This is a genomic window from Glycomyces sp. NPDC046736, from assembly GCF_040645615.1.
Taxonomy (GTDB): domain Bacteria; phylum Actinomycetota; class Actinomycetes; order Mycobacteriales; family Micromonosporaceae; genus Glycomyces.
The window spans coordinates 1-54,264 of record NZ_JBEYYO010000013.1 but is presented as its reverse complement, the minus strand read 5'-3'; the positions used below and the strand labels follow the sequence as shown (position 1 = coordinate 54,264).

Below are 54,264 nucleotides of genomic sequence, written 5' to 3'. Positions count from 1 at the left end.
CGCGAGGCCTACCTCGAAGGGCTCCGGGGGCTCCAGGCCTCGACCCTCGCCAACGACGCGGGGTGCCTGAGCTACCAGTTCTACGCCTCGATCGACGACGAGCACACGTTCGTCTGCGTCGAGGAGTGGACCGATATGGACGCCTTGCGCGCGCATATCGAAGCGCCGCACCACGTCGCCGCCAGCGCGGCCTTGGACGAGTTCCGGGATCGCCCGGGGGAGCTCCGCGTTTTCGAATCGCACCCCATCGACCTCTGATGTCACACCCGCGTGTCACACTCACATTGATGACTGACACTAAAGCGCACCTCAAGCGCTATCTCAAGAACGCACGCGCGGCCGTGCTGTGGAAGCTCGAAGGCCTGGGGGAGTACGACCTCCGTCGGCCGCTGACCCCGACCGGGACGAACCTCCTTGGCCTGGTCAAGCACCTCGCCTGCGTCGACGCGGACTATCTCGGTCGCGTCTTCGGCCGTCCTTTCCCCGAACAGCACCCCTGGTTCGCCGAGGACGCCGAGGACAACGCCGACATGTGGGCCACCCCTGAGGAGTCCACCGAGTTCATCACCGACCTCTACCGTCGCGTGTGGGAGCACGGGGACGCCACGATCGACGCGCTCGACATCGACGACACCGGGGTCGTGCCCTGGTGGGGGGACGCGGAAGTCACCCTCGGGGAGATCCTCGTCCACCTGGTCGCCGAGACCAACCGGCACGCCGGTCACGCCGATATCGTCCGCGAGTCGATCGACGGCGCCGCGGGCCTGAGCGCGAAGAACAGCAACCTGCCCGGCGACGACGCCGACTGGTGGGCCGCCTACCGCGGCAAGGTCGAACAAGCCGCCCGCGAAGCCGCGGGCGAGTAGCACGATGAACGGGCCCCGATTCACCGCCGGGGCCCGAACAGGACAAACCACGCACCCAGGTGCGGGGGAGTACCACCCGAGCTGAGGCTCCCGCGCTGCCGATCTCGATCGTGAGCGCGCGTGCAGGGCTCGACCCCCGCAGCCGGACGCCGTTCAGCGCGTAAGCGCCCCACCATGCTTGTTCATGCTTCGGGTTGTGCTCCAGGCTCGCAGCTCAGCGCGTGCACGCTCCAGGAACAACCCGGCGAACGGCCGCGATCACTCGGCGGCCCCAGACGCCGTATTCGCTGCGCGAGCTTCAGCGGTCGTAGCGCGTTCGCGCCATGACTCGGTCTCGGCCCGGGCCTGGACCAGCGCCGCCTCCGCGGCCTCCAAGCGCGAGGCCAGTACCCGCTGGTCGGCCACTGCACCGGCCGCCTCGGCCTGCGACGCGGCCAAAGCCGCAGCCCTCTCATTCGCGAGCGCCCCAGCGGCTTCGGCGTCCCGCCGCGCCACCGCGAGTTCGGCTACCAGCGACTCGACCCGGCCCCGTTCGGCGTCGCGTTCACCGGCGACCGCCCGGGAGCGGGCTTCGGCCCGCTCCAGTGCCGCTTGCCCGGCGCGCAGCGCCTCGGCCGCCTCGGCGGCCACCTGATCGGCCCGCTCACGGGCGGCCCCGGCCTCACTGCGCGCCTGTGCCGCGACCTGCTCGAACTCCACCCGAGCAGCCTCGGCAGTATCCCGATCCGCTTGCGCCGCATCAGCTTCAAGGCGCGCAGTCTGCGCCGAGGCCACCGCCGCGTCACGTTCGGCACTGGCCTCATCGGCGGCGGCCTTCGCCGCAGCCGCCTCGGATCGAGCGGCCTCGGCGTCCTTGACCGCCGCGACCCGCGCCGCCACGGCCTCCTTGGCCCGCTCCTCAGCGGCCCCGAGTGCCGCGGCGACCCGCTCGGCCTCGACCCCGGCCGCGGCCAGGTCCTCACCGAGTGCCGCGGCCCGGGCGGCGACCTCGTCGCGTTCAGCCCGTGCCGCAGCGACAGCGGACGCGGCCTCGGACCGCACTTCAGCGAGCCGCGCCTCGACCTCGGCCGGATCGGTCTCGGCCCGCAACGCCTCGGCCAGCGGCGCCAGCGCCGAGGACATCGACTGCTCGATCTGCTCGTACAGCTCCTCGGCGCGCGCCAGAGCGCCTTCGAGCCCGGGCGTGGCCCGCCGCAGTTCCCGCTGGCGTTTGGCCTGTGTCGCGCAGTCGCCTTCGGCGCAGTACAGCCGCGGCCGTCCGCGTCCGGCCTGCTGCGGTATCGGCGTCCCGCAGCGCTTGCACAAGGTGGTCTTGACGGCGATGGTCCCGGTCGTGCCTGTTTTCGTCATGCCCACAATTCTACATTATTAATATCCGGTTTTTATATTTAAATAACCAAAAAACAAGCGTGTCCCGCCCATCCAAATAACTCACGAGAAGTGCCGTTCCCGCAAGTTATGTATCTGAGGCCCCCGAACCGACCCTCGACCGACGCGAGGGTTCGGTGGCGGGTTGTCGGTGATTCGGCCGCCGAGCGCTCTGGGCGCTGCGACTATGGCGGGAGGTTTCGTTCGATCAAGGGAGAGTGCGATGGTCTCGACCCTCAATCCGTACGTGTCCTTCAACGGGAACGCGCGGGAGGCGATGGAGTTCTATCAGTCGGTGCTCGGCGGTGAATTGCGCCTGAACACGTTCGGGGATTCGGGGATGCCCGATGCCGATCCGGAGCAGATCATGCATGCGCAGCTCACGACCCCTGCGGGGTTCACTTTGATGGCCTCGGATACGCCTCCGGGGATGCCGTACAACCCTGGGCAGAACATCGCGATCAGTCTCAGCGGTGACGCCGATGCTGAGCTGCGGGGCTATTGGGAGCGTCTGAGCGAGTCCGGTGAGGTGGCCGTGGCGCTGGAGAAGCAGCCTTGGGGCGACGAGTTCGGGGCGTGTACCGACCGGTTCGGGATCTCGTGGATGGTCGATATCCACGAAGGCTGAACCGGGGCAACGACAATGGTGGGTGGGGCCTAGGCCCCACCCACCATTGCTTGCGGGAATATCGACGCGGGTTATCGGCGCTGGTTGCGCGGGTGGTTCTTGGCCGTGCGCTCGTTGCCGATCTTGTAGGCGCCGGTCCAGCGGGCCATGACCTGCTGGGGGTCGTCGTCGACTTCGGCGAGGAATTTGGCGGCGCGACCGCCCCGGAGGGTGGTCGCGGCGCGGCCGTGGTGGGTGATGATCACGGTGCCGTCGGAACGCTGTTTATAGGCGAAGCCGCCTGGTGCGTTCATGACAGGCCTCCGGCGGCGGTGATGCGGCGATGGCGGGCGGTCAGGAAGGCCGCGGCGATGCCGCCGAGGAAGCCGAAGAGGTGGGCCTGCCAGGAGATGTGGGGTTGGGAGGGGAAGACGCCCCAGATCATGGAGCCGTAGACGCAGACCAGGAGCACGGCGATGAGGATGTCGCCGATCTTGCGCATGAAGACCCCGCGGGCCAGGAGGTAGCCGAAGAGCCCGAAGACCACGCCGGAGGCGCCGACGGTGACCGAGTGGGCCGGTGAGAAGAGCCAGACGCCCAGGCCGGAGAGCAGCACGGCGGCCGCGAGGGCGACCCACATCCCGTTCCAATCCCGCAGCGCCGCGACGGTGCCCAGGACGGCCAGCGGGATCATGTTGGAGGCGAGGTGGCCGGCGCCGGCGTGCAGGAACGGCGCGGCGCCGATGCCGAGGAGGCCTTCGAAGCTGCGCGGGGTGATGCCGAACTGGGTCAGGTGCGCCGGGACGACCCAGTCGGTGATGAGCAGGAGCCACATGAGGGCGATGAGGACGCCCCAGAGGGTGAGGGCGCGCCTGAAGGGGTGCATCGCGGTCGGTTGCTGGGGTGCGGTGGTCATGGTGCTCCTCGCGAGCGGCGTTGCGGGTGCGTACGGGTTCGGTTGAAGGGTATCCGGATCGAGGCCGCGGCGGGGTTGCGACCCATATTTGATACGGCGACCAGATGTTATGGTCGTCGTATCATTTGTGGTGAGGAGCCGACATGAAACTCACGATCGTGGCCGCGACCGGCGCGACCGGCCGCCTGGTGCTCGAACAGGCCCTCGGAGCGGGACATGAGGTGACCGCGGTGGTCCGGGACCGGTCGAAACTCCCCCAAGGCGTCGACGCGGTACAGGCCGACCTGGCCCGGCCCGAGGCTGCGGCGCTGGCCTCGGCCGTGGCGGGCGCGGACGCGGTGGTCTCGGCGCTCGGGCCGGTCGGCAAGGCCGGGCTCGGGGTGGCCGAGGTCGGGACGACCGCGCTGGTCGAGGCGATGCGCACGACCGGGGTGCAGCGGCTGGTGGTGCTGTCGGCCGCGCCGATCGGGACGGTGCGGACGAAGGCCCGGCCCGACAAGCCCCGGTTCGATCCCGGGGACGGGTTGCGGTTGCGGATGATCACGCCGATCGTCAAGCGGGTGCTGCGCGATCACTACGCGGATGTCGCGGTCATGGAGGACGTGGTGCGCGATTCGGGTCTGGATTAGACGATCGTGCGCCCGCCGCAGTTGACCGATGATCCGGCGAAGGGCGCCTGGCGCACCGCGGTCGGGCAGAATCCGCGCAACGGGTGGAAAATCAGCCGGGCCGATCTGGCCTCGGCGATGCTCGAAGCGGCGGCCGATCCGCACGCGGCGGGCAAGATCCTCGGCGTCGCCTACTGAAGGGCCACTCCCCTGCGGCCAGCGCGGTGTTGGTAGGTCGCGGGAGGGGAATCGGGGCGGGCCGGCCACTCCCCCTGCGGCCAGCGCGGTGTTCCTGCACGGTGCTGTCACTCCCCCGGCGCTGGCGGGTCTACTCCCCTGCTGCGAGGGCGTCGGTGGCGGCTTTGCCGGCTTGGGTGACGGCGGTGAGGAATGCGGCGATGGTGGTCAGTTGTGCGGGGGTGAAGTTCTTGCAGACGTCGGCGATGGCGTCGCGGTAGGGCTGGTAGAGGGCGAGGACTTGCCCGGCGCGTTCGGGGTCGGTGGTGAGGTGGACGGCGCGGCGGTCGGTGGGGACGCGGTCGCGGCGGATGTGTCCGGCGTGTTCGAGGCGGTCGAGGACGCCGGTGAGGGTGGCGGGGTGGAGGTCGGCGGCGCGGGCGAGGGCGGAGGGGGTGAGGGGTCCGGTGCGGTTGATGAGGTCGAGGCATTCGAGGTCGACGTCTTGGAGGCCGAGTCGGTCGGAGACTTGGTGGTTGAGGAGGCGGAGTTGGACGGTGAGTTCGCGGAGGTGTTCGGTGACGTCGGCGGTGGGGGTGTCGCCTGTGGTGGCCGGTGTCATGGGTTGCTCCTGGTGGTTAGGGTCGGGGTCAAGGATAGGTGAGGTCGGGGCCGGGCGGTGGCGGGTGGTAGGTTCCCTCGGTGGCCTTTAGCCTGTTGCGAGTTGGTGTGTCGGTGGTGTCCGTGTGTGTGAGCGCGGTGCTGCTGGCGGGGTGCGGTGCCGGTGGTGCCGCGGATGGTAGTGCTGAGAGCAGCGTTGACGAAGGGGATATGAGCGTGGTTCAGGTCAGTGAGGGTGTCGAGGTGTCGGTGTCGGCGGACACGGGTTCGCGCCCGGTCGTGTCGGTGCCTGCGGCGCAGGCGCCGGCGGGGCTGTTCACCTTCGATGTGGTGGAGGGTTCGGGTCCTGAGGCGAAGGCCGGGGACGCGGTCGCGGTGCAGTACGCGGGGTTCAACTGGTCGGACGGTAAGGAGTTCGACGCGTCGTGGAACCGGGGTGCGCAGGCGTTCGAGGTGTCGCCGCTGGGTTCGGCGCCGGTGATTCAGGGCTGGAACGACGGTCTGATCGGTGCGCAGGTCGGTGACCGGCGTCTGATCGTGATTCCGCCGGAGCTGGGGTATGGCGCTCAGGGTGCGGGCGGGGTGATCGGCCCGAACGAGACGTTGGTGTTCGTGGTGGACGTGGTGTCGATCAACGGCCAGTCGTAGTCTGCGGTTTTGACAGGGGCGTCCCGCTTCGGCGGGGCGCCCCTGTTGGTGTGTCAGCCTCCGGCGATGGAGGGGAGGATTTGGAGGTCGTGGCCGGTGACGGGGGTGTCGAGGCCTTGGAGGCGGCGGGATTCGTCGTCGCCGATGTAGATGTTGACGTAGCGGCGGAGGTTCCCGGTCTCGTCGGTGATGCGGCGGGCCAGGCGTGGGTGGGTCTGGGCGATGGCGGTGATGACGTCGCGGAGGGTGGCCTCGGCGTCGAGGTCGAGGGCCAGGTGGCGGGCCCCGCCGCATTCTGAGGCGAGTGCGGCGGGGAGTTTGACGTCGATGCTGGTCATGGGGTTTCCATGGCGCGGACGCAGAGGACGTCGGGCAGGTGGGCGGCGACGAGGTGCCAGGCGGCGTCTGAGTCGTCGGCGGCCCAGACGTCGCCGCAGCGGGTGCCGAAGTACCAGCCGGGGTCGGCGGCGCCGTCGGTGCAGGCGCCGTCGCGCATGACGTTCCCGAAGTAGGGGGCTTGGGGCAGGCCGCTCCCCCAGGGTTGCCAGGACTCGCCTGCGTCGGTGGTGCGCCAGGCGGCGATGCGGTGGTCGGGTGGGAAGCGGTCCATGGCGCCGGAGACGGGCCAGACCATGGCGGTGGCCGGTTCGGTGGGGTGGGCGACGACGGCGAATCCGAAGTCGGAGGGGAGGCCTTCGGAGACGTTGGTCCAGCCTTCGGCGGGGTCGGTACTGCGCCAGACGGGGCCGTGGGATTGGGCGATCCAGGTGCCGTCTGCGGTGCGGGCGACTTTGTGGATGCAGTGTCCGGATTCGGGTTCGGGGTCGGGGCCGTAGTCGACGGTGATGCCTTTGGTGACGCCGTCCCAGGTGGTGCCGCCGTCGGTGGTGCGGTAGATGCCGCCCGAGGACATGGCGACGGTGAGGTGGTCGGGGTGTTCGGGGTCGGTGACGATGGTGTGGACGGCGGGTCCGGCGCCGCCGGAGGCCCAGGTGGTGTGCTGCGGGTGGTCCCACAGGGCTTGGTTGAAGGTGAAGGTGGTGCCGCCGTCGTCGGAGTGCCAGAGGCTGGTGGGTTCGACGCCGGCCCAGATGCGGCCGCTGGGGGTGAACGCGAGTTGCCAGACGCGGCGTACGGCGTTGGTCTTGTCGGATTCGGGTTGGTCGATGCCTGCGGTGTCGGAGTAGTCCAGGGGCCGGTATGGGAGGTCCTGGGGGAAGGCCATGGGTGCCCGGTCGGGTTCGTGCCAGGTGGCGGCGAGGTCGTCGGAGCGCCATATGGAGGGCCCGAAGTGGGGCGAGTCGGCGGCGGCGAGGATCTGGCCGGTGGCCGGGTCGCAGGCGGTGGCGAAGATTTCGGCGACGGCGGTGTAGCCGTCGGGGTCGAGGGCGTGCGGGCCCTTGAGGACCCAGTCGCGGCGGTTGTCACTGGTGGCCGTGAAGAGGCCTTTGCGGGTGCCGATGAGGACGAGGTAGGCCATGTCGGGCTCCTTTGCCGTGGGAATGGCTCTCGTACCCCATACTCGCGCGTGGGTGTGACGTTTTCCAGCAGTTCGGGGTTTCAGGCGTTCGTGGCGGCGGTGATCTGGGCGCAGACGTCGGCGGGGGTGCGGTGGGTGGTGTCGATGACGGTGGTCTGGTCGCTCATCCATGCGTCGAGGGCGCTCTCGTAAGCGTCGCGGTGGTCCAGGCGCCATTCGAGGGCGCCGGTTTCGACGGTGTCGGCTCGGACGCGGGTGGTGAAGGTGTCGCGGTCGGCGTGGAGGGTGTAGGCCCGGACGGGGATGTCGTGGGCGGCGAAGCCGTCCATGAGTTCGGTCCAGTGGGGGCGCTGGAGGACCGATTGGGGGATGACGAGGGTGCCTCCGGCGAGGTCGAGGACTTCTTTGGCGGTGGCGACGGTGAGGGTGCGCCAGGGGGCCCATTCTTTGAAGTCGGTGTGCGGGAGGTCGCCGATGATGCCGCGCAGGAGGTAGCCGACGTGTTCTGCGTCGAAGACGCGGGCGGGGAGGGCGTCTTTGAGGAGGGCGGCGGTGGTGGTCTTGCCGGCGCCGAAGGTGCCGTTGAGCCATACGATCATTCGGGGGAATCTAGCAGGGTCGGGGCTGTTGTGGCGGTGGGCGTTCGTGTTACGTTGCGAACACCTCGGGCGCAGTGCTGCGCCGTGTCCGCCCCGGTCCCGTTAGGACGTCCTGCCCATGCGCGCCTCCCGTCTTGTTCTGTTGCTCCCGCTCGTGTTCGCTGCCGCCGGTTGCGGTGAGCTGGCCGATCTCGTCGATGATCCGTCTACTGCGGACGGTACCGGTTCGCAGGTGTCGGACGGTTTCTCCGATACGGCGCCGTTCACGGTGACCGTCGACGGCGCGGCGTTGACCGCGGCGATCGAGGCCCTCGACGTGGCCGAGGAGCAGGACGAGGGCTATGACCGCGACCTGTTCCCGCATTGGCGCGACGCCGACGGGAACGGGTGCAGCGCCCGTGATGACGTGCTGGTGTCGCAGGACCGGTCGGGGGCGCTGACCGAGGCCGACTGCGACGACGCGATGACCGGCGAGTGGGTGTCGATGTACGACGGCGAGACCGTCACGGCCTCAGGGGACATCGACATCGACCATTTCGTGCCGCTCAAGGAGGCCTGGGGGTCGGGGGCGCATGCGTGGACGACCGAGGACCGGCAGTCGTACGCGAACTGGCTGGAGAACGAGTGGCACCTGATCGCGGTGACCGCCTCGTCGAACCGTTCGAAGTCCGACAAGGACCCGGCCGAGTGGATGCCTTCGGACGAGTCGGTGTGGTGCGCGTACGTGTGGGCGTGGACCGAGGTCAAGACCGAATGGAACTTGAGCGTTGACGAGGCCGAGCAGGCCGCGCTGCTTGAGTACGCGAGCCAGTGTTAGCCGAACGCGAGCGGCGCGTATCCGTATCGGCGAAGCGCGGCCTCCTCCCCCGCCGCGAAAGGGTCGCGCCCGGTCGCCTTGGCGATGAACGCGATCGGGTCCCAACCTAGGGCGGCCAGCGCGGTGTGGTGGTCTGGTCCGAGGAGGAGTGCGGTGGTGTGGGCGGCGGCTTCGGGTGTGGTCCAGCGGGGTTGGTCGAGGGCGTCGGCGAGGTCGATGCCGTGGACGGTGGTTTCGGTGACGCGGGTGGTGAGGAAGTCTGTGAGGGTCATCGGGTCGCCGTGGCGGGTGGTGACGAGCCGTCCGGGCCGTTCGCGGGCGCAGCGGTCGAGGAGGGTGCGGCGGGTGGTGTCGAATGCGGCGATCAGGGCTGGTCCCCCGGTCCCGGCGGCTTCGGTCGCGTCGTCGACTCGGGTGGAGTTCACTCGCGCGGAGAAACGTTCGTCGGGGCGGTAGTAGGCGCGGGCGTCCACAGTGGCTTCAGGTGGCTCGGGGGCGTCGAGCATGGTGGTGGTGCGTCCGAGGGCGATGGTGAGGTGGCCGGTCAGGGCGGCGACATTCCAAGGAGCGCAGCGGGTCGGGCGTTGCCACTGTTCGGGGGTGAGTGCGGCGAGGGCGGCGTGGAGGTGGTCGGTTTCGGTCGTGAGGGCGTGGAGGGGCGCGGATAGGATCATGAGGCCGCATCGTATGTCATTGAGGAGTGCGCCCATGTCTTATGCCGCGTCGATCCGTCCGGTCCTGGACCGGGTGTACTTGTCGGTGCGCGTCGCGGCCCGTCCGGCGCTGCGTGAGGCCTACGCCGCGTTGGGGGTGCGGCCGGGGTTCGAGTCGAGTTTCTACTTCGGGTTGCTGGCCCGGCCTTTGCCTGCGGCGGCGTTCGCGGCGGCCACGACCTATTCAGGTGCGGACATGAGCCTTGAGGTCGAGCAGGGCACCGCGTGGCGGGATGCGGCGGGCGACTGGCATCTGACCGAGCTGGGGCGCGAGGCCGCTCTAGCGGTGCAGCGGATTCTCGGTGAGGCTGCCGAAGAGGTGTGGTCGCATCGGCCGATCGCGACGATGCCGGGCCTCTCAGGCCTGGAGCGGTTGCACGAGTTGACCGGGAGGGTGCTGGAGGCCGGGCGGGCCAGCGGCGGTCCGGCGTTCCTGGGCTTGACGCCGGTGCACGAGCCCGCGGAGGCGAGTGTGGCGGCGCGGTTGATGTCCGGGCTCGGGGCGCTGCGCCATCACCGAGGCGACGCGCACCGCGCGGCGTGGCAGGCCGCGGGGCTGACCGTCGATCAGATCCAGGCGCTGGGAGACGGGCCCGAGCGCGAGCGGATCGAGGCCGAGACGAACCGCCGCGACGAGCCGGTCTACCAGGTGTTGAGCGAGACGGAGCGGTGGGAGCTGCTGGCGGGGCTCGGGGCGCTGCCCGACCGCTTCGCCTGAGACCGCCTCGCGTAGGTTGCGCCCATGAGTGATGACTGGGAGGCGCGGGTCGCCGATCTGTGGGAGCGGCTCGACGCGATGGGCCGCGAGGAGTTCGTGGCCGCGATGCAGGCCTTGGCCGCCGAGCGGGGCCCCGACGATCCGGACGCGTTGTTCGAGGTCGGCGGCGCGCACGATTCGACCGGGTTCACCGCTGAGGCGGTCGGCTACTACGAGCGGGCCGTGGCCGCCGGGCTGGCGGGGGTGCGACGGCGGCGGGTGTCGATCCAGTTGGCGTCGTCGCTGCGCGAGACCGGGCACCCCGAGCGGGCGCTGGCGATGCTCGCCGAAGAACGGGAGCGCGGGTCGGATGCGTATGACGATGCGTTGGCGATGTGCGAGGCGTTGACGCTGGCGAAACTCGGGCGCGACCGTGAGGGGTTGGCGGTGGCGTTGACCGCGCTGGCGCCGCATCTGCCGCGATATCAGCGGTCGACGGTGAACTACGCGCGGGGCCTGGTCGGGCTCGATCCGCTCGGTTAGGCGAGGGGGTCGGCGATGACGTCGGCGAGGATGCGGGCCTGGGTGTCGGCTTCGGGGCCGGGGGTGCCGGCGACCATGATGAGAGCTTTCCACAGGGTCCAGCCGCGGGCGCGGGCCCACGTGTCCTCGTCGAGGCCGACCGCGTCACGGAAGGCGCGGCGGGCCGGGCCGGTGAAGTAGGTCCAGGCGATCTGGAGGTCGCAGGCGGGGTCGCCGGTGCCGCAGGTGCCGAAGTCGATGAGCGCCGAAAGGCGCCCACCTTCGGTGAGGAGGTTGCCGACGGCGATGTCGCCGTGGAACCACACGCCGGGGCGGGCCCACACGGTGGCCATCGCCTGGTCCCAGATCACTTGGCACGCCCGGGTGTCGATGGTCCCTTCGAGTGTGCGCAGGGCGTTTTGGACGTGGTCGGCGTAGGCGCTGGGGTGGCAGCCGCGGTGGAAGGAGTGGGCGCCGCCGGCGGGGCCTTCGATGGGAACGCTTCGCAGGGTGCGCAAGATCGCGGCGAGGTCGAGCGCGAACTGGTGCTGGTCGATGTCTTCGGCGTCGGCCAGTGGGGTGCCGGGGAGCCAGCGGCGGATCGACCACGGGTGCGGGTAGGCCTCGGTCGGGCGGCCGGTGGCGACCGGTTCGGGGATGGGGATCGGCAGGTGCTGGGCGAGGGCGGGCAGGTGGCGGTCTTCTTTGGCGATGGCCGGGACGTAGGCCGCACCGCTGGGCAGGCGCACGGTGAGGTCCTCGCCGAGGCGGAAGGTGCGGTTGTCCCAGCCTTGCCGTTGGACGGGGCGAATCGGCAGGTCGGCCCAGTGCGGGAACTGGTCGGCCACGAGGGTGCGGGCGAGGTCTGCGGTGATGTCGGTCAAGAGTGCTCCTCGATGGTTCGTTCGGCGAGGCCGGTGGCGGTGTCGATGAGGGCCCGGTCGGCTGCTGTCGCGTGGGCGCGGAGTGCTGTGGCGGCGATGCGGTAGAGGCGCAGTGCGGCGCATGCGGCGCTGGCCGGGTCTGCGGGGGTCAGGCCCGCGGCGGTGTCCCATGCGGCGGCCCAGGCCCGGTCGTGGTCGGCGAGGGCGTCCCACAGGTCGTTCTCGGAGTCGTACGAGATCCGGTGCGCGGCGGCATAGGGGACGGCGAGCGCGAGGGTGACGATGAGGCGGTTGGCCGCCGCGGCGCGGGGGCGGCCGAGGGTGAGCATGCCGCAGATCTTGTGGATCTCTTCGGCGAGGCCGACCAGTTCGATCGCGGCCCAGGCATCGGCGGCCGGGCCCAACGCGTCCCACGTCCACGCCGCAGCGGCCTTTTGCAGGCTGGCGAGGACCCCGTCCGGGTCGTGGAGGATCCGGGCGCGGCGCCAGGCCGCGGCGGCGGGTGCGGCGTCGCGGGGGCTGGTGAGGGCTGCGGCCAGCGCGGCGGGGGTGGCGCGGGTCAAGGTGACCATGCGGCCTTCGACCTGGCGGATCTCGGTCCCGGAGCTTTCGGCGGTGGCGCAGATGAGGTCGATGTCGGAGTGGGGGTGGTCGGTGCCGGCCGCGACGGAGCCGACCAGGGCGATGCCGAGCGCCTGCGGCGCGAGGGCGGCGGCGAGGCGTTCGGCGATCAGTTCGGCGTGGCTGCTGGGGTGCACGCCTTCGAGTATCGGCCCCAGTCCCGGTGGGGTCGAGTCGTTTACGTCTGGGGGCGCACGGAGCGGTAGTAGTCGATCTTGCCCAGGAGGTAGTCGCGTTTGGCGACGAGGTCGGCCATGCGGGCGTCGACGGCGGTGCGGTGGTCTTCGAGGAGGGCGATGCGTTCGTCGATGGTGTGGTCGCCGGAGCGGGCGAGGTCGGCGAAGCGGCACATCTGCTCGACGGGCATGCCGGTGTCCCGCAGGCATTTGAGGACGCCGAGCCATTCGAGGTGCTCGTCGGAGAATCGGCGCTGGCCGGTGGGGGTGCGTGCGACGTCGTCGATGAGGCCGAGGCGTTCGTAGTAGCGGAGGGTGTCCATGGTGAAGCCGGAGCGGCGGGCGCATTCGCCGATCGTGTAGGCCGGTGCGGTCGTGTCCACGTCGATTGAGGATACGCAGGTGCGCATCGGGTGCGGCACCGGGCTCATAACCTGCGGGTTTGCGTTGGAGTTCACTCCAGGTCCTAGCGTTTGACGCACACGAGGAACGAAGGAGGACCGCTATGGAGCGCGTCAAGTTGGGGCCAGAGGGTATCGAGGTCTCGCGGTTGTGTCTGGGGGCGATGGCGCTCGGCGGGGTGCAGGACGAGGCGACGAGTTTCGCGATTCTCGACCGGTTCGTCGAGTTGGGCGGGAACTTCATCGACACGGCGAACTGCTACATGTTCTGGATCGACGGGGGCACCGGGGACGAGTCGGAGCTCCTGCTCGGCCGGTGGATGGCGGCGCGGGGGAATCGGGCCGATCTGGTGGTGGGGACCAAGGCCGGGCGGCGTCCGACCGTGCCCGGCGGGGGCCTGGAGTATTCCGAGCCGCTCACCGAGGCGCGGCTCGAGGCGGCGTTGGACGAGTCGCTGGCGCGATTGGGCACCGACTTCGTGGACGTGTTCTGGTCGCATCGCGACGACCGCGACACGCCGCTGGAGTCGACGGTGGCCGGGTTCGACAAGGCGGTGGTCTCGGGGAAGGCCCGCGTGGTGGGGGCGTCGAACCACACCGCGTGGCGTGTGGAGCGGGCGCGGGCGATCGCCGAGCGGACCGGTGCGGCCGCCTATACGGCGATGCAGAACCGGTACTCGTATTTGCAGCCGCGCCCCGGGGCGGCGCTGCCGGAGGGCGGGCATGTGCATGCGGCGGCCACGGATCTGGACTTCGTGGCGAACACGCCGGGCATGGCGATCTTGACGTATTCGGCGTTGCTGTCGGGGCAGTACACGGCCAAGCCGCTCGGGGAGCATTACCGTCACCCCGGGACCGACGCCCGCCTGGCCGTCCTCGACGAGGTCGCCGCCGAGTGCGGGGCGACGCGCAACCAGGTGGTGCTCGCCTGGCTCGTCGGGCACGACGCGCCGGTGGTGCCGCTGGTCGGGGTGTCGTCGGTCGCGCAGCTCGACGAGGTCGCCGCCGCGTTCGATCTGCAGCTCGACGCCGAGCAGTGGCAGCGCTTGAGCGACGCCGCCTAGGCCGAGGCGGTCCGGTTCAGCCTTGGAAGCTGAGCCGGACCGTGCGGTCGGGGTTGTCGCGGTTGGTGTCGACCAAGAGCACCGACTGCCACGTGCCCAAAGCGAGGCGACCGGAGATGACCGGGAGCGTGGCGTGCGGGGCGAGGAAGGCGGGCAGGACGTGGTCCCTGCCGTGGCCGGTCGAACCGTGCTGGTGGCGCCACCGGTCGGCGCGCGGCAGCAGGTCCCCCAAGGCGTCGAGCAGGTCCTCATCGGATCCGGCGCCGGTCTCGATGACCGCGATCCCGGCGGTCGCGTGCGGCACGAACACGTTCAGCAGGCCTTCACGGGCACCGCATTCGGTCAGGAACGCCGCGCATTCGCCGGTGAGGTCGCGCACGACCTCACGTCGTCCAGTGTGGACGTCGATGGTGGTGGTGTGGAACGCCATGAACGAGCATCCTGCCACAACTGGGGCCCGCCGATCCTCCAGCCCCGAGTCGGACCCGTCGTTTACGCTGGGGTGCATGACCTCTGGAGCGATCACCGGCTGGACCGGGCACACGCTCGCCACCGACGCGGGAGCAGACCCCTACCGGGCCTACCTCGATTCGCTCGGCTCGGCCGAATCGAGACGCACCATGCGCGGCTGCCTCGACCGCATCGCGCAGCTGCTCTCAGGCGACCCCGAGACCACCGGAGAAGGCCAACCCTGGCACCTCCTCCGATATGAGCACACCTCGCGGCTGCGGTCGGCCATGATCGACTCCGGGTGGTCGGGGGCCTACATCAACAAGCACCTCGCCGCCCTGCGCCGTGTCCTCAAAGAAGCATGGCGACTCGACCAGATGGCCGCCGACGACTACCAAAGGGCCTGCGACCTCCAACCGGTCAAAGCCACCCGCCTCCCAGTCGGCCAGCAAGTCGACGCCGAAGCGCTCGGCGCGGCCCTGTACGCCTGCGACGCCGACCCCGGCCCCGCCGGCGCCCGCGACGCCGCCGTCCTGGCCACCCTCTACTCCACCGGATGCCGCCGCTCCGAAATCGCCTCGATGCGCCTGGCCGACTACGACCCGGCAGAACGCTCCATCCGCATCGTCGGCAAAGGCAACAAGGAACGAGCCGTCTACGTCACCGAAGCCGCCCAAGCCCGCATCGAACGCTGGACGAAAGTCCGCGGCAACGGCCCCGGCGCCCTGTTCTGCCCCATCAACAAAGCCGGCACACTCCGCAAAACCGGCAACCAATACTCCGGCATGACCGGCCAGGCCATCGCCGACCTGCTCACCAAACGCCTCGTCGAAGCCGGACAACGACGCCACACCCCCCACGACTTCCGCCGCACCTTCATCGGCGAACTCCTCGACGCCGGCGTCGACCTGGCCATCACCCAGTCCCTGGTCGGCCACGCCTCCCCGGCCACCACCGCCCGCTACGACCGCCGCCCCGCCCGCCGAAGCCGCGAAGCGGTCGACCGGCTCAACCTCCCCGAAGCGTGATGTCGCATTCTGGCTAGCCATCGCCGGGCCCGCGGGGCAGTCTTGAACCCATGACCAACCACGGAGCCATCACCTTCAACGAGACACAGCTCCAAGCGGCCGTCGCCGGAAGGGACGCCCGCTTCGACGGCTGGGTCTACCTCGCGGTCACCTCCACCCGCATCTACTGCCGGCCCTCATGCCCCGCGGTCAAACCCAAACGCGAACACCAACGCTTCTACGCCTCCGCGGCCGCGGCCCAAGAAGCCGGCTACCGGGCATGCAAACGCTGCCGCCCCGACGCCTCCCCCGGCTCCCCGGCCTGGGACTGGCGCACCGACGTATGCGCCCGCGCCATGCGACTCATCGGCGAAGGCGTCGTCGACCGCGAAGGCGCCGCCGGACTGGCCGCCCGCCTGGGCTACTCGCTCCGCCAACTCGAACGCCTCCTCACAGCCGAAGTCGGCGCCGGCCCCGCGGCCCTGGCCAGAGCCCAAAGAGCCCAAGTCGCACGCACCCTCATCGAGAACACCGACCTGCCCATGGGGCAAGTCGCCTTCGCGGCCGGATTCGCCTCCATCAGGGCGTTCAACCGCGTCGTCGCCGACGTGTTCGCATGCGCACCGACCGAACTGCGGGCCAAAGCCAAAGGCCCCGCCCACGGCGGCGGCGCGATCACCCTGCGCCTGGCCTACCGGACCCCGTTCGAACCCTCGAACCTGTTCGGACACCTCGCCGCCGCCGCGGCCCCCGGCGTCGAAGAATGGCGAGACGGCGCCTACCGCCGCACCCTGCGCCTACCGAACGGGCCAGGCATCGCCTCCCTGCGACCGGGCCCGGGCTACATAGAAGCCCGCCTGCGCGTAGCCGACCTGCGGGACGTGACCGCCGCGGTCGCCCGCTGCCGCCGAGCCCTCGACCTCGACGCCGACCCCCACGCACCCACCGAGGCCCTCGCCGCAGACCCCGCACTCGCGCCCCTGGTCGCCAAGACCCCAGGAAGACGCGTCCCACGCAAAGCCGACGGACCCGAATACGCGATCCGCGCCGTCATCGGCCAGCAGATCGCGACCTCCTCGGCCGCGACCATCGCCGCACGCCTCGCCGAGACCTACGGCGAGACCGTCGACGACCCCGAAGGCGGCCTCAGTCGCCTGTTCCCCTCCCCCGCGGCGCTGGCCGAAGCCGACCCGGCCCACCTGCCGATGCCCAAAACCCGCAAGGCCACGGTGCTGGCCTTGGCGCGGGCGCTGGCCGATGGTGCGGTGGAGGTGGGTCCGGGTGCGGATTGGGTCAAGGCCCGTGCGGCGTTGGGTGCGGTGCCGGGGGTGGGGCCGTGGACGGTGGAGATGATCGCGATGCGGGCGCTTGGGGATCCCGATGCGTTTCCGGTGAAGGATCTGGGCGTGATCCGGGGCGCGAAGGCGCTTGGTCTGGGCACGGGGAAGGCGCTGGAGGCCCGGTCGCAGGCGTGGCGGCCGTGGCGGGCGTACGCGGTGCAGTACTTGTGGGCCTCCAGTGCGCACCCGACGAACGAATTGCCGGCTGGGCCGGCCGAACCGAATGAGGAAGTGAGTGTGTGATGAACGGATTGAACGCGCGGCATCTGACGATGGACTCGCCGCTGGGGCTGTTGGCGGTTTCGGCGACCGAGGAGGGCCTCACGTGTGTGAACATGGGCCCTGAGGAGATCAAGGACGCGTGGGGGCCCCAGGAGTCCACGCCGGTTCTCGAAGCTGCGGTGGAGCAGTTGGGGGCGTATTTCGCCGGGGATCTCAAGGAGTTCGATCTGCCGTTGGCGGCGGTCGGGACGCCGTTCCAGCAGCGAGTGTGGGCCCAGTTGACGCAGATCCCTTACGGGGAGACGTGGTCGTACCTGGAGGTGGCCAAGCGGCTGGGGGATGCGAAGGCGGTGCGGGCGGTGGGGTTGGCGAACGGGCGCAATCCGATCGCGATCATCGTGCCCTGTCACCGGGTGATCGGCGCGAACGGGAAGCTCACGGGCTATGCCGGGGGCTTGTGGCGCAAGGAGCGGCTGTTGTCGCTGGAGCGGGGCGAGCCGGCCCTGTTCGCCTAGCGCGCCTTTTAGAGGAGGGTGATCTGGAGGCGGACGGTGATGGTGTCCTCTGCGACGACGAGGGTCCCCGACCAGCAGATGTCGCTGTCGCATCCGGCGGGGATGATCCCTGAGGCGTAGCCGGTGGGGGTCGTTCCCGCTACGAGCGGGGCGTCGAAACCGTTGTCGGCGATGAAGTCGGCGAAGGCCTCGGCGGGGAGGTCGAGGGTGACTTCGGCCCGGTCGCCGGGGGTGGGGGTCTCCATCTGGGTGAGGTCGGCGTCGACGATGTCGGTGCCTTGGGGCAGGTCGAGGCGGGTCGCGGAGGCGACGGTCTCGACCGAGGGCTGGGGGCCGCCTTGGAGGGCCCAGCCGATGGCCCAGACCGCGCCGAGGAGTCCGGCGGCGACGGCGAGGAGGCAGGCGGCGCCGATCAAGGCGCGGCGGACGGTGGGTGCGGGCGGGGAGGCCATGCCGGGGACCTTACCCGCCTTTTTCGTGTGGTCGTCTCGCATACGGTTAGAGGCCGCTGATGACCGCTGGGGCTCTTTCGGCGCGGGCGAGGGAGCGGACCAGGGCGGCCTGGCCGTGGCGTTTGGCCGCGAGACGGGCGAGGATCGCCGCGGCGGTGTCGAAGGCGTCCTGGTCGAACTTTGGGGTGTCGAGGCCGACGGAGCAGGCGAGGTCGTCGGTGTGGACGACGAATTCCATGATGCGGGTGGCGAGGAAGTCGTCGAGGGTCGTCGCGTACGGCCAGCGCGGGTTGCCCGAGGTCGAGTCGCCCTCGAGGGTCGGGAGTTGTTCGGCCAAGGCCTTGAGGGCCTCGGCGGCTTGGGTGTGGACGGCTTCGGGGCCACTTTCGGCGGCGGTGTGGCCGCCGTCCCTGATGCTGGTGTTGTAGTCGTTGTCCAGGTCTGCGGCGAGCCAGGCGGCGCGGTCATAGTGCTCGTAGAGGCCGACGACTTCCTTGCCGGTGGGTGGGGCGGCGAGTGCTGCGGTCACGGAGGTGATCTGTTGTGCGAGGTGGGCGGTCAGGCCGCCGACGGTGAAGCCTTCGAGCGCGGAGGGCTCGGTCCATTTGGCGGCGACGTGGGGGTGCGCGATGAGGTCGAGTGCGGTGGGTGCGGCGGCGAGGTATTGGGTGCGCGGGTCGGTCACGGGTTTCCTATCGGACGGAGACGTGGACGTGGTTGGTGTGGTCGCCGGCGGGGGTGCCGCCGCCGGAGTAGGAGCGCCAGCCCGAGCCCGGTGACCAGAATTGGCGGTACCAGATGACGTATTCGATGCCGAGGGTGGAGGCGTTGTTGACGTACCAGGCGGCGAGGCGGTCGCCGTAGTCTTTGTCGCCGCCGGTGGCGTCGGTGTCTTGGAAGCCGCTGGAGTTGGCCGAGAAGTCGCAGGCGCGGCCTTTGGGGTGTTCGCCGCCGCCGCCGGAGCGGTAGCAGGAGACGTAGCGGTCGAAGCCGGCTTCTTTGGTCTCGTTGTAGACGTGGAGGGTGGCCGGGGTCAGGCACCCGGAGGTGGTGGGGTCGTCTTCGGTGCAGGAGCCGCCGGAGCCTGGGCCGGAGTCGGCGGCGGGTGCGCCGCCGTCGGATCCTGGGCCCGCGGCCAGTTCGGCGCGGAGGTCTTCGAGTTCTTCTTCGAGGTCTTCTTGGGCTTTCTCGGCGGCGGTGAGGGCGGCGGCGGCGTCTTCGACTTCGGCGGCGTGGGCGGCTTGTTCGGCTTCGAGTTGGGTCAGGAGGGCGCCGGCGTCGGCCAGGAGCGCGGCCCGTTCGTTGCCGAGGAACCCGGTGTAGGTGAGGGCGTCGATGAGGTCCTGGGGGTCTTCGGCGGAGAGGACGGCGTTGGTCTGTTGGAGGTCGCCTTCGGTGTGGAGGTAGAGCGCGTAGTCGTCGAGGGCGGTTTGGAGTTCGTCGAACCTGGCCTGGGTTTCGTCGATCTGGGTTTGGAGTTCTTGGGCGCGCGCTTCGGTGGCGTCGACCAGTTCCTGGGCGTCGTTGACGGCGGTGATGGCGTCGGCCAGGTCGGCTTCGAGGGCTTCTTCGTCGGGGTCGGCCGAGGCCGGGACCGGGAAGAGCGCCAGGAGCGCGGCGAGGACGATGACGGGGAGGATCTTGTTGCGCACGGGTGGAGGTCTGGCCTTCCGGACGGTTCGCTTACAGGTCGAGGTCGATCACGAGTGGTGCGTGGTCGGAGGCGCCTTTGCCTTTGCGTTCGTTGCGGTCGACGTAGGCGTCGGTGACGGCGTTGTTGAAGGCGGGGTTGGCCAGGGCCAGGTCGATGCGCAGGCCGCGGTTCTTGGGGAAGTCGAGGTTGCGGTAGTCCCAGAACGTGAACGGCTGGTCGTATTTGAGGGCGCGGGGGTGGACGTCGGCGAGCCCGGCGGCTTTGACCGCGGTCAAAGCGTCGCGTTCGTCACCGGTGATGTGGGTGGTCGCCGTCCACGCTTCGATGTCCCAGATGTCGTCGTCGGTGGGGCAGACGTTGTAGTCGCCCAGGGCCGCGAAGGGCCGCTCGCCGGTCGCGTCGCCGGTCAGGTCGGCCGCGAGGGTTTTGAGGAACGCGAGTTTGTACGTGAAGTGGGGGTCGGCGATGTCGCGGCCGTTGGGGATGTACAGGGATTGGACGCGGACCGGTCCGCAGGTGGCGGTGATGGCGCGCGGTTCGATCGTGCCGGCGAATTCGGGTTGGCCGGTGAAGCCTTTTTGGATGTCGGTCAGGCCGATGCGCGAGAGGATCGCGACGCCGTTCCAGCGGCCCTCGCCCCAGGCGGCGGTCTCGTATCCGGCATCGGCCAGGGCCTGGGTGGGGACGTCGGCGGTGGCGCATTTGAGTTCTTGGAGGCAGACCACGTCGGGTGCGGCGGTCTCGAGCCAGGCCAGGAGCCGGTCGAGTCGTGCTTTGAGCGAGTTGATGTTCCACGTGGCCACGCGCATGGGGGCCACGATACCCGCCTCCGGTCGGTGGCCGGTCGGTCCCGGGGTGTCAGTGTCCGGTATGGGCTTTTTCGGGTTCGGGCGCCAGCGCCGCTTCGGTGGGGCGGGGGCCGACGGCGACGGCGAGGAGGCCGAAGCCGATGGCGATGGTGAATCCGGGGACGGAGATGCCGGAGTCGTTGACCAGGGCGCCGATGAGGGCGACGGCGACCAGGCCGACCGTGGCGGCGGCGATGTTCGTCGAGCGGATGGGGGCCCTCTTGCGCCAGATGATGATGGCGCCGATGAGGGCGGCGAGGGAGATCCAGGTGAGGCTGTTGCCGATGGTGCCGATCGAGGCGGTGGCTTTGCGGGTGAGGATTTCGGTGGCGGTGCCGTCGAGGACGGAGCCGACGAACCGGCCGAGGTGGGTTTGGTCTTCGTCGGGGCGCAGGTAGTCCAGGAGGCCGCCGATGGCGAACACGGCGAAGGCGATGCCTCCGGCGAGGGCGAGGGCGCCGATGGACAGGCGCCTGCCCCACAGTTTCAGGCAGGTGAGGATGATGGCGGCCACGAGGGTGAGGGTGCCGCCCATGTCGCGGCCGAGGGTGGGGGCGCCGACGATGACGACGGCGGCCCCGCCGAGGAGGATCGGGCCCCAGATGCGGGCGCGGCCCTTCCAGGGCAGCAATGCGACCAGGAGGATGATCGCGGCGGCGAACACGCTGAACGCGTAGTTGCCCAGGCCGGTGTAGCGGGCGCCGGCTTGGGCGGTGTAGCCCATGGGGGTGTGTAGGGGCCAGGTGGCGCCGGAGACTTGGTCGACGGCGATGAGCGCGGCCGCGACCGCGGCGATGATGAGGGCCGGGCGGGCGCCTTTTCGGGTCTGCGGCAGGGACACGGCGATGGTCAGGAGGGCGACGCCTGCGGCGATGATCGCCCAGAACGCCAGGCCCGGCTGGTCGGATCGCCACCACGGCGGGATGCCTGCGGCGACGCCGGCGACGGGGATCGCGGCGACGGCCACGCACACGGTGCGGGCGGTGCCCCGCCACCGGTCGGGGCCGGTGACGAGCCACACGGCGGCGCCGACGCCGATGCAGCCGATGGCGGACAGGCCGGCGTAGAAGCGCCAGCCGACGTCGGCGACGGCGGTCGCCGCGGCGGTCTCGTCGATACCCGCCGCGATCGCGGCTTCGGCGTTGTGATCGGGGTCGGGCAGGACTTTGACGGGGGCGCCGGCGACGGTGGCGGGAATGTCGGCGCCGACGACGGCCAGCGCGGTCGCGGTCAGGTCGGTCAGTTGCACGTACCCGTCGCGGCCGGTCGCCGCCGAGGTCAGGTCACCGGGTTCGATGCCGGTCCCGGCGTAGATGATCGGGTGCAGCGAGGAGGGCGCTGACCCGTCGGCGATGCCCGCGACGATGAGCCGCCAATCCGCCGGGAGCGCCGCGGTCGCCTCCGCGACCGCGGCGTCGGCCTGCTTCGCGGCGGCGAGGCGGACGGGGTCTGCTTCGGGGATGATCTCGCCGGGGCTCTCGCTGGCGGATTCGTCGGTGCCGACGTCGGTGTCGTCTTGGCCTGGCTGGTCATAGTCGGTGGTCGCGTCGGGGGCATTGTTCGCGGTGTCGCCGATGATGACGCCGGGGTCGACGATCACGACGTCGCATGCGGCCATCGCCTCGGCGAGGCTGTCCAGTCCCGGCGCCCAGTAGGTGATGCGCCCTTCGGTGTCGGCCGCGGCCAAAGCGGCGCCGTTGCCGATTGCGGCGACGCACGAACCCGGTTCGGGCGCAGGCGTGTCCTCGTCGCCTTCAGCGGCCGCCGTTTCACGGTCGGCGGCCATCTCGGCCACCGCGTCGGCCAGGGACCCGAGGCGGGCGCCGTAGTTGTAGGCGGAGTTCGCTTCGATGAGCTCCTCCCACGCGTCCACCCGCCACCGGCCACCGGATTCGGTGGGGGCCGGCAGGGCCGACTGGGCTTCGCATTGGGCGTCGCGCGGTGCCGCGCCGCCGGCCCGCTCGCCCGCGCCCAAGCTCACCCAGGCCGCTTCGGGGCACGTCCACGACCCGATCGAGCGGACACTCATCGCCGCAGAAGCGCCGGTGTCGGCCAGGTCCCACAAATGCGGGGTGGTGTCGGGGTCGATGTCGGACCAGGCCAGGCCCGGGATGCCGACGATGACGACACCGGCGGCCTCAGGCTCCTCGACCGCCCCGGCCGCGTGCGGGAACGCAAGGGCCGCGAGAGCGCCTGCGAGCGCGGCCGCGAGAGCGCGCCACCGCTTGTGCCAGACCCCACGCGTGCGGGCAGCCGTCAAAGTCATGGTCGGTAGTCTATGGGGTCCTCGCGCACGCACCGGTCGGCTCCCGCGACCGGAAGTGACCGGCGAGTGCGCCGATCCGCTCCGGTGTCGGGGCGGCGCGTTAGGGTGGGCCGATGCGCACCATCGCCACCGCCAACGTCAACGGAATCCGCGCCGCCGCCAAGAAGGGCATCGTGGACTGGCTCGCCACCGTCCCCGCTGACGTGGTGCTGCTCCAAGAGGTCCGCGCCGACGAGACCCAGATCCCCGCCGAGGCCCGCGAGGCCGGCGGCTGGAACTGGCTCGTCGCCCCCTCCACGGCCGCGAAAGGCCGCGCGGGCGTGGCCGTCCTCACCAAGGACGAACCCCAGGCGTCCCGGATCGGGTTCGGCGTCGCCGAGTTCGACACCGCCGGCCGCTACGCCGAAGTCGACCTGCCCGGCCTGACCGTCGCCAGCCTCTACCTGCCTTCGGGGGAGACCGACACGCCCCGGCAGGTCGAGAAGGAACGGTTCATGACCGTCTTCGCCCAATACCTCACCGAAGCCGCCGAACGCGCCGCCGCCGGTGGCCGGGAACTGCTCGTGTGCGGCGACTGGAACATCGCCCACGCCGAAGCCGATTTGAAGAACTGGAAAGCCAACAAGAAGACCGCCGGATTCCTCCCCAATGAGCGGGCCTGGCTGACCGACCTCTACGGCACCGGCACGTTCGTCGACGTCGTCCGCTCCCTCAACCCCGACGTCCCCGGCCCCTACTCGTGGTGGTCCTACCGGGGCCGGGCCTTCGACAACGACGCCGGATGGCGCATCGACCTGCACGTCGCCACCACCGCCCTCGCCGCCAAGGCCACCAAAGCCTGGGTCGACCGCGCCGAGGCCCACGACGCCCGCTGGTCCGACCACGCCCCCGTCCTGGTCACCTACGACATTTGACGGGCCCGCCTACCCCGGCCTCGACCGGTACGGGCACCATTGACGCTCGTGAGCCTCATCGACTATCTGCCCGACACGAACACACCCGAACCCGACGACGTCTACGAGGCCTTCACCTCGTGGGCCGAAGCGACCGGCATCGACCTCTACGAACACCAAGAAGAGGCACTGCTGGCCATCTGCACCGGCCAGAACGTCATCGTCGCCACCCCCACCGGGTCGGGCAAGTCGCTCATCGGTGCCGCCGCGCACTTCAACGCCCTCGCCAACCAACGCACCTCCTTCTACACCGCCCCCATCAAAGCCCTCGTCTCCGAAAAATTCTTCGAACTGTGCGAACAGTTCGGTCACGAGAACGTCGGCATGCTCACCGGCGACGCCGCCGTCAACCCCGACGCCCCACTCATCTGCTGCACCGCCGAAATCCTCGCCAACCTCGCCCTCCGCGAAGGCGCAGGCCTCGACTGCGACTCCGTCGTCGCCGACGAATTCCACTTCTACGCCGAACCCGACCGCGGCTGGGCCTGGCAAGTCCCCCTCCTCGAACTCCACCGCGCCCAATTCACCCTCATGTCCGCCACCCTCGGCGACACCACCTTCTTCGAAGAAGACCTCACCCGCCGCACCGGCAGAGAAACCGCACTCGTCGCAGGCGCCGAACGCCCCGTCCCCCTCCATTACGAGTACCGCAAGACCCCCCTGCACGAGACCGTCGAAAACCTCGTCAAAGCAGACCGGGCTCCGGCCTACATCGTCCACTTCACCCAGGCCGCGGCCCTGGAGACCGCACAGGCGCTGGCGAGTCTGCATCTGGTGGACAAGGAGGCGAAGGCGGCGATCGGTGCCGCGTTGGGCGGGTTCCGGTTCACTACGAAGTTCGGGCAGACGCTGGCGCGGCTGGTCCGGTCGGGGATCGGGGTGCATCATGCGGGGATGCTCCCGAAGTACCGGCGTCTGGTGGAGCGGCTGGCGCAGCAGGGGTTGCTGAAGATCATCTGCGGGACCGACACGCTCGGGGTGGGGATCAACGTGCCGATCCGCACGGTGGTGTTCACGGGGTTGACGAAGTACGACGGGCGGCGCACGCGCAGGCTGCGGGCCAGGGAGTTCCACCAGATCGCCGGGCGGGCGGGGCGGGCCGGGTTCGACACGGAGGGGTTCGTGGTCTGCCAGGCGCCCGAGCATGTCATCGAGAACGAGAAGGCGATGGCGAAGTTCGGGTTGGATCCGAAGAAGCGCAAGAAGATGGCGAAGAAGAAACCGCCGGAGGGGTTCGTCGGCTGGTCGGAGGAGACGTTCGCGGGCCTGGCCGAGGGCGCTCCGGAGGCGTTGCAGTCGCGGATGCGGATGACGCACGCGATGCTCATCAACCTGCTCGGCCGCGGCGGTGACACGTTCGGGCACGTCAGGACCTTGATCGAGGATTCGCATGCGGACCGGGCGACGCAGTTGAAGATGGCGCGCACCGCTCTGACCATCGCCCGGACGCTTCGGGATGCGGGGATCATCCGGATCGAGGCGGGCCGGGTGTCGCTCACCGTCGACCTGCCCGATCACTTCGCGCTCAACCAGCCGCTGGCGCCGTTCGCTTTGGCGGCGCTGGAGCTGCTGGATGTCGAGTCGGAGACGTATGCGATGGACGTGGTCTCCATCGTCGAGTCGACCCTTGAGGGCCCGGGTCAGATTCTGGCCGCGCAGCGCTCGAAGGCCAAGGGCGCGGCGATCGAGGCGATGAAAGCCGACGGCCTGGACTACTACGACCGGATGAACCAGCTCGAAGACGCCGAGGTCGACTACCCCAAACCTTTGGCGGAGTTGTTGGAAGAGGCGTTCGGGGCGTACAAGACCAGTCACCCGTGGGCGGCCGACTACGAGCTTGAACCCAAGTCGATCCTGCGGGAGATCTGGGAAGGGCGCCTGAGCTTCGGCGAATACATCGGGCTCTACGGTCTGCCGCGCGCTGAAGGGCTTTTGCTGCGGTACCTCTCCAGTGCCTACAAGGCGCTCATCCAGACCCTCCCGGAGGACACTGGCGGCGAAGAACTCGACGACTTGACCGCGTGGTTGGGTGAGACGATCCGCCAGACCGACTCCTCGCTGATCAACGAGTGGGAGCAGTTGACCAATCCTGCCGAAGCCGAGGAGGAGATCGACACCGGAAGGCCGGCGCGGGCGTTCAGCGACAACGAGCGGGCGTTCACCATCGCGGTGCGCAACGCCGCCTTCCGCCACGTCGAACTCGCCGCCGCCGATCGGCCCGAGGGCTTGGCGGCCTTGGACTCTGGGTGGCCCGCTTCCCGGTGGGACACGGCCTTGGAGACGTATTTCGCGGCGCACGACGACATCGGGACCGCTGGCGCGGCGCGTGGCGGCGAATATATCGACATCGCCAAGGAGGGCCGCACTTGGACGGTCCGGCAAACGATCGACGATCCGGCCGGTGACAAGGACTGGGCGATGGTCTTCAAGGTCGATCTGGATGCCTCGGACGAGACCGGCACCGTTGTCATGGCGGTGGAGGACTTCTCCGACTAGGGCGGGCGAGTCTTGCTGAGGCCTGTGACGCCGAGGCTAGGCCTGTTTTTCCAGCGGTACAACCTGTCAGCGACGGTGAGGCGGCTTTTCCACGGGGTGCGTCGCGTCGTGTCGGGTGGGTGTTCGTTGGGGCGCAAGCAATCAGCGACAGAGGATCGTGGCTGAGGGACTTCCGCGGCGCTCGGCTGGGGTCGTGCCGTGCGGTACGGGCCGCTGGGGCCGGGTGGCCGCGAGCGGCGAGTCGAGGGCGGTGGGCATCGAGCTGGAATTGGCGGCGAACGCCGCGGCGGAGGTCATCGACTCGCGAGCAGGCACTCCCTACTGGGGGCATGCTCGCGGCTGCCATCATCGGATTCCACTCGCCCATTGCCTCGTCACCTTCTTTCGCCGTCTCGCGCTCCAAGGCTCGCCGGGGCCTGTTGCCCCTGCCGTGTTCGATTGTCTTGGCAGGCTCCGCCTTCTCGGCCCGCAAGCTCCATTCCGGTCTCGGCCACCTCGACACAAGGTGGAAGTCGGTCAAGGAAACGGCATGTCGGTGTGCCAGCGGTCGCCGCCCACTGTTGAACGGTCCTGCCGCTGCGTTCACCAACGCTGCCTGATGATGTCCGGACTCCCGCTATGGTCGGCGTTGCATCCCTCGGACATGACGTGCCTCGTTCAGAGCACTCGCGGTCCGGTCAGGGTGATCCCGACCGATCCGTCTCCCACCCAAAGACCCCAAGGGGGTCGGTTCGCTGCGGGACCCGATAGCACCAGGGGCGAGACACCGGTCCCACAAATGGGGGCGGTGTGCTCGGAACCGTAAGGTAAGCCGGTCGGCCAGAGGCTTGTCGTAGTCTGCTTACACCTACGCAACTCCTGTACGGATTCCCAACCCTTGTGCGTAAATCAATTATCCTCCCCATCAACCGGGACGACAACACCCACAAGGTGACAAACCATTCACATTTCACGTCAACCCACCGAAGCCGCAAAGCAACCACAAAAGCCCACACCCCACAGCCGCGCACCCCAACCACCAGCCCAAACCCACCAACCAACCCCGCCCACCCACCCACCTCCTCATCGCTGACCAGTTCTCACCGCAAATGCACGGGAGTGGCAAGCCGCCAACGCACCAAATGACAAAATCAGCCGATGCTCTCCAACCCACTCCACTCCCCCATAGGCACCCCCCACACCGCCACCCAACTCACCCACAACACCGGCAACCAAACCACCGGCGGCATCTGGCAGGTCACCGGACCAGGCGGCGCCGCCGTCCTCAAACACCTCACCCCCAAAGGCAACGGCCACACACACTGGAAAACCTCCAACCACCCCCACCACTGGAACTACTGGCAACGCGAACACCTCGCCTACACCAGCGGCTTCGCCGCCTCCTACGGCCGCGAAGCCGGAATCGGGGCACCCGCACTCCTCGCCTCCGGCGAACGCCCCGACGGCAGCCGCGAACTCTGGCTCGAAGCCGTCAACGGCATCCACGGCCGACACTGGACCACCCCCATGCTCACCGACTTCACCCACCGACTCGGCATAGCCCAAGCACTACACCACCACAACCCCGAACCACCCTGGCTCTCCCACCACTTCCTACGCCAATACGCAGGCCGACGCGACCTCACCGACATCCCATGGGACCACCCCACCGCAGCCGCCCACTGGCCCACCGCAACCCGCACAGGCCTACGCCTGATCTGGGAACGACGAAACGACCTGTTCGACATCGCCGAGCACCTACCGCAAACCATCTGCCACCTCGACGTCTGGCCAATGAACCTCCTACAACGCGACAACCAACCGATCCTCCTCGACTGGTCATTCACCGGCACCGGCGCAATCGGAGAAGACGTCGCCAACCTGATCGCAGACACCTTCTTCGACGGCCTCCAACCGATCGAACACCTCGCCGAAACCGAAGCGCTCACCACCGACGCCTACATCACCGGACTCGCCGAAGCCGGATACACCCAACCCGCGACAACACGAAAAGCCCTCGCCGCCACCGGAGCCGCCAAGTACTGTTGGCTCGCCCCAACGATGCTCACCCGCCTCGCCGCAGGCAAACCAATCGCCAGCGCCGACTACGACACCGCCACCGACGCCGCAGTACTCCAACGACGCCGCCCGATCTTCGACATGCTCATCCGCTGGGCCCACACCGCCCTCGAGATCTGAGAGACCGCCATGCCCGTCCAAATCACCGAGACCATCGCCATCCCCGACCACGAACTCCACTGGCGGTTCTCACGCTCCTCAGGCCCCGGCGGACAAGGCGTCAACACCACCGACTCACGCGTCGAACTCGTCTTCGACCTCGCGAACACCAACGCACTCCCCAACGCCCTCATCGAACGCGCGCTGGCACGACTCGAGGGGCGGCTCGTCGACGGTCAGGTGGTGATCGCGGCCTCGGAATTCCGGTCGCAGCTGCGCAACCGGGAGGCCGCGGCCGAGCGCCTCGCGGAACTGCTGCGCCGCGCGGTCGCCGCGCCACCGCCGAAACGCAAGGCCACGAAGCCATCGAAAGGCGCCAAGCGGCGGCGGCTCGAAGACAAGCGGCGGCGCTCGCAGGTCAAGAAGCTGCGCCGCGACACCTCGGACTAGAGCTCGACGCGGACCGAACCGGCCGGGACGATCTGTGCCGCACCAGCGGTCTGGGAGGCCAGCCAGTCGACCAGGATCTCCGCGTCAGCGCAGGCCAGGTCGAACACCACCGCGGAGCCGTAGTCGACGGCGGCCAAACGCACGTCCTCGCGCAGGCGCAAGAGGCCTTCGAGGCTTCCGGCCTGCGTGTAGTCCACGCGGACCGACAATCGCGGCCACCTGGCGAGTTCGACCGTGGCCACATCGTCGAGTGCCGCCGACACCGCCGAGCCGTAGGCGCGCACCAGTCCGCCCGCGCCGAGTTTGACCCCGCCGAAGTAGCGGGTCACCACCGCGAGCACGTCGGTCAGGCCCCGCGCGCGCAGGACCTCCAGCATCGGGACCCCCGCGGTTCCGGCCGGCTCGCCGTCGTCAGAAGAGCGTGCCGCGCGGCCCTCGTCGAGGACGTACGCCGTGCAGTTGTGCGAGGCCTCCCAGTGGACGCGGCGCCGCTCGGCGATCCGCTCCCTCGCCTGGGCATCGGAGTCGACCCGGTACAGCGCGCACAGGAACCGCGACCGCTGCACCACCGTCTCGGTCTCGGCGAAAGGCACCGCCAGCGTCCGCACCATAACCCCACGACGCCGTGTTCCCACGCCCACGCCGCGATCTCCACCCGGTTGCGCGCGGGCAGCTTCGCCCGCACCGCCTCAAGATGGGTCTTGACCGTCGACACCGACACGAACAGCGCCTCGGCGATCTCGGCGTTGGTCCGCCCGCGGGCCACCAGCTCCACCACGTCGAGCTCGCGTTCGGTCAGCACCTTGACCGCCTTCGGGCCCTCGGCCGCCGGCTCGCTCAACCGCTGCAACAGGCGCACCGTCACCGAAGGCGAGACCAGCGACTCGCCGCTGGCCGCCGCCCGCACCGCCTCTACCAGCAGCGTCGGCCCCGAGTCCTTCAACAAGAACCCCGTCGCGCCCGAGCGCAGCGCCCCGTACACGTACTCGTCGGTGTCGAACGTCGTCACCACGACCACCCGCGGCGCCCAGCCGTTCGCGCCCGACAGCAGCGACCGCGTCGCCTCCAGGCCGTCCAAGCGCGGCATCCGAATGTCGAACAGGCACACGTCCGGGCGCAGCCGCCGGGCCTCGGCCACCGCCACCACCCCGTCAGGGGCGTCGGCGACGACCTCCATGTCAGGCTGCGCGTCGATGATCGCCCGGAACCCGGCCCGCACCATCTCCTGGTCGTCTGCGATGAGCACTCGGATAGCCACGCCCAGAAGCCTAACGGGCTACGCGGCGGTCGCCAGCGCCAACTCCCGCGCGGGGACCCGCACCGGCTCGGGCTCGGGCTCGGGCTCGGGCAGGACCGGCTGACGCAGCGACGGCACCGCCGAGACCGCCGCCTCGCGCTCCAGCACCGCCATCCGCCGCGCCGACCGCTGACGGATCACGAACGTGGTGACCACCAGGAACAGCCAGGTCCCTTCGAGGAGGATCAGGCCCCAGTCGCGGCCGATGATCGCCGCGGTCAGCAGGATCGAGCAGGCCGAGATGACCAGCAGCAGCGAGGCCGGCTTGGTCGCGTGGATGCGGTGGGTCTGGAGCAGCAGGAAGTTGGTGATGTACAGGAGCGCGCCGATGATCTGGAACATGATCCGGATGTCGAAGTCGTGCATGGGAAGTCCTCGAACAGTGAAAAGAGCAGACAGGAGACCGCCGCGGCCATTCGGGCACGGCGTCGCTAAAGGAAGCAGGGGGAACCGAGAGGGTTACAGGGTCGCGGCCGGGTGGCCGCTGGGTCTGCTCCGCGCGCAGACGGTGAGCGTGCCTCCACGCCACACCCGAGTCTGAAGCGAACCGCAGATGCAGCGCGTCCATACCGTCACGCCCGACGCACTCCGGTGACGCGACACGGTCGTGACCGTGTCCTCGTCAGGCCAACCGCAATACGGGCAGCACAGCATGACCGCGTCCTCCTTACAAGGCATCGGGAATCTTCAGGGATGAGCTCCGGCCGATTCCGCTCTCCGCGAAATCCACGCACCGTTTCACGCTCACGATCGAGGTTAAGGTCCCATTGCCGCGGGCTACAACACCTCGGCGACGCTAGTTTGCGAAACTCATCGTGAAGCAATCACTAAAGGGAGGGAGGCCACACCTTGATCGACCTCAGGCGCCTGCACGTCCTGCGGGCCATCGCGCACCACGGCACCGTCTCAGGCGCCGCCAAGGCCCTGCACATGTCCACCTCAGCGGCCTCCCAGCAGATCAGACTGCTGTCCAAGGACCTCGGCGTGCCGCTCCTGGAGCCGGTCGGCAGAGGCGTGCGCCTCTCCTCGGCCGCGCAGATCCTCATCGCCCACATCGACGCCATCGAAGCGATGTGGCGCCTCGCCGAAGCCGAACTCCAGGCCACCGAAGGCGAACCCTCCGGGCTGCTGCGCCTGTGCGGATTCCCGACCGCGATCGCCACCCTCCTGGCCCCGCTCGTCGACGCCGCCCGCAAACGCCACCCCGCGCTGGAACTGCGCCTGCGCGAAGCCGAGGCCGCCGAGAGCTTCGACCTGCTCTTCGCCGGCGACGCCGACCTCGCGCTCGTCGAGGCCACCCCCGACAACCCCCCGCCCGAGGACATCCGCTTCGACGCCCAGACGGTCTTCACCGACCCGTTCGACCTCGTCGTCCCAGGTGACCACCCCAGCGCCGACGCCGAGGTCATCGACCTGCGCGACCTCGAACGCGAACCGTGGATCCTCGGCGTCCCCGGCTCCATCCACCGCCGCCACGTCCTCACCGCCTGCTCCAACGCGGGCTTTCGGCCCACCGTCACCGGCGAGGCCCGCGAATGGAACGTCATCGCCGTCATGGTCGCCCACCACATGGGCGTCGCGCTCATCCCCCGGCTGGTGGACCTCCCCCACCACCTCGACCTCCACCGCATCGCCGTCGCCGACCCGTTCACGCCCTTCCGGCACTTCCAGGCCGTCACCCTCCGCGGCGGCTCCAGACGGCCCGCCGTCGCCGCCGTCATGGAACTCCTCGACGAACAGGTCCGCGCCGCCGAAGGCATCGGACCACTCCCCGAAGACCTCCCCGACCAGCAGCCTTGAGCAGCACGCCTGTACCAGCCGATCGCCCCTACTGGACACTGAACTCCGTTACGCTGACCGCATGTTCGACTACGACAGCGCCGGAGAGGCCGAAGCCACCGCACCGCAGGCCCGCCACCTGCGCGTCCACGGCGGCGCCGTCCTCACCGGCGCCATCGACGTCAAAACCTCGAAGAACGCGTGCGTCGCACTCCTGTGCGCAAGCCTCCTCAACCGCGGCACCACCACCCTGCGCCGCGTCGCCCGCATCGAAGAGGTCAACCGCATCCTCCGCGTCCTCGACTCCATGGGCGTCCACCACGAATGGATCGGCCACGACCTCAAGATCACCCCGCCCGAACGCCTCGACCTCACCCGCATCGACGCCGACGCCGCCCGCCGCACCCGATCCATCATCATGTTCCTCGGCCCCCTCCTCCACGACTACGCCGAATTCGAACTCCCGTTCGCAGGCGGCTGCCAACTCGGCGACCGCACCGTCGAACCCCACATGGTCGCCCTGCGCCGCTTCGGCCTCTCCGTCGAAACCTCCCAAGGCGCCTACCGCGCCACCGTCAAAGACCAGGTCGACCCACCCGACACCATCGTCCTGACCGAACGGGGCGACACCGTCACCGAGAACGCCGTCATGGCCGCCGCCCGCTACCCCGCCGCCACCACCATCCGCAACGCCTCGTGCAACTACATGGTCCAAGACCTCTGCTTCTTCCTCGAACGCCTCGGCATCCGCATCGACGGCATCGGCACCACCACCCTCACCGTCCACGGCCGCGAAGACATCGACGTCCCCGTCGACTACGCACCCTCCGAAGACCCCATCGAAGCCTGGAGCCTCCTCACCGCCGCCGTCGTCACCCAATCCGAGATCACCGTCCGACGCGTCCCCATCGAATTCGTCGAGATCGAACTCGCGCTCGCCGAGGAGATGGGCCTGGGATACGCCAGGAGCGGCGAATACCTCGCCGCGAACGGGCGCACCCGCCTGACCGACCTCACCGTGTACCCCTCGCAGCTGCGGGCCCCGCTCGACAAGATCCACCCGATGCCCTTCCCCGGGCTCAACATCGACAACCTGCCGTTCTTCGCGCTCATCGCCGCCTGCGCCGAAGGGCCGACCATGATCCACGACTGGGTGTACGAGAACCGCGCGATCTACCTGACCGAACTCACCCGGCTCGGCGCCCGGGTGCGGCTGCTCGACCCGCACCGCCTCCACGTCGACGGGCCCGCCAGATGGGCCGGAGCCGAAGTGGTCTGCCCGCCCGCGCTGCGCCCGGCCGTGGTCCTGCTGCTGGGCATGCTCCGCGCCGAGGGCACCTCGGAACTGCGGCACGTCAACGTCATCCACCGCGGCTACGAGCAGCTCGCCGAACGGCTCGGGCTCCTGGGAGCCGAGATCGAGGCGTTCTGAGGCGGCGGACCGAGCACGAATATGTGACACTTCAGCTCATGAACATGCCGCCCGACGTGCCCCCGCAGGCCTACGCGCTCCTCAGCCTCCTCCAGGCCCACCTCAAGCACCTGGACAAGGTCGAAGGCGAGATCCTGCCGAGCCCGCAATGGGAGGCCACCGTCGAGTCGGCCCGCACGGTCGCCGCGGTCAAGGCCCCGGGCCTGGAAGTCACCGCCGAGGACATCCCCATGATCGTCGGCACCGGCTCCCCCGACCGCCGGCGCAGGCTCTACGCCTCGATGCCGGTCAGTCCCCGCGTCGCGGCCCTCGCCGACGAGTCCGAAGTGGCCCTGTTCGCCTACAACCGGCGAGGCCGCCTCCAACCGGCCAACCGCACCGCCACCGCGTCCCAGTCCCGCCCCTGGTACCCGCCCGCGAAGGCCATCGCCCCCATGCGCATCATCGACGACACGGTCTGGGAACCGGTAGTCGCCGCCACCGGCGACACAGGCCGCCCCAGCCTCGCCGAAGCCGCCGCCGGTTGGCTCGTCCTCCTGATCTTCATAGTCCTGCTGGGAGCAGCAGCCTACGCGGCCCTCTGGTACTTCCACATAGTCTGACCGAGCGCCCGTCGACTGAGGCCTCCCGAAACCCTTGTCCAGCAGGGGTTTTGGGAGGCCTCTTGTTGTTGGTGAGGGCGCGGGCGGAGCCCGTGCTCGTTTTCTTTGGCGGGCGATTGCGTTGACTGGCAACGAGGTTTCTTACCTCGAACGCGATATATCTTGTGAAATCTGTCATAATGGACGCATGTTGAAGATGGCCATACTCGGATTCCTCAGGGACTTCCCTTTGCACGGCTACGACCTCAAGAACCGGGTCGCGAGCCTGGCCGGGCATGTGCGGCCCATTGCGGACGGGACGCTCTACCCGACGATCAAGAAACTCGAAGACGCGCAATGCCTCACGCGGCGCACCGCGCCCGGATCGGTGGCCGCGCCGCGGCACATGCTGGAGATCACGCAGATCGGGACCGACCAGTTGCGACGGTGGCTGCGCGACCCCGAGCAGGGGTTCCTCACCGACGACAACAAGTGGTACGTGCTGCTGGCGTTCCTCCACCACCTGGAGAACCCGCGCGAGCAGGCGCTCGTGCTCGCCAGGCGGCGCGAATTCCTCGACCAGCCCGCGCAGCTGTTCTTCGACGAGCTGGGCGCGCCGATCCCTCCAGAGCGGCTCGAATCACCGTTCCGCAAGGGCCTCATGCAGATCCACCGGTCGACGAACCTCACCGAGATCGAATGGCTCGACCGCCAGATCGGCGAGCTCAACCAGCGGGCCGGGTACGCCGTGCGACAGAGGGGCGGCGAGGTCAGTTGAGGATCGAGGCCAGCAGCACGAAGAACACGATGAGCAGCACCAGGACGGCCGCGCCGGTGACCAGGACGGCCGGTTCCTGAAGCAGCGGCCGCTTGGCCTGGGCCTGCTGGTAGGCCGGCTGCGGGGAGGGCGCGGGCTGGTAGTTCGTCTGCGGCGGCAGCATCTGCGGGGCCTGGACGGGAGCCTGCACGGGCGGGCGCGGGGTCGACATGTGCCCGGCGGGCGAGACCGGCCCGCCCGAGGTCGGGCGCGTCAGCGGCTGGTCGGCCGGAGCCGGACCGGAGGCCGCGCGCACCGCGCCTTCGACGACCACGGTCTCGGGCTGCTCGAACGTCTGCGGAGGCACGCCGAGCTTAGTGTGGATCAGCTGCGAGATCATCGGGATGCGCGAGGAGCCGCCCACCAGGAAGATCCCCACCAGGTCGGCCGGGTTCATCCGGGCCGAGCTGATGGCCCGCTGGAGGCAGTCGACGGTGCGCTCCAGGGGCGGGCGGGCGATGTCCTCGAACTCGGCGCGCGTCAGGTGCGCGTCCACCTCCAGGGCCGGCAGGTGGATGTCGGCGCTCGCGGTGCGCGAGAGGGTCTCCTTGGCGCCGCGCACGTCCTCGTACAGCATGCGGCGGTAGCGGCGGTCGCGGTCGTCGGCCGGGCTGAGCAGGCGCTGCCAGTCGGCCGGGTGCGAGGAGCCGTAGGTCTTGCCGAGGTGCTCGACGATGCCGTGGTCGAAGTCGAGGCCGCCGATGTCGCCGATGCCCTCTTCGGCGAGGACCTCGAAACCGGTCTGGGTGCGGCGCACGACCGTGGCGTCGAACGTGCCGCCGCCGAGGTCGTAGATGGCCAGGGAGCGCCCCGGCGGGACGGCGGTGCCCAGGACCGAGGTGAAGTAGGAGGCCGCGGCCACCGGCTCGGGGATGAGCTGGGGGGCCGGGAGCCCGGCGAGGCGGGCCGAGTCGACCAGGATCGAGCGGCGCCGCTCGCCCCAGCGGGCGGGGTGGGTCAATCGGACCTGGCCGGGCATCTGGCCGGCCTGGCGCTGGGCCTCCAGGGCGACCTGCTGGAGGACGTAGGCGAACACCTGGGGCACGGGGATCTCGGAGGTGCCCAGGAACAGCGAGCCGTCGTCGATGCGGCGCTTGGGGTTGGGCTCGAACCGCGCGGGGTCCATGCGGGCGTTGCGCTCGGCGTCGCGGCCGACGAGCATGCGGCCGTCGGAGTTGTAGTAGACCGCCGAAGGAAGGATCGGGGCGCCGTCGAACAGCAGGGGGCGTACGCGTCCGTCGGCCGAACGCAGCACGGCGACCGTGTTCGAGGTACCGAAGTCGATTCCAAGGACGTGCATTGAGAACTCCCCTCTCGGCGATGCATGCGAGCCGTAAGTTCGCCAAGTCTGGTCCACACCTTACTGGGCTCGGTCGCGTCGGATGCGACCCGATCGGCGTTCACGCGTCGCTCCCGCCCCGTTCGTCCCGCCGCGCGGGACGCGGGGCATCTCACGCACTCGCCCGCGCGGATCGGAGCCGGTGTTGTGTCACACTTCAAGGGGACGTCTGTGGCCGCCGTTTGCGCGCCGCGCCACACTTGGGGGTCGGCATCGGGAAGGATGCGGGCAGGTCCCGGCGTTGTACGAAGCGAAACCAGGGCCCTGGCGTGAGGGCCGAGATCACGGCCGAAGAACGCCACCGCGGGGCCGATGCCGTCGTCCAAGGGCTGACCGGGCCGGCGACATCGTTCACGGCCCGGCGGGCAGCGCGCGAAGGCGTCGCTGCACCGGCAGTGCTCTTGAAGACAGTGCTCTAGAGGAAGTGCAGGGGAACATGAGCGACAGAATGCTGAGAGGCTCTCGTCTCGGCGCCGTCAGCTACGAATCGGACCGCAACACGGAGCTGGCGCCCCGCCAGACCCGCGATTACGTGTGCCCCCAGGGCCACCGCTTCGAGGTGCCCTTCGCCGTCGAAGCGGAGATCCCGCTCACATGGGAGTGCCGTCTGGACGGTTCGACCGCGAAGCTGGTCGACGGCGAGGAGCCCGAGACCAAGAAGGTCAAGCCTCCGCGCACCCACTGGGACATGCTGCTGGAGCGCCGGTCGATGGAGGAGCTCGAAGAGATCCTCGACGAGCGCCTTCAGGAGATGCGCGCCCGCCGCGGCGAGCGCTAAAAAGAACAGACTCACGGACCCTGGTCGATGATCGGCCGGGGTCCGTCGTCGTCCCTGTCATGGCGCACCGGCGCATCGCGCTCGTCGATCACTTCGCCGTCGATGACGTCGCCGCCGAGGTGGACGGTGGGCACGCGCGAGGCGATCCAGCGGCCCAGGCCGCGGAAGACGAACCGGGTCGGCGGGAACAGCAGGAGCAGGCCCACCAGGTCGGTCACGAACCCGGGGACGATGAGGCACGCGGCCCCGGCCAGCGCGTACCCGTTGGGCAGTTCGCGCGAGGGGTCGCCGCCGGAGTTGAGGTAGTCGCGGGCGGCTCGGAAGGACTTCGCGCCCACGTAGCGGATGAGGGCGAAGCCCAGGACGGTGGTGCCGACGAAGATCAGCACCGTGTACAGGAAGCCGATGAGGTAGGCGAGGCCGAAGAACGCGGCGGCCTCGGCCACGACCCAGGCCGCCAGAGCGAGCCGGATGGCGAACGGGACTCGCGGCGGGGCGGCTTGCGGCTGCTGGTGGGTCACGCTTCGATTCTGCCACGCCCCAAGGCGCGGCGCAGTTGCCGTGTGCGGTGGGCGATCCCCCACCGGGTCACGTTCCGCAGCGCTTCGACGGTGATGGCGCCGTTCATCTTCGAGGCTCCGGCGCGTCGTTCGGTGAAGACGATGGGGACTTCGCGGATGGTGAGTCCGGCTTTGACCGCGCGCCAGGTGAGGTCGATCTGGAAGCAGTAGCCGACGGAGTTGACGGTGTCGAGCTGGAGTTTCTGGAGGGCGTCGAGGCGGTAGGCGCGGTAGCCGGCGGTGACGTCCTGGACGCCCAGGCCCAGGAGGGCGCGGGTGTAGGTGCCGGCGCCGCGGGAGAGGATCAGGCGGTGGAGGGGCCAGTTGCGGACCGAGCCGCCGGGGATGTAGCGCGAGCCGATGGCCAGGTCGGCGCCTTCGTCGAGGGCGGCGAGGAGGCGCGGCAGGTCGGCGGGGTCGTGGGAGCCGTCGGCGTCCATTTCGACCACGGTGCGGTAGCCCTTGGCGGCGGCCCAGTCGAACGCGGCGAGGTAGGCCGCGCCGAGGCCCTGTTTCTGGGGCCGGTGGAGGACGTGGACGCGGGTCTCGGCTTCGGCGAGGGCGTCGGCGAGGTCGCCGGTGCCGTCGGGTGAGGAGTCGTCGACGATGAGGATGTCGATGTTCGGGCAGCCGGTCAGGGCCGCTTCGACGGTGGTGTCGATGTTGTCGCGTTCGTTGTAGGTCGGGATGGCCACGATGGCCGACGTTGTGCCTTCGCCGGCGCCGCCGGGTGTCTCGCTGCCGGTGGCGTTCGGATCCGGGTGTGGGCTCATGGCGTCGGCTCTCTAGGTCTGGCTGCGGCGGTGCCGGATGTTGAAGACGATCGCGCAGGCCAAGCCCACCAGTGCCGCTCCGGTGAGGACCGTTTCAGGCAGGATACCCATTGCGGTGGCGGGAGTCGAGGTGGTCGAGGGTGTCAGGTCGGCCTGGATGACTGCGGCGGTGTTGAACTCGGTGGCCTGGGAGACGTGTCCGGTGTGGTCGGTGAAGCCGGAGACGCCGACGGTGGAGGCCATGAGGCCGTCGCGGGCGTGCTCGATCGACCGCAGTTGGACCATCGCGAGCTGCTGCTGGGCCTCGTTGGTGTCGAAGGTGGCGTTGTTGGTCTGGACGACCATGAGCTGGGCGCCGTCGCGCACCGAGTCGGCGGTCTCGGCGTCGAAGGCGATCTCGAAGCAGATGAGGCCGGTGATCTCCAGGTCGCCCACACTGATGACGCCGGGGTTCTGGCCGTGCTCGAATCCGGCCACGTTGTCGATGCCGTCGGCCATGCGCGGGTCGATCCATCCGGCCACGGTGCGGAAGAAGTCCTTGTAGGGCACGTATTCGGCGAAGGGCACGGGGTGGCGCTTGGAGTACATCTCGACCGGGCCCTGTTCGGGGTCCCACACGATGCTCATGTTGGAGCGGGTGCCGTCGTCGTTGTGGACGATGCCGCCCAGGACGATCGGGGCGTCGATGGCGACGGCGGCCTCGGTGATGAGGTCGTAGGCGTCCTGGTTGGCGATGGGGTCGATGTCGGAGGCGTTCTCGGGCCACACCACGAGATCGGGCTGTTCGGCGCGGCCTGCGGCGACTTCGGCGGCGAGGTCCTTGGTGGCGTTGACGTGGTTGTCGAGGACGGCGCGGCGCTGTTCGTTGAAGTCGAGCCCGAGGCGGGGGACGTTGCCTTGGATGACGGCGATGTTGACGGCCTCGCCTGCCGGGGCGGTGGCGCCGACGGGCAGGGCGAGGGCGCCGACGGTGAGGTAGGCGGCAGCGGCGACGAGGATGGCGCCCTTGCGGATGCCGGCGACGCGGCGCGCGGCGAGCAGGTACCCGGCGACGAGGACGAGCCCGCCGGTGAGGGCGACGGTGAAGCTCAGGAGCGGGGCGCCGCCGAGCCAGGCGATCCCCGAGGTGGGGGCGTCGGCCTGGCTGAACGCGAGGCGGGCCCACGGGAAGCCGCCGAACGGCTGGTGGGAGCGCAGGGTCTCCTGGGCGACCCAGGCGAGGGCCGTCAGCGGGGCCCAGATCCAGCGGTGGGCGTCGATCAGGCGCGAGCACAGGGCCAGGCCGAGGCCCAGGATCGCGGTGGCGAGGGCCTGGAGCGCGGAGAGGAACAGCCACGGGTACTGGCCGACCTGGGTGGAGGTCCACGACAGCAGCGGCAGGAAGAACGCGAGGCCGTAGACGAAGCCGATGCCGAAGCCGCCGCGGGCGCGGCGGCGGTGGACGGCGGCGCCGAATCCGGCCACGGAGACCGCCGCGAGCGGCCAGATCCCGTACGGGGGGAACGCGAGGACGGCCAGGAGGCCGGAGACGGCGGCGAGGACGAGCGCGGCCGGAAGGGTGAGGCGACGGCCGAGGGGCGAATCGGTGACCAGGAGGGGCCGGCGCCGCGGAGCGGGGGCCGCCGCGTCGGCGGCGGTGTCGCGGTCGTCGTCGATCACGGTGCTCAACTAGGGCGCTCCTCGCTGGTACGGCGCGCCCGGTCGGGCGCTCGGCCCGGGGCGAGGGGGACTCGCCGCACCGGGTCGGTGCTTAAGCGTACTGCGGGTACGGCAAAGGGGCGTAGCTGTGTCCGGCTACGCCCCTCGCACGGGTTTCTCCCAGTCCCTGTACGGCCGGTGTCCCCTGCCGCGTCCGCTGGTGATCTTCGGACCAACTCGCACCCGTCTGGCTGAGCGTCTACGAGCTGTTGTCTAGGGATCACTGGCGTTCGCCGCGGGTCCACCACCGGCGACCGGCTCGCCTTCCTCCGCCGACCCCCGCGATCTGGACCTGGCCGCCGGTAGCGGTGCGGCCGCGCCGCCACCTTGTCCAGTCTGCGTGGGAGCAAAGCAAGTCGAGTCGCCCCCGACGTTCGGCGGTCTTCCGTTTCCGGTCGCCCGCCGAGGACCAGACCACCGTAAGCCAATCAGCGCCGGAGGTGTCGACCGGGTCGGAATTTTAGTCCAGCAATTTTTCTCGCGTCAGCCGCCCATCACGCGCGGGCGAGGCGGTGACCTGCGGTGACGTTCGAAGGCCCGGATCAGGTGCGTGAAAACGCGATGTGGCCGGCTGCGACGGTGGTCGCCGCGACCGGATCGGGTGTGCCGGGATCACTCAGGTCGGGGAGGCCCGGGACCGAGGCGTCCCACACGGTGAAGTGCGCCCGGGCGCCGGGGGCGAGCGTCCCGGCGTCGTCGATGCCCAGGGCCCGCCAGCCGCCTCTGGTGGCCGCGGTGAACGCCGCGGCCATCGGAAGGCGGGAGACGGGGCTGCGGTGCGCCAGCGCGGCTCTGACGCCGCCCCAGGGGTCGAGCGGGGTCACCGGGGAGTCCGATCCGAACGCGAGCGGTACGCCGACCCCGGCGAGGTGCGAGAACGGGTTGGTGGCGAGGGCCCGTTCGCGGCCGAGGCGGGCGGCGTACATGCGGTTCGGTCCGCCCCAGGCGGCGTCGAACGCGGGTTGGACCGAGGCGTGGACGCCGTGGTGGACCATGCGGGCGACCAGCGGCCCGTCGAGGACCTCGGCGTGCTCGATGCGGTGGCGGGCGTGGCGGATCGCGTCCAGGCCCACGCGGGGTTCGACGAGGTCGAGGCCGTCGAGCACGGCTTCGACCGCGCCGTCGCCGATGGCGTGGAATGCCGCGGGCAGGCCCACGTCGTGGCAGTCGAACAGGTGCGCGGCGATCTGGTCGGCGGTGAGGTACTGCGAGCCGGTCCGGTCGGTGCCTTCGTAGGGGGTGCGCAGGTAGGCGGTGTGGGAGCCGAGGGAGCCGTCGACCGAGAGGTCGCCGCCGCAGCCGTGCGCGCCGAGGTCGCGGGCCTTCTCGGCGGCCCGCAGTTCGCCCCACCAGCCGAACACGGTGGGCAGGCCGGGTTCGGTCCCGAGGGCGACGAGGCCTTGGAACTCCGGTTCGATGCGGTTGTCGCGGTCGTTGGGGACCGAGTGCTCGGCGACGGCGGTGATGCCGAGGGACGCGGCGTGGGCGAGGGCCTCGCGGGCCTTGTCGAGGCGCTGGTGTACGGGGACGGCGTGGGCGACGGCGGCGCGGGCCCCGCGGTGGGCCATGCGGCGGTAGGGGGGCTTGTCGAGCCCGTATTCGAGGAGGCCGATCTCGGGCTGCTCGCTGACGATCCGGGAGCCGGGGATCCCTGAGTGCCCGTCGATGCGCGAGAGGTAGGCCAGGCGGCCTCCGGCGGCGCGGTCGACCTCGTCGTAGCTGGGCAGGGCCGGGTCGTCCCAAGTGGTCTCGTCCCAGCCGCCGCCGATGACGACCGCGTCGGAGGGGAGCGTCTTGGCGTAGGCGGCGACCCGGTCGAGGACGTCGGCGGCCGAGACGGTCCCGGCGAGGTCGAGGCCGGTCAGGGCCGTGCCGGTGCCGGTGAGGTGGACGTGGGAGTCGACGAACGAGGGGGTGACGAGGGCGCCGTCGAGGTCGACGGTGCGGTCGGCGGCGGGGGCGTCGGCATCGGGGCCGACCCAGGTGATCCGGTCCCCTTCGGTGCGCAGGGCGGTGGCGGCCGGGCTGGTGGGGCTGAGGACGTGCCCGCCGCGCCACAGGGTGCTCGGGCCTGGCTGCTGCTGGTGGCTCATGCCCCCAATGATGTCAGTCCGCGGGGTGGAGGACGCGGTGGAGGAACTCGCGGGCGCGCTCGGTCCGGGGGTTGGCGAGCACGTCGGCGGGCGGCCCGGACTCGACGATGACGCCGCCGTCGAGGAACAGCACCCGGTCGGCGACTTCGCGGGCGAAGGCCATCTCGTGGGTCACGACCAGCATCGTCATGCCTTCGGCCGCAAGGCCTTTCATGACGGCGAGGACTTCGCCGACGAGTTCGGGGTCCAGGGCGCTGGTCGGTTCGTCGAACAGCATGAGCTTGGGGCTCATGGCGAGTGCGCGGGCGATGGCCACGCGCTGCTGCTGGCCGCCGGAGAGCTGGGCGGGGCGGGCGCGTTCCTTGCCTTCGATGCCGACTTCGGCGAGGCGGCGCCTGGCTTCGGCTTCGGCTTCGGCCTTGGGGGTCTTTCGGACCCGCCGTTGGGCGATGGTGACGTTGTCGAGGATCGACAGGTGGCTGAACAGGTTGAACTGCTGGAAGACCATGCCGATGTCGCGGCGGGCGGCGTCGAGGTCGGCGTCGGGGCCGGTGAGGTCGTGCCCGGCGGCGACGATGTGGCCTTCGGTGGGGGTCTCCAGGAGGTTGACGCAGCGCAGGAGCGTGGACTTGCCCGACCCGGAGGGGCCGATGAGGCACACCACTTCGCCTTCGTCGATGTCGAGGTCGATGCCGCGCAGGACCTCGTTGTCGCCGAAGGACTTGCGCAGGCCCCTGACTTCCACGATCGGTTCGGTCATCGCGATTCTCCTCGCTTCTCCAGGCGGCGGGCCAGCGCCGAGAGCGGCACGGTCAACAGCAGGTAGAGCAGGCCGCCGACGAGCAGCGGGGTGGCGTTGGCGGTGGAGGTCAGTTCATTGCGGGCGAACTTGGACAGTTCCATGGTGGCGGTGGTGACGCCGAGGACGAACACGAGGCTGGAGTCCTTGGTGAGCATCACCAGTTCGTTGGTCAGCGGCGGGATGACGATGCGCAGGGCCTGGGGCAGGACCACGGTGACCATGGTGCGGGTGTGGCTCATGCCGAGGGACCGGGCCGCCTCGATCTGTCCTTTGGGGACCGCTTGGATGCCGGCGCGGACGCTTTCGGCGATGTAGGCCGAGGAGGTCAGGCCCAGGCCGAGCGCGACCTGGCCGTAGACGCCGCCGGGGTACTGGATGCCCGGGAAGGCCTGGGGGACGCCGAAGCCGACCAGGAAGAGCACCAGGAGCGCGGGCAGGCCGCGGAAGATCTCGACGTAGACGGTGGCGGCCCAGCGGTAGGGCCCGAACTCGGAGACGCGCATGAGCGCGACGGGCACGCCGACGACCATGCCGAACGCGAACGCGAGCAGGGTGTAGACGATGGTGTTCCCGAAGGCGGTCCAGACCTCGGGGAACATCTCGGCGGCGACGTCTGCTTGGAGGAAGGAGTCGACTATGCGGCCCCAGTCGGCGACGACCGCCAGCGCGATGAGGACCGCGGCGATGACGGCGTACTGGATCGCGCGGGCGATCCGGCGCCGCTGCCGCGGTGTCATGCGCGGCTCGGCTTCGGCGGTCACTGCTGGTCGCCGGTGTAGGGCTCGCCGATCCACTTCTCGTACAGCTCGGCGTAGGTGCCGTCGTCGAAGGCCTCGGTGAGCATGGCGTTGACTTCGTCGAGCAGTTCGGTGTCGTCCTTTTGGACGGCGAAGGCGTAGTGCTCTTCGGTCACGATCGACTGCACGAGCTGGAGCTCGGGCGCGGATTCGATCATCTTGTTCCAGGTGGCGAGGTCGGCGATGGAGGCGTCGACGGACTCGGCGGTCAGGGCCGAGGCGATGTCGCCCATGGTCTCGAACTCGATGACCTCGTAGCCGTAGGCCTCGGCGTTGTCGTCGGCGTAGGACTTGCCGGTGGTGCCGGACTGGACGGCGACCTTGAGGCCGGAGAGGTCCTCCAGGGAGGTCACGGCCGAGCCGGAGGGGACGACGAGGGCCTGGTCGGCGCGGTAGTAGGCCTGGGACATGCCCATGGCGTCCTTGCGTTCCTCGGTGATGGAGATGCCGGCGGCGGCGATGTCGCAGGTCCCGGCGTTGAGGGCCGAGCCCGAGCCGATGGAGTCGAAGTCGATCTCGACGACTTCGACGGTCTGGTCGAGGCGGTCGGCCAGGAGCTGCATGAGGTCCATGTCGAAGCCGACGTACTCGCCGTCCTCGCGGTACTCGAAGGGCTCGAAGGGGATGTTGGTGCAGACGGTGAGGGTGTCCTCGCCGGAGTCGGACGAGCATGCGGCGGTGGCGGCCAGACCCGTCCCGATCAGGGCGAGTGCGGCGGCGGCGCGGCGGGCGGTCGTGTTCACCTGAGGGCTCCTCGTGAGTAGCGGACGGGCCGATCTTTCCGGTCGGACCCTCTCATAGTTGTGGCACCCGGCCATTAATGTGGCAGGTTTCGCACTAAGTGACGGGTGAAATCGCCGTTCGCGTGTCCTGTCGTCCGCTCATGAGAGAGTGGTCCGATGCTGATGCTCATCGACGCCGCCTCGCTGTGGTACCGGGCCTACTACGGGCTGCCGTCCTCGATCAAGGCCCCCGACGGGCGCCGCGCGGGCGCGGTACGCGGATTCTTCGACGGCCTGGCGGTCCTGGCGCGGCGCTTCTCCCCCACCGGGATGGTGTGCTGCCTGGAGGGGAACTGGCGGCCCGAGTGGCGCGTGGAGCTCATGCCGGGCTACAAGGCCGAGCGGGCGCAGCCGGACGGCTCGGAGGACACCCCGGAGGGCCTGGACGACCAGGTCGCGGCGATCGAGGCGCTGCTGCCGGCGCTGGGGATCGCAACTGCGACGCACCCGTCGTACGAGGCCGACGACGTGATCGCCACGCTGGCCTCGCGCACGGCCGAGCCGGTGCTGGTCGTCACCGGCGACCGGGACCTGTTCCAGCTCGTCGACGATGAGCGGGACCGCAAGGTCGTATACCTCGCACGCGGGATATCTAAAGCAGAATTGTTCGACGGCGAGGCGGTGGCGACGAAGTTCGGGGTCGGGCCGAATCACTACGTGGACTTCGCGGTCCTGCGCGGCGACCCCTCGGACGGGCTGCCAGGAGTCAAGGGCATCGGCGCGAAGACGGCGGTGACGCTGGTGAACACGTACGGCGGCATCGCGGGGTTGAAGGCCGCGGCAGCGGAGGAGGGCTCGGACCTCCCTGAGCGCCAACGCAAGTCGATCCTGGAGACGACGGACTACCTCGACCGGGCGGTCACGGTCTCGACGGCGGTGACCGACGTGGACGTACCCGTGGTGGACGGGGCACTGCCCCACTCCCCCGCCGACCCCGCGAAGGTCGAGGCCCTGTCGGCGGAATGGGGCGTGGCCTCGGCCCTCGCCAGGTTCAATGAGGCGATCACCACACCGAAGGCCTGATCGACCCCGAACTGTCACACCCCAAGCGCACCATTGAAAACCGGGGGCCCATCCCCAGGGCCGAAGCGGACGTTCGGCGTGCCTTGTGGAACCCGCCTCGGGGGCCGATGTCGTACCCCCATGGCAGCATTGAACATCGGGGGCCCATTCCCCAGGGGCCTGAAGACGTTCGGCGTGCCCTGCGGGCGTTGCCGCTCTCGCGCCATGCGTCTCGGCCGGACCGCGCAAAGCGCGGTCCGGCCGACATCGCTCACACGTCGGCCACCACGCCTCGGCGGATCGCGTCCACCGCTTCGAAGGCGGCGTCGGCGAGCTTATGGGATGACTCGGTGTCGAGATACCGCGCTGCTGTGCCCATCTGGTGCAGCAGGTCCGCCGTGCGGCGGGCCCAGCGCACGAAGTCGCCGCCAGGCATCGGCCACGGGCCGTCGGCCGCCGCGAGGGCCTTCGACAGCTCCTCGCCGTTGGTCCACCGGTAGATCGGCCAGGCCAGGCCCATCTGCGGCCGCGAGATCAGCGACAGGCCCCGCTGGTTCTCGGCCCGCCGGATCGCCTCCCAGCGCCGCGTGGTCTTCGCGACCTGCTCGGTGATCTGACCGGGCACCGCCACGAAGAACTCGTCCTCCTCGAACCGCGACTCGTAGATCACCGTCGAGGCCACCGCCGCCAGCGCCGGCGCCGGCAGGCCCTCCCAGATGCCGTCGCGCAGGCACTGCGCGACCAGCAGGTCGGTCTCCACGAACAGGTTGCGCAGCAGGCGGCCCGCGTCGGTGACGGTCTCGCCTTCGAGGTACCCGAACTCGGTGAGGACCTCGCGCACCGCCGTGAACTGGCGGGCGAGAGAGTGCTCGCGGCGCTCGGAGCGGTGTCGCAGCAGCTCCTCCTCGCGTTTGAGGCGGGCCCAGCGCGACGCGTGCACCGTGTGCTGCCCGGCGTCGGGGCAGGTGCGGCACGGGTGCGCCTTGACCTCCTCACGCAGCCGCGCGATCTCGGGCGTGGCGGCCGAACCGCCGCGCCGGGTCGGGCGGGAGCGGTCGCGGGTGGCCTCCCTCAGGCTGGAGGCGAGGTCGGAGCGGGACTTCGCGTCGCGGCGGTCGAAGCGCTTGGGCATGCGGATCTTGGTGACGACCTCGACGCCGCCGTCGAACGCGGAGGTCTCCAGGGTCCCGGCCCAACCGTCGGCGGTGAGCACGGCCCACCGCGGGTCGTGGTGGCGCGAGCCGCCGGTGGGGCGCAGGAACACGGCCCAGCCGGTGCGCTTGCCGCGCGAGATCCACACGACGTCGCCGCCGCGGAGCTGTTCGAGGCGGGTGCGGGCCTCGTCGCGCAGGGCGCCCTTGCGGCGCTTCTGCGCGCCCCGTTCGGCGTGCGAGAGCTGTTGCGTCAGTTCGTAGTAGGCGAGGAAGTCGCCCTGGTCGCAAGCGGCGCCCTTGGCGGCTTCGGCCGCGCGGCGGCCGAGGCTGCGGGCCTGCTCGGCGATGTGGACGGCCTCGGAGTCGGACTGGAACTGCGCGAACGAGGAGGCCAGGACCTCTTGGGCGCGTGCGACTCCGGCGGCGCCGATGAGGTTGACGGACATGTTGTAGGAGGGCGCGAACGAGGAGTTGAGCGGGTAGGTGCGCTTGGAGGCGAGCCCGGCGAGCTCCTTGGGGCGCACGTCCTCGGCCCAGACGGTGACCGCGTGGCCCTCGACGTCGATGCCGCGGCGCCCGGCGCGACCGGTGAGCTGCGTGTACTGGCCGGGGGTGAGCATGACGTGGTCGGAGCCGTCGTACTTGATGAGGCGTTCGAGGACCACCGAACGGGCGGGCATGTTGATGCCCAGCGCGAGGGTCTCGGTGGCGAAGACGGCCTTGAGCAGGCCGCGCTCGAAGAGCTTCTCGACGACTTCCTTGAACACCGGGAGGAGCCCTGCGTGGTGGGCGGCGATCCCGGCCGCGAGCCCGGCGAGCCAGCGTTCGAAGCCGACCGCATCGAGGTCGGCGGGGTCGATGTGGGCGACCGAGGCGGTGGCGTAGTCGAGGATCTCGTCCCGTTCGCGCCCGTCGGTCAGTCGCAGCCCGGCGCGCACGCATTCGTCGACGGCCGCGTCGCAGCCGGCGCGGGAGAAGATGAAGTAGATCGCCGGGAGCAGCGCGGCCTGGTCGAGGCGCGAGACCACGCGGCCGCGGTCGACATAGGGGCGGCCGCGGCGGCGGCCGCCTGAGCGGGCCTCGCCCCGCTCGCGGGCGCGGGCGTCCTTTTTGAGCAGTTCCTTGGAGACGTGGTCGCCGTCGGGTTCGAACAGGTCGAGCAGGGCCCCGCCGACCATCATGTGCTGCCACAGCGGGACCGGCCGGGTCTCGGAGACCACGACCTCGGTGGAGCCGCGGACGCTCTTGAGCCAGTCGCCGAACTCCTCGGCGTTGGACACGGTGGCCGAGAGGGAGACCACGCGGACCTCTTGCGGGAGTTCGATGATGATCTCCTCCCACACGGCGCCGCGGAACCGGTCGGCGAGGTAGTGGACCTCGTCCATGACCACGTAGCGCAGGCCCGCGAGGGTGGGCGAGGCGGCGTAGATCATGTTCCGCAGGACCTCGGTGGTCATGACCACGATCGGGGCCTCGCCGTTGACGACGGTGTCGCCGGTCAAGAGTCCCACGTTTTCGGCGCCGTGGGCCTCGACCAGGTCGTTGAACTTCTGGTTCGAGAGGGCCTTGATGGGGGTGGTGTAGAAGCACTTGCGGCCCTCGGCCAGCGCCAGGTGCACGGCGAACTCGCCGACGACGGTCTTCCCGGCGCCGGTGGGGGCGCACACGAGCACGCCGTGGCCGCTTTCGAGGTGGCGGCAGGCTTGGATCTGGAAGTCGTCGAGTTCGAACGGGTAGTCCCCTGCGAAGGCCGCGAGCTCGGGCCAGTGCCGACGCGCGCGGGCGGCGGCGTGGCGTTGTGCCGGGGAGCGGTCGTCGGCGTCAGGCACGTCGGCGGTAACCATGCGCCCAACACTAGTCGGCCGGGCCGACATAAGCACTTCGGTTACCTACCGGCACTCCGTTCACATGCCGCGAGCACCCGGCTGTGACGACGCCTACACGGCCGGGTATCGTCCGTTTGTGCACCGGGATTCCTCACCAGGAGACGACGATGCGGGACGCGGCGCGGTCGACGCGGTCCTGTTCGATTTCCACGGCACCTTGGCGCAGCTCGAACCCTTGACCCGATCGGTCTCGCTGGCCGCCGAGGCCTGCGGGAGTCAGCTCTCGCCGCTCGCCGTGACCGCGCTGGCCGACGCCATCGGCGCTCAAGGCTGGCCCGGTTCGGGCATGGAGCCGCGGGTGCGGCCGCATTTCGCCGACGCGTGGGCTGACCGGGATCTGGACGAGGAGGCCCACCGCGAGGCGTACACCGAGCTCGCGGCGCAGGCCCACGGCGCTTTCGAGGGTCTCGCGGAGGCCTTGTACGACCGGATGTCGTCCCCGGAGGGGTGGGTCGCGTTCGCGGACACGATCGCCACGCTGGTGTCGCTCAAGGCGCAGGGGTATCCGATCGCGCTGGTCTCGAACATCGGGTTCGACGCGCGGCCGATCCTGCGACGGCTGGGGATCGACCGGTTCATCGACGCGTGGGTGCTGTCCTATGAGGTCGGGTACTGCAAGCCGGACGAAAAGATCTTCTACGCGGCCTGCCATGCGCTGGACGTGGAGCCGGGGCGGGTGTTGATGGTCGGCGACTCGATGGCCGACGCGGGCGCGGCGGGCGTGGGGGCCAGGTGCTTCCTGGTGCCGCACGCCGAGGCGGGCCGGGCGGTCGGGTTGGACGCGGTGCTGCGGCTGGTGCGGGCCGGTTGTTAAGCGCGAATAGACGAAGTGAGGGCCCCGGCGCATCGCGCCGGGGCCCTTTCACCGTTCACTTCGGAGGTGACGTCAGGTGATGTCGTCGTATCCGTCCACTCGGCGGCCGAGGCGGTTGCGCCGCTCGGGTGCTGCCGAGGGATAGTCCTCGTCGTCGAGGCCGCTGGCGTTGACGCCTGCGGCCTCGCCGAGGTCGTCGGCCGAGCCGATGTCACCGGCTTCGTCGTCGCCGAGGTTGTCGTCGCCGTACTCGACGCCCTTGCGCTTGTCGTTGAGGTAGGCGACGCCGCAGGCCCCGAGGTAGAGGATGAGCATGCAGATCGCCAGCGCCGTCATGCCGAACGGGTCGGGCGTGGGGGTGAAGACCGCGGTGAAGGCGAAGCTCACCACGACCACGATGCGCCACCAGCCGAGCATCCGCTTGGCGGAGACGAGACCGATCACGTTGAGCATCAGCATGATCAGGGGGAACTCGAACCCGATGCCGAAGACCATCATCACCGAGATGAAGAAGTTGAGGTAGTCCTCGAGGTTCAGCAGGATGACGAATTCCTGGCTCGCCAGGAGCATGATGAATTCCATGCCGTGGGCGACCACGAAGTAGGCGAGGATCGCGCCGGCGAGGAACAGCGGGGCGGCGATGCCGATGAACAGGTACGCGTACTTGCGTTCGTTGCGGTGCAAGCCCGGGGCGATGAAAGCCCACAGCTGGTAGAGCCAGATCGGTGCGGTCGCGACGAGCGCAGAGTACAGCGCGATCTTCAGCATCAGGGCGATGTGCGAGATCGGTGAGTTGAGCACCGCTTGGCACTTCGCGCCGTCACCTCGCTCGGTCAGCGAACCGTCGCCGAGCGCCGAGCAGTACGGGTCGGCCAGGAACTTGATGAGGTCGTCGGCGAAGAAGAACGCGACAATGGTGCCTACGAGGATCGCGATCACCGCGACCATGAGGCGCTGCCGCAGGTCGGCGAGGTGCTCCATGAGCGTCATGGAGCCGTCGGCGGCGCGCTGGAACTTGGTCTTGCGTTTCCTGGCGCGCCGCGGAGGTGCGTCTGCCATCGTGTCGGCCGCGGGCGGGCTAGTTGGTCTTCTTGCGGTCGGCGTCGACGGACTCGCCGTCGATCACGGACTCGGTGACCGGCGCGGGCGGGTCGAGCGGCTCACGGCCGTGCTTGGGCTCGGCGCGGGTGTCGCCGTCCTGCTCGGGGTTGGTGCCGTCCTTCTTCATCGCTTCGGTCTCGGACTTGAGGATCCGCATGGAGCGACCCAGACCCCTGGCCATGTCGGGGAGCTTCCTGGAGCCGAACACCAGCAAGATGACAACGACGAGAATGAGAATGTGCCAGGGCTTCAATGCACCCATTGTTCGGTCCCTCCGGGTATGTGTCGGTGACGTTAACCATCGTATGCCGCACTGGAGGCGGCTGCCACGGTGGCCGAGATCGGGTTCACCCCGAGGTCACCGGCTGTAAGCGCGACTACGACCTAGTCGAGCCGGACAAGCATGACCGACGTTTGACACTTCCGTCAACACTGGAGGCTTCGGGATCGCCGATCTTTATCAGAATGTGGCGGCCGCCGCGGCGGTGTGTCACGTTTTCGCCTGTCGTCGGTGTTCGTGACGCGTCATTCTCCGGGCCGGGCGGTGGCCTTCTTCGCTTCGGCGAGTGTGAGGTTGAGGCGTTCTTGCAGTTCTTGCGCTTGGCCGACGCGCTCTTGGACGCGGTCGAGGTTCAGCCGCAGTTCCTTGAGGCCGCCGCGGAGCCGGGTGGCGGCCACGGCCAGCAGGACCAGCCCGGCGAGTGCGAGCACGACCGATATCGCCCAGATCATCGCCACAGTGTATCGGTGCGTCCCGGCTCGGGGTGGGCGGCCGCGCGGGCGGGTTCAGGCGGCGCTGTAGCGGGCGAGGGCCGCGGAGGCGGTCTGGCGGACCGATTCGCGCAGTTCGGCGGGGGCGACGACTTCGGCCTCGCCGCCGAGGCCGAGCACGAACCGGCGGGCCCAGTCGAGGTCGCGGACCCGCATGGTGACGCGGCGGCGCCCGTCCGCTTCGCCGGTGACCGAGTCGCACGGGTGCGAGTCGACCACGCCTTTCGCGCCGGGGCCCAGGAGCAGTTCGATGCGCGGCAGTTCGGAGGCGAGGAACGCGGTGGGCGCGGGCGGGTTGGTCAGGCGCAGCGGCTCCGAGGGCTCGTCCAGTTCGGCGCAGGCGTCGATGCGGTCGACGCGGAACTGGCGGATCTCCCCTGCGGTGCGGCACCAGGCCCGCAGATAGGCGTGGCCGTCGGCAACGATGACCTCGATGGGGTCGACGACCCTCTCGGAGGTGGTGTCGCGGCTGGCCGAGTAGTAGGTGATGCGGGCGGCGTGCCCGGAGGCGACGAGGTCGGCGTAGCGCTCGGCCCCGGGGCCGGCGGTCTCGCGGACGGTGACGTCGGCGGGGGCCTCGCCAGCGGCCGCGGCGAGCTTGTCGAGCGCGGAGGCGATCGCGGCCCGGTCGCCCACGCCGGGCGTGTCGTCGAGGACCCGCAGGGCCACCGAGAGCGCGAGTGCCTCGTGGGCGGCCAGGCGCACGGGCCGGTCCATCCCGGCGGCGAACAGGACCCGCACGCCGTCGCCGTCGAAGGCGAGGTCGATGAGGTCGCCGGGGCCGTAGCCGGGCAGGCCGCACATCCACAGCATCGTCAGGTCCGACTGGATCTGGTCGGCGGGCACGTCGAAGTCGGCCGCGATCTCGGTCACGGGGACCCCGTCGGGCCGGTTGACCAGGTACGGCACGAGGTTGAGCAGGCGGGCGAGGCGGCTGGTGGACACGTTCACTCCGTTTCCGAGGAGACCGGGCGCTCGGTGTCCGCCAGCGCCTGGAGGCACGCGACGGTCTCCTTGACCAGTTCGGGCGGTTCGAGGACGAGCACGTCGGCGCCGAAGGACGCGAGCCAGGCGGCGGTGGCGGTCGTGTCGTGGAAGGAGAAGCAGGCCTGGTCGCCTTCGGGGGTGCGCGGGCCGATCTGGTCGGCGCGGCGGCGCACGCCCCAGGCGCGTTTGGGCCGGACGAGGACCTTCGCGCGGGAAGGGAGCTGCTGGGCTTCGGACGCGGAGGCGAACGCGAGCACGTCGACGTCCTCGGGGATGTCGAAGGCTCCTTCGGCGCCGGTGAGGCGGACCTTCCCGGTGATACGGGAGAGGCGGAAGACGCGCTGCGCGCCGCGGTCGAGGTCAAATCCGGCGACGTACCAGCGCCCGCGCCAGGCCGCGCAGCCCCACGGCTGGAGGCGGCGCTGCTGGGCGGTCTCGTCCCGGTTGCCGAGGTAGTCGAAGACGACGGCGCGGCGGGAGGCGACCGCTTCGAGGAACGGCGCGAGGGCGGCCTCGGCGCCGGGCAGGGACGTGACCGGTGAGGCGGCGGCGTGGGACTCGACGTCGATGCCGGCGGCGCGGAGTTTGCGCAGGGCTTCGGCGGACCCGGACTGGAGTTCGGGCTGCTGCCACAGGCGGGCGGCGGCGGCCACGGCGGCGGCCTCGGCGTCGGTGAACTCGATCTGCGGGAGCTCGAAGTCGGAGCGGGCGATGCGGTAGCCCGGCTCGGCGTCGCCGATGAAGTCGGTGCCGGACTGGAGCGGGATGCCGATGCGGCGCAGTTCGGCCTTGTCGCGTTCGAACTTGCGCTGGAACGCGTCGTGGGCCTTCTTGTCGTCGGGGTCGTGCTCGTAGCCGGGCACGATCCCGGCGATCCTGCCGGCGGTCTGGAAGCGCCGCGAGGACAGCAGGCAGAGCACCAGGTTCACCAGTCGTTCCGTGCGATCGTTGGCCACCCGCCAAGCCTATGCCCTCGCGGCTCGGGGCCGCCAAAGGCCTGCGGCGAGTACCACTCGGCTCGGTCTCGCGGGCGGGCCCTTGGTAAGGTCCGGGCCGTGATCAGATGGCGATACGGGACCGTCACCGGGGTGCGCGGCGCATGGCGCGGGTGCACCGAGCTGGACGTGGACGTGGAGGCCCGCGAGGGCGAGGACGCGTTCGCGTGCCGGGGCCTGGCCTACGACGCTCTCGTGGGCGTCCCCCAGGTCGGCGACCGGGTGCTGCTCAACTGCAACGCCATCGCGAAGGGCCTGGGTACGGGCGGGTACGCGCTGGTCGTGGCCGTCCCCGACCGGCTCCCGGCCGACGTGGACGGGCCCGGGCACATCGTCAAGGCCCGGTACACCCCGATGCAGGCGATGCGCCTGGCCGTGGACGAGGACGACTCGCCGCACCGGGCGGCCGTGGAGGCCTGCGAGGACCTCGGCGGGATGCCGGTGGTGGTCGCGGACCTGCACTCGGCGCTCGCGCCGGTGCTCGCCGGGATCCATGCCACGGCACCGCAGGCGCGGGTCGCTTACGTGATGACCGACGGCGGGGCGCTCCCGGCGTGGTTCTCGCGGCAGCTCGACCAGCTTTCGGACCGGCTGTGCACGGTGGTGACGGCCGGGCAGTGCTTCGGCGGGGACCTGGAGGCCACGAACGTCCACAACGCGCTCATCGCGGCGCGGGTGGTCGGGAACGCGGACATCGCGATCGTGGCGCAGGGCCCGGGGAACCTCGGCACCGGCACGGTGTGGGGGTTCTCGGGCACGGCGGCGGGCGAGGCGGTCAACGCCGCGGCGGTGCTCGGCGGGCGGCCGGTCGCGTCGCTGCGGATCTCCGAAGGCGATGCGCGCGAACGGCATCGCGGTATCTCGCACCATTCGATGACGGCGTACGGGAAAGTCGCCTTGGCGGCCGCCGACGTCCCGGTCCCCGACGAGCTCCCGGTGGACCTGGAGGCGAAGATCCGCGACCAGCTCCTCGAGCTGCCCGAACGCCACCGCCAGATCGAGATCGACTGCTCCGGTCTGGCCGAGGCCTTGGAGGCGCTCCCGGTCCGGCTGTCGACGATGGGCCGCGGCCTCGACCGCGACCGCGTCTACTTCATGGCAGAAGCCGCAGCGGGTCGCCACGCCGCGCAGATAACGAAACGCCGAGCCTGACCGCTCCCTCGCGGCTGCTTCTCAAGCGGTGCAAGGGAACGCGGCTCCAGTCCGAAGCCGAACGTCGGGTTCTCCGAGCCCGGTGCCCCGCCGGGTCGCGGCCGCGTCGTGCGCCGCCGCGGCCGACTCGATCCCGCTCCGCGCGCACCGGCCGCACTGCGCTTGGCATGGTCCGCTGCTTCGGCTCACAACGCCGTCCTCGCGTCCCCCGACGCATTGGTCCCCACGATGGGGGCGCTGCACGACGGCCACCGCGCGAACCTCAAGCGCGCCAAGGAG

57 protein-coding genes and 2 pseudogenes (1 of these 59 only partly in view) are annotated in these 54,264 nt (G+C 70.0%); 25 read left to right on the top strand and 34 right to left on the bottom strand.

What is annotated here, in order from left to right; all coding sequences use genetic code 11:
• Both AB0B28_RS14260 and AB0B28_RS14255 read left to right on the top strand, forming a co-directional pair.
• On the top strand, nt 1-258 hold the 3' portion of the coding sequence (locus AB0B28_RS14260) for a putative quinol monooxygenase (RefSeq protein WP_360120775.1). 42 nt of this gene lie to the left of the window's left edge; 258 of the gene's 300 nt are visible here — the last part of the coding sequence; its start codon lies beyond the left edge, outside the window; the stop codon is at nt 256-258.
• Between the two features lie 29 nt (nt 259-287).
• Nucleotides 288-866 (top strand): DinB family protein, encoded by a 579-nt coding sequence (locus AB0B28_RS14255; protein WP_360120773.1) that lies wholly within the window; start codon nt 288-290, stop codon nt 864-866.
• Nucleotides 867-1,124: 258 nt separating this feature from the next.
• Here AB0B28_RS14255 and AB0B28_RS14250 read toward each other — a convergent pair whose 3' ends face one another.
• Nucleotides 1,125-2,216: a hypothetical protein gene (locus AB0B28_RS14250; protein ID WP_360120771.1), complete on the bottom strand. Its 1,092-nt coding sequence runs from the start codon at nt 2,214-2,216 to the stop codon at nt 1,125-1,127.
• A 241-nt stretch (nt 2,217-2,457) separates the two neighbouring features.
• Here AB0B28_RS14250 and AB0B28_RS14245 point away from each other — a divergent pair, with 241 nt between their 5' ends.
• Entirely contained in the window at nt 2,458-2,862 is a 405-nt protein-coding gene (locus AB0B28_RS14245; RefSeq protein ID WP_360120769.1) for a VOC family protein, read from the top strand.
• Nucleotides 2,863-2,933: 71 nt separating this feature from the next.
• Here AB0B28_RS14245 and AB0B28_RS14240 read toward each other — a convergent pair whose 3' ends face one another.
• Nucleotides 2,934-3,155 (bottom strand): hypothetical protein, encoded by a 222-nt coding sequence (locus tag AB0B28_RS14240; RefSeq protein ID WP_360120767.1) that lies wholly within the window; start codon nt 3,153-3,155, stop codon nt 2,934-2,936.
• Nucleotides 3,152-3,757: a rhomboid family intramembrane serine protease gene (locus tag AB0B28_RS14235; RefSeq protein WP_360120765.1), complete on the bottom strand. Its 606-nt coding sequence runs from the start codon at nt 3,755-3,757 to the stop codon at nt 3,152-3,154. The genes AB0B28_RS14240 and AB0B28_RS14235 overlap by 4 nt, the downstream gene beginning before the upstream one ends.
• 143 nt (nt 3,758-3,900) lie before the next feature.
• On the opposite strand from AB0B28_RS14235, the pseudogene AB0B28_RS14230 reads away from it, so the two are divergent.
• Nucleotides 3,901-4,563, top strand: a pseudogene (locus AB0B28_RS14230) (NAD(P)H-binding protein).
• Between the two features lie 130 nt (nt 4,564-4,693).
• On the opposite strand, the gene AB0B28_RS14225 reads toward AB0B28_RS14230, so the two are convergent.
• Entirely contained in the window at nt 4,694-5,164 is a 471-nt protein-coding gene (locus AB0B28_RS14225; RefSeq protein ID WP_360120763.1) for a MarR family transcriptional regulator, read from the bottom strand.
• Nucleotides 5,165-5,292: 128 nt separating this feature from the next.
• On the opposite strand from AB0B28_RS14225, the gene AB0B28_RS14220 reads away from it, so the two are divergent.
• Nucleotides 5,293-5,811 (top strand): FKBP-type peptidyl-prolyl cis-trans isomerase, encoded by a 519-nt coding sequence (locus tag AB0B28_RS14220; RefSeq protein WP_360120761.1) that lies wholly within the window; start codon nt 5,293-5,295, stop codon nt 5,809-5,811.
• Nucleotides 5,812-5,864: 53 nt separating this feature from the next.
• On the opposite strand, the gene AB0B28_RS14215 is transcribed toward AB0B28_RS14220, so the two are convergent.
• The 3 genes from AB0B28_RS14215 to AB0B28_RS14205 all read right to left on the bottom strand — a co-directional run bounded on the left by AB0B28_RS14215 (nt 5,865) and on the right by AB0B28_RS14205 (nt 7,890).
• Nucleotides 5,865-6,149 carry a molybdopterin synthase sulfur carrier subunit gene (locus AB0B28_RS14215; protein ID WP_360120759.1) on the bottom strand — a complete coding sequence of 95 codons (285 nt, stop codon included), beginning with the start codon at nt 6,147-6,149 and terminating at the stop codon, nt 5,865-5,867.
• Complete coding sequence (locus tag AB0B28_RS14210) at nt 6,146-7,291, bottom strand: exo-alpha-sialidase (protein ID WP_360120757.1); 1,146 nt, start codon at nt 7,289-7,291, stop codon at nt 6,146-6,148. Before AB0B28_RS14210 ends, AB0B28_RS14215 begins: the two co-directional genes overlap by 4 nt.
• Before the next feature lie 80 nt (nt 7,292-7,371).
• Nucleotides 7,372-7,890 carry an AAA family ATPase gene (locus AB0B28_RS14205; RefSeq protein WP_360120755.1) on the bottom strand — a complete coding sequence of 173 codons (519 nt, stop codon included), beginning with the start codon at nt 7,888-7,890 and terminating at the stop codon, nt 7,372-7,374.
• A gap of 118 nt (nt 7,891-8,008) precedes the next feature.
• On the opposite strand from AB0B28_RS14205, the gene AB0B28_RS14200 reads away from it, so the two are divergent.
• Nucleotides 8,009-8,707 (top strand): HNH endonuclease family protein, encoded by a 699-nt coding sequence (locus tag AB0B28_RS14200; RefSeq protein WP_360120753.1) that lies wholly within the window; start codon nt 8,009-8,011, stop codon nt 8,705-8,707.
• Here the strand turns inward: AB0B28_RS14200 and AB0B28_RS14195 are convergent.
• Nucleotides 8,704-9,381 (bottom strand): maleylpyruvate isomerase family mycothiol-dependent enzyme, encoded by a 678-nt coding sequence (locus tag AB0B28_RS14195; RefSeq protein WP_360120751.1) that lies wholly within the window; start codon nt 9,379-9,381, stop codon nt 8,704-8,706. The two genes, AB0B28_RS14200 and AB0B28_RS14195, sit on opposite strands and share 4 nt — an antisense overlap.
• Nucleotides 9,382-9,415: 34 nt before the next feature.
• Between AB0B28_RS14195 and AB0B28_RS14190 the strand changes: the two genes are divergently transcribed.
• Together AB0B28_RS14190 and AB0B28_RS14185 are read left to right on the top strand one after the other, a co-directional pair.
• The gene (locus AB0B28_RS14190) at nt 9,416-10,138 is read left to right on the top strand and encodes a hypothetical protein (RefSeq protein WP_360120749.1); all 723 of its coding nucleotides are present in this window, start codon (nt 9,416-9,418) and stop codon (nt 10,136-10,138) included.
• Between the two features lie 24 nt (nt 10,139-10,162).
• Entirely contained in the window at nt 10,163-10,660 is a 498-nt protein-coding gene (locus tag AB0B28_RS14185) for a tetratricopeptide repeat protein (protein ID WP_360120747.1), read from the top strand.
• Here AB0B28_RS14185 and AB0B28_RS14180 read toward each other — a convergent pair.
• Genes AB0B28_RS14180 through AB0B28_RS14170 form a run of 3 tightly spaced genes read right to left on the bottom strand, consistent with a single transcriptional unit; the run spans nt 10,657 to nt 12,703 of the window.
• Complete coding sequence (locus tag AB0B28_RS14180) at nt 10,657-11,523, bottom strand: aminoglycoside phosphotransferase family protein (protein WP_360120745.1); 867 nt, start codon at nt 11,521-11,523, stop codon at nt 10,657-10,659. The two genes, AB0B28_RS14185 and AB0B28_RS14180, sit on opposite strands and share 4 nt — an antisense overlap.
• Nucleotides 11,520-12,281, bottom strand: a complete 762-nt coding sequence (locus AB0B28_RS14175; RefSeq protein WP_360120743.1) for a nucleotidyltransferase domain-containing protein — start codon at nt 12,279-12,281, stop codon at nt 11,520-11,522. Before AB0B28_RS14175 ends, AB0B28_RS14180 begins: the two co-directional genes overlap by 4 nt.
• A 41-nt stretch (nt 12,282-12,322) precedes the next feature.
• A complete protein-coding gene (locus AB0B28_RS14170; RefSeq protein ID WP_360120741.1) occupies nt 12,323-12,703 on the bottom strand; it encodes a MerR family transcriptional regulator in 381 nt (126 codons plus the stop codon).
• Between the two features lie 122 nt (nt 12,704-12,825).
• Here AB0B28_RS14170 and AB0B28_RS14165 point away from each other — a divergent pair, with 122 nt between their 5' ends.
• Complete coding sequence (locus AB0B28_RS14165; RefSeq protein ID WP_360120739.1) at nt 12,826-13,785, top strand: aldo/keto reductase; 960 nt, start codon at nt 12,826-12,828, stop codon at nt 13,783-13,785.
• Nucleotides 13,786-13,801: 16 nt separating this feature from the next.
• Here AB0B28_RS14165 and AB0B28_RS14160 read toward each other — a convergent pair whose 3' ends face one another.
• Nucleotides 13,802-14,215: a secondary thiamine-phosphate synthase enzyme YjbQ gene (locus AB0B28_RS14160; protein ID WP_360120737.1), complete on the bottom strand. Its 414-nt coding sequence runs from the start codon at nt 14,213-14,215 to the stop codon at nt 13,802-13,804.
• A 76-nt stretch (nt 14,216-14,291) separates the two neighbouring features.
• Between AB0B28_RS14160 and AB0B28_RS14155 the strand changes: the two genes are divergently transcribed.
• From AB0B28_RS14155 to AB0B28_RS14145, 3 genes are read left to right on the top strand one after another with little or no spacing between them, the layout of a single operon-like run.
• Nucleotides 14,292-15,263, top strand: a complete 972-nt coding sequence (locus AB0B28_RS14155) for a tyrosine-type recombinase/integrase (RefSeq protein WP_360120735.1) — start codon at nt 14,292-14,294, stop codon at nt 15,261-15,263.
• Nucleotides 15,264-15,313: 50 nt separating this feature from the next.
• Complete coding sequence (locus tag AB0B28_RS14150) at nt 15,314-16,825, top strand: AlkA N-terminal domain-containing protein (protein ID WP_360120733.1); 1,512 nt, start codon at nt 15,314-15,316, stop codon at nt 16,823-16,825.
• Nucleotides 16,825-17,319 carry a methylated-DNA--[protein]-cysteine S-methyltransferase gene (locus tag AB0B28_RS14145; RefSeq protein WP_360120731.1) on the top strand — a complete coding sequence of 165 codons (495 nt, stop codon included), beginning with the start codon at nt 16,825-16,827 and terminating at the stop codon, nt 17,317-17,319. The genes AB0B28_RS14150 and AB0B28_RS14145 overlap by 1 nt, the downstream gene beginning before the upstream one ends.
• A gap of 8 nt (nt 17,320-17,327) precedes the next feature.
• Here the strand turns inward: AB0B28_RS14145 and AB0B28_RS14140 are convergent, their stop codons facing one another.
• From AB0B28_RS14140 to AB0B28_RS14120, 5 genes are read right to left on the bottom strand one after another with little or no spacing between them, the layout of a single operon-like run.
• Entirely contained in the window at nt 17,328-17,771 is a 444-nt protein-coding gene (locus AB0B28_RS14140) for a hypothetical protein (RefSeq protein WP_360120729.1), read from the bottom strand.
• Nucleotides 17,772-17,817: 46 nt separating this feature from the next.
• Nucleotides 17,818-18,456, bottom strand: a complete 639-nt coding sequence (locus AB0B28_RS14135; RefSeq protein WP_360120727.1) for a maleylpyruvate isomerase N-terminal domain-containing protein — start codon at nt 18,454-18,456, stop codon at nt 17,818-17,820.
• A 7-nt stretch (nt 18,457-18,463) separates the two neighbouring features.
• Nucleotides 18,464-19,423, bottom strand: a complete 960-nt coding sequence (locus tag AB0B28_RS14130) for a hypothetical protein (RefSeq protein WP_360120725.1) — start codon at nt 19,421-19,423, stop codon at nt 18,464-18,466.
• A 31-nt stretch (nt 19,424-19,454) separates the two neighbouring features.
• The gene (locus tag AB0B28_RS14125) at nt 19,455-20,234 is read right to left on the bottom strand and encodes an exodeoxyribonuclease III (RefSeq protein WP_360120953.1); all 780 of its coding nucleotides are present in this window, start codon (nt 20,232-20,234) and stop codon (nt 19,455-19,457) included.
• A 49-nt stretch (nt 20,235-20,283) separates the two neighbouring features.
• Nucleotides 20,284-22,539, bottom strand: coding sequence for a hypothetical protein (locus AB0B28_RS14120; protein ID WP_360120723.1), 2,256 nt, complete (start codon nt 22,537-22,539; stop codon nt 20,284-20,286).
• A gap of 113 nt (nt 22,540-22,652) precedes the next feature.
• Between AB0B28_RS14120 and AB0B28_RS14115 the strand changes: the two genes are divergently transcribed.
• The 4 genes from AB0B28_RS14115 (at nt 22,653) to arfB (ending at nt 28,595) form a co-directional block, all read left to right on the top strand.
• Entirely contained in the window at nt 22,653-23,453 is an 801-nt protein-coding gene (locus AB0B28_RS14115; protein WP_360120721.1) for an exodeoxyribonuclease III, read from the top strand.
• Nucleotides 23,454-23,501: 48 nt separating this feature from the next.
• Complete coding sequence (locus tag AB0B28_RS14110; RefSeq protein WP_360120719.1) at nt 23,502-25,988, top strand: DUF3516 domain-containing protein; 2,487 nt, start codon at nt 23,502-23,504, stop codon at nt 25,986-25,988.
• Between the two features lie 1,137 nt (nt 25,989-27,125).
• Nucleotides 27,126-28,166, top strand: coding sequence for a phosphotransferase (locus AB0B28_RS14105; protein WP_360120717.1), 1,041 nt, complete (start codon nt 27,126-27,128; stop codon nt 28,164-28,166).
• A 9-nt stretch (nt 28,167-28,175) separates the two neighbouring features.
• Nucleotides 28,176-28,595 (top strand): alternative ribosome rescue aminoacyl-tRNA hydrolase ArfB, encoded by a 420-nt coding sequence (gene arfB, locus AB0B28_RS14100; RefSeq protein WP_360120715.1) that lies wholly within the window; start codon nt 28,176-28,178, stop codon nt 28,593-28,595.
• Here the strand turns inward: arfB and AB0B28_RS14095 are convergent.
• The 3 genes and pseudogenes from AB0B28_RS14095 to AB0B28_RS14085 all read right to left on the bottom strand — a co-directional run bounded on the left by AB0B28_RS14095 (nt 28,592) and on the right by AB0B28_RS14085 (nt 30,258).
• Nucleotides 28,592-29,188: a YigZ family protein gene (locus AB0B28_RS14095; protein ID WP_360120713.1), complete on the bottom strand. Its 597-nt coding sequence runs from the start codon at nt 29,186-29,188 to the stop codon at nt 28,592-28,594. The two genes, arfB and AB0B28_RS14095, sit on opposite strands and share 4 nt — an antisense overlap.
• A gap of 23 nt (nt 29,189-29,211) precedes the next feature.
• Nucleotides 29,212-29,817 (bottom strand): annotated as a pseudogene (locus AB0B28_RS14090) (response regulator transcription factor); the annotation flags it as partial.
• Between the two features lie 54 nt (nt 29,818-29,871).
• A complete protein-coding gene (locus AB0B28_RS14085; RefSeq protein ID WP_360120711.1) occupies nt 29,872-30,258 on the bottom strand; it encodes a hypothetical protein in 387 nt (128 codons plus the stop codon).
• A 483-nt stretch (nt 30,259-30,741) separates the two neighbouring features.
• Between AB0B28_RS14085 and AB0B28_RS14080 the strand changes: the two genes are divergently transcribed.
• From AB0B28_RS14080 to AB0B28_RS14065, 4 genes are all read left to right on the top strand, one after another.
• Complete coding sequence (locus AB0B28_RS14080) at nt 30,742-31,692, top strand: LysR family transcriptional regulator (protein ID WP_360120709.1); 951 nt, start codon at nt 30,742-30,744, stop codon at nt 31,690-31,692.
• A gap of 61 nt (nt 31,693-31,753) precedes the next feature.
• The gene (locus tag AB0B28_RS14075; RefSeq protein WP_360120707.1) at nt 31,754-33,103 is read left to right on the top strand and encodes a UDP-N-acetylglucosamine 1-carboxyvinyltransferase; all 1,350 of its coding nucleotides are present in this window, start codon (nt 31,754-31,756) and stop codon (nt 33,101-33,103) included.
• Between the two features lie 38 nt (nt 33,104-33,141).
• Nucleotides 33,142-33,705: a hypothetical protein gene (locus AB0B28_RS14070; protein WP_360120705.1), complete on the top strand. Its 564-nt coding sequence runs from the start codon at nt 33,142-33,144 to the stop codon at nt 33,703-33,705.
• Nucleotides 33,706-33,892: 187 nt separating this feature from the next.
• Entirely contained in the window at nt 33,893-34,462 is a 570-nt protein-coding gene (locus tag AB0B28_RS14065; RefSeq protein ID WP_360120703.1) for a PadR family transcriptional regulator, read from the top strand.
• Here AB0B28_RS14065 and AB0B28_RS14060 read toward each other — a convergent pair.
• Entirely contained in the window at nt 34,455-35,801 is a 1,347-nt protein-coding gene (locus AB0B28_RS14060) for an Hsp70 family protein (RefSeq protein WP_360120701.1), read from the bottom strand. The two genes, AB0B28_RS14065 and AB0B28_RS14060, sit on opposite strands and share 8 nt — an antisense overlap.
• 475 nt (nt 35,802-36,276) lie before the next feature.
• On the opposite strand from AB0B28_RS14060, the gene AB0B28_RS14055 reads away from it, so the two are divergent.
• Nucleotides 36,277-36,618: an RNA polymerase-binding protein RbpA gene (locus tag AB0B28_RS14055; RefSeq protein ID WP_228091996.1), complete on the top strand. Its 342-nt coding sequence runs from the start codon at nt 36,277-36,279 to the stop codon at nt 36,616-36,618.
• Between the two features lie 11 nt (nt 36,619-36,629).
• Here AB0B28_RS14055 and AB0B28_RS14050 read toward each other — a convergent pair whose 3' ends face one another.
• The 7 genes from AB0B28_RS14050 to AB0B28_RS14020 all read right to left on the bottom strand — a co-directional run bounded on the left by AB0B28_RS14050 (nt 36,630) and on the right by AB0B28_RS14020 (nt 44,084).
• Nucleotides 36,630-37,139, bottom strand: coding sequence for an FxsA family protein (locus AB0B28_RS14050; RefSeq protein WP_360120698.1), 510 nt, complete (start codon nt 37,137-37,139; stop codon nt 36,630-36,632).
• Complete coding sequence (locus AB0B28_RS14045) at nt 37,136-37,951, bottom strand: polyprenol monophosphomannose synthase (protein ID WP_360120696.1); 816 nt, start codon at nt 37,949-37,951, stop codon at nt 37,136-37,138. Before AB0B28_RS14045 ends, AB0B28_RS14050 begins: the two co-directional genes overlap by 4 nt.
• Before the next feature lie 12 nt (nt 37,952-37,963).
• Nucleotides 37,964-39,610 carry an apolipoprotein N-acyltransferase gene (gene lnt, locus AB0B28_RS14040; protein ID WP_360120951.1) on the bottom strand — a complete coding sequence of 549 codons (1,647 nt, stop codon included), beginning with the start codon at nt 39,608-39,610 and terminating at the stop codon, nt 37,964-37,966.
• A 581-nt stretch (nt 39,611-40,191) separates the two neighbouring features.
• A complete protein-coding gene (locus tag AB0B28_RS14035; RefSeq protein WP_360120694.1) occupies nt 40,192-41,742 on the bottom strand; it encodes an amidohydrolase family protein in 1,551 nt (516 codons plus the stop codon).
• Nucleotides 41,743-41,755: 13 nt separating this feature from the next.
• Nucleotides 41,756-42,502, bottom strand: a complete 747-nt coding sequence (locus AB0B28_RS14030; protein WP_360120692.1) for an amino acid ABC transporter ATP-binding protein — start codon at nt 42,500-42,502, stop codon at nt 41,756-41,758.
• Entirely contained in the window at nt 42,499-43,281 is a 783-nt protein-coding gene (locus AB0B28_RS14025) for an amino acid ABC transporter permease (protein ID WP_360120949.1), read from the bottom strand. The genes AB0B28_RS14030 and AB0B28_RS14025 overlap by 4 nt, the downstream gene beginning before the upstream one ends.
• A 20-nt stretch (nt 43,282-43,301) precedes the next feature.
• Nucleotides 43,302-44,084 carry a transporter substrate-binding domain-containing protein gene (locus tag AB0B28_RS14020; protein ID WP_360120690.1) on the bottom strand — a complete coding sequence of 261 codons (783 nt, stop codon included), beginning with the start codon at nt 44,082-44,084 and terminating at the stop codon, nt 43,302-43,304.
• Between the two features lie 156 nt (nt 44,085-44,240).
• Here AB0B28_RS14020 and AB0B28_RS14015 point away from each other — a divergent pair, with 156 nt between their 5' ends.
• Complete coding sequence (locus AB0B28_RS14015) at nt 44,241-45,146, top strand: 5'-3' exonuclease (RefSeq protein ID WP_360120688.1); 906 nt, start codon at nt 44,241-44,243, stop codon at nt 45,144-45,146.
• A gap of 250 nt (nt 45,147-45,396) precedes the next feature.
• Here the strand turns inward: AB0B28_RS14015 and AB0B28_RS14010 are convergent, their stop codons facing one another.
• Nucleotides 45,397-48,123, bottom strand: a complete 2,727-nt coding sequence (locus AB0B28_RS14010; protein ID WP_360120686.1) for a DEAD/DEAH box helicase — start codon at nt 48,121-48,123, stop codon at nt 45,397-45,399.
• A 118-nt stretch (nt 48,124-48,241) separates the two neighbouring features.
• Here AB0B28_RS14010 and AB0B28_RS14005 point away from each other — a divergent pair, with 118 nt between their 5' ends.
• Nucleotides 48,242-48,979 (top strand): HAD-IA family hydrolase, encoded by a 738-nt coding sequence (locus tag AB0B28_RS14005; protein ID WP_360120684.1) that lies wholly within the window; start codon nt 48,242-48,244, stop codon nt 48,977-48,979.
• A 72-nt stretch (nt 48,980-49,051) separates the two neighbouring features.
• On the opposite strand, the gene tatC is transcribed toward AB0B28_RS14005, so the two are convergent.
• The 5 genes from tatC to AB0B28_RS13980 form a co-directional block, all read right to left on the bottom strand.
• On the bottom strand, nt 49,052-50,038 hold the full coding sequence (tatC, locus tag AB0B28_RS14000) for a twin-arginine translocase subunit TatC (RefSeq protein WP_360120682.1): 987 nt from the start codon (nt 50,036-50,038) through the stop codon (nt 49,052-49,054).
• A 19-nt stretch (nt 50,039-50,057) separates the two neighbouring features.
• Entirely contained in the window at nt 50,058-50,342 is a 285-nt protein-coding gene (tatA, locus tag AB0B28_RS13995; protein WP_360120680.1) for a Sec-independent protein translocase subunit TatA, read from the bottom strand.
• 263 nt (nt 50,343-50,605) lie between these two features.
• Complete coding sequence (locus AB0B28_RS13990) at nt 50,606-50,812, bottom strand: hypothetical protein (RefSeq protein WP_360120678.1); 207 nt, start codon at nt 50,810-50,812, stop codon at nt 50,606-50,608.
• 54 nt (nt 50,813-50,866) lie between these two features.
• Entirely contained in the window at nt 50,867-51,796 is a 930-nt protein-coding gene (locus AB0B28_RS13985) for a WYL domain-containing protein (RefSeq protein WP_360120676.1), read from the bottom strand.
• 2 nt (nt 51,797-51,798) lie between these two features.
• Nucleotides 51,799-52,794 (bottom strand): WYL domain-containing protein, encoded by a 996-nt coding sequence (locus AB0B28_RS13980; RefSeq protein ID WP_360120675.1) that lies wholly within the window; start codon nt 52,792-52,794, stop codon nt 51,799-51,801.
• Nucleotides 52,795-52,893: 99 nt separating this feature from the next.
• Here AB0B28_RS13980 and AB0B28_RS13975 point away from each other — a divergent pair, with 99 nt between their 5' ends.
• A complete protein-coding gene (locus AB0B28_RS13975) occupies nt 52,894-53,985 on the top strand; it encodes a DUF3866 family protein (protein ID WP_360120674.1) in 1,092 nt (363 codons plus the stop codon).
• A gap of 108 nt (nt 53,986-54,093) precedes the next feature.
• Nucleotides 54,094-54,264: pantoate--beta-alanine ligase (locus AB0B28_RS13970; RefSeq protein WP_360120947.1), on the top strand; the 171-nt coding region annotated here is incomplete at its 3' end.

Bases quoted from the DNA above. Each gene is read 5' to 3' on its own strand.
- AB0B28_RS14255 (WP_360120773.1), top strand. From the start codon at position 288: ATGACTGACACTAAAGCGCACCTCAAGCGCTATCTCAAGAACGCACGC.
- AB0B28_RS14250 (WP_360120771.1), bottom strand. From the start codon at position 2,216: ATGACGAAAACAGGCACGACCGGGACCATCGCCGTCAAGACCACCTTG.
- AB0B28_RS14245 (WP_360120769.1), top strand. From the start codon at position 2,458: ATGGTCTCGACCCTCAATCCGTACGTGTCCTTCAACGGGAACGCGCGG.
- AB0B28_RS14240 (WP_360120767.1), bottom strand. From the start codon at position 3,155: ATGAACGCACCAGGCGGCTTCGCCTATAAACAGCGTTCCGACGGCACC.
- AB0B28_RS14235 (WP_360120765.1), bottom strand. From the start codon at position 3,757: ATGACCACCGCACCCCAGCAACCGACCGCGATGCACCCCTTCAGGCGC.
- AB0B28_RS14225 (WP_360120763.1), bottom strand. From the start codon at position 5,164: ATGACACCGGCCACCACAGGCGACACCCCCACCGCCGACGTCACCGAA.
- AB0B28_RS14215 (WP_360120759.1), bottom strand. From the start codon at position 6,149: ATGACCAGCATCGACGTCAAACTCCCCGCCGCACTCGCCTCAGAATGC.
- AB0B28_RS14210 (WP_360120757.1), bottom strand. From the start codon at position 7,291: ATGGCCTACCTCGTCCTCATCGGCACCCGCAAAGGCCTCTTCACGGCC.
- AB0B28_RS14205 (WP_360120755.1), bottom strand. From the start codon at position 7,890: ATGATCGTATGGCTCAACGGCACCTTCGGCGCCGGCAAGACCACCACC.
- AB0B28_RS14200 (WP_360120753.1), top strand. From the start codon at position 8,009: ATGCGCGCCTCCCGTCTTGTTCTGTTGCTCCCGCTCGTGTTCGCTGCC.
- AB0B28_RS14195 (WP_360120751.1), bottom strand. From the start codon at position 9,381: ATGATCCTATCCGCGCCCCTCCACGCCCTCACGACCGAAACCGACCAC.
- AB0B28_RS14190 (WP_360120749.1), top strand. From the start codon at position 9,416: ATGTCTTATGCCGCGTCGATCCGTCCGGTCCTGGACCGGGTGTACTTG.
- AB0B28_RS14185 (WP_360120747.1), top strand. From the start codon at position 10,163: ATGAGTGATGACTGGGAGGCGCGGGTCGCCGATCTGTGGGAGCGGCTC.
- AB0B28_RS14165 (WP_360120739.1), top strand. From the start codon at position 12,826: ATGGAGCGCGTCAAGTTGGGGCCAGAGGGTATCGAGGTCTCGCGGTTG.
- AB0B28_RS14160 (WP_360120737.1), bottom strand. From the start codon at position 14,215: ATGGCGTTCCACACCACCACCATCGACGTCCACACTGGACGACGTGAG.
- AB0B28_RS14155 (WP_360120735.1), top strand. From the start codon at position 14,292: ATGACCTCTGGAGCGATCACCGGCTGGACCGGGCACACGCTCGCCACC.
- AB0B28_RS14150 (WP_360120733.1), top strand. From the start codon at position 15,314: ATGACCAACCACGGAGCCATCACCTTCAACGAGACACAGCTCCAAGCG.
- AB0B28_RS14145 (WP_360120731.1), top strand. From the start codon at position 16,825: ATGAACGGATTGAACGCGCGGCATCTGACGATGGACTCGCCGCTGGGG.
- AB0B28_RS14140 (WP_360120729.1), bottom strand. From the start codon at position 17,771: ATGGCCTCCCCGCCCGCACCCACCGTCCGCCGCGCCTTGATCGGCGCC.
- AB0B28_RS14125 (WP_360120953.1), bottom strand. From the start codon at position 20,234: ATGCGCGTGGCCACGTGGAACATCAACTCGCTCAAAGCACGACTCGAC.
- AB0B28_RS14120 (WP_360120723.1), bottom strand. From the start codon at position 22,539: ATGACTTTGACGGCTGCCCGCACGCGTGGGGTCTGGCACAAGCGGTGG.
- AB0B28_RS14115 (WP_360120721.1), top strand. From the start codon at position 22,653: ATGCGCACCATCGCCACCGCCAACGTCAACGGAATCCGCGCCGCCGCC.
- AB0B28_RS14105 (WP_360120717.1), top strand. From the start codon at position 27,126: ATGCTCTCCAACCCACTCCACTCCCCCATAGGCACCCCCCACACCGCC.
- arfB (WP_360120715.1), top strand. From the start codon at position 28,176: ATGCCCGTCCAAATCACCGAGACCATCGCCATCCCCGACCACGAACTC.
- AB0B28_RS14085 (WP_360120711.1), bottom strand. From the start codon at position 30,258: ATGCACGACTTCGACATCCGGATCATGTTCCAGATCATCGGCGCGCTC.
- AB0B28_RS14075 (WP_360120707.1), top strand. From the start codon at position 31,754: ATGTTCGACTACGACAGCGCCGGAGAGGCCGAAGCCACCGCACCGCAG.
- AB0B28_RS14070 (WP_360120705.1), top strand. From the start codon at position 33,142: ATGAACATGCCGCCCGACGTGCCCCCGCAGGCCTACGCGCTCCTCAGC.
- AB0B28_RS14065 (WP_360120703.1), top strand. From the start codon at position 33,893: ATGTTGAAGATGGCCATACTCGGATTCCTCAGGGACTTCCCTTTGCAC.
- AB0B28_RS14060 (WP_360120701.1), bottom strand. From the start codon at position 35,801: ATGCACGTCCTTGGAATCGACTTCGGTACCTCGAACACGGTCGCCGTG.
- AB0B28_RS14055 (WP_228091996.1), top strand. From the start codon at position 36,277: ATGAGCGACAGAATGCTGAGAGGCTCTCGTCTCGGCGCCGTCAGCTAC.
- AB0B28_RS14045 (WP_360120696.1), bottom strand. From the start codon at position 37,951: ATGAGCCCACACCCGGATCCGAACGCCACCGGCAGCGAGACACCCGGC.
- AB0B28_RS14035 (WP_360120694.1), bottom strand. From the start codon at position 41,742: ATGAGCCACCAGCAGCAGCCAGGCCCGAGCACCCTGTGGCGCGGCGGG.
- AB0B28_RS14030 (WP_360120692.1), bottom strand. From the start codon at position 42,502: ATGACCGAACCGATCGTGGAAGTCAGGGGCCTGCGCAAGTCCTTCGGC.
- AB0B28_RS14025 (WP_360120949.1), bottom strand. From the start codon at position 43,281: ATGACACCGCGGCAGCGGCGCCGGATCGCCCGCGCGATCCAGTACGCC.
- AB0B28_RS14015 (WP_360120688.1), top strand. From the start codon at position 44,241: ATGCTGATGCTCATCGACGCCGCCTCGCTGTGGTACCGGGCCTACTAC.
- AB0B28_RS14010 (WP_360120686.1), bottom strand. From the start codon at position 48,123: ATGGTTACCGCCGACGTGCCTGACGCCGACGACCGCTCCCCGGCACAA.
- tatC (WP_360120682.1), bottom strand. From the start codon at position 50,038: ATGGCAGACGCACCTCCGCGGCGCGCCAGGAAACGCAAGACCAAGTTC.
- tatA (WP_360120680.1), bottom strand. From the start codon at position 50,342: ATGGGTGCATTGAAGCCCTGGCACATTCTCATTCTCGTCGTTGTCATC.
- AB0B28_RS13990 (WP_360120678.1), bottom strand. From the start codon at position 50,812: ATGATCTGGGCGATATCGGTCGTGCTCGCACTCGCCGGGCTGGTCCTG.